Below are 54,978 nucleotides of genomic sequence, written 5' to 3' on the forward strand. Positions count from 1 at the left end.
CCGTCCGGCTCGACCCGCAGCACGTCGAAGGAGGGCGGCGCCATCGCCGCGTCAGCCTGAGTGGAGGGCGTCTGGGTTGAGGTCGCCTGGGAACCCGCTGCGGGCTGGGCCGTCTGCGGCGCTGCCGGCTTTGCGGCATCAGGCGCCTTGGCTGTCTGCTGCGGTTCTGTCACCGCGTCCTTGACGGCATTGCCTGCTGCATTGATCGCGTCGCCGATCGGCTTTGAATCCTTGTTTATCGCGGGCATCACGAAGAACACCATCAGCAGCGATGCGATAGCCAATACGATCAGAGCCAGCCAGCCGGCGCGGTTTTTCATCATCAATGCCTCTCCCGACAGCTATAGCCATCGCATATTCGGATTAACCTTTTCCTCCCGCGTTCACAAGCTTTTCACACGATAAACCCTTGCTCTTCCGGGCATTTCCCGTCAATTTTGACGACCGGGGCTCGCTTTGGCCCTCCACTTGAAATGCCTTATGGAGAAAACTGTGCCGATTCGATCCATCTGCGTTTACTGCGGTTCGCAGCCGGGACGCGATCCCGCCTATATCGAGGCCGGCCGTGCGCTCGGAAAATCCATCGCCGCCCATGGGCTTCGGCTTGTTTATGGCGGAGGCACCAAGGGTATCATGGGTGCGGTCGCGGCCGGCGTTCTGTCGAACGGCGGTCAGGTCACCGGCATCATTCCCGAATTCCTGGTCGACATGGAGGCCACGCGCCATTCGCTCGGCCAGCTCGACGAGCTGATTGTGACGGAGGACATGCATGCGCGCAAGCACAAGATGTTCGAGCGCGCTGACGCTTTCGTGACCCTGCCGGGCGGCATAGGCACGCTGGAGGAGATTGTCGAGATCATGACGTGGGCGCAGCTCGGACGGCATCAGAAACCGATGGCATTTGCCAATATCGGCGGTTTCTGGGATCCGATGCTCGACCTCATCACCCACATGCGCGAACAGGGTTTCATCCACCGCGCGCATCTGGTCCAGCCGCTTGTCATCGCCAATGTCGAGGAGATCGTTCCGGCGATCCTCGAACAGGGCGAGGACCGCCCGCCGTCCGGCGGCGAGGAGGCTGTCATTTCAAAGCTTTGAGCGCCGGTGCTTAAGCTCTAGTCGACGATGAAGAGTTTTGCACCGACCGCTGTCGAGGAGCGGTGGGGCTCGGCATCGTCAGCCACCTGGTAACTCATGCCGGGCTTCAGCACGAAGACCCGGCCGTCGGCGAGTTCGGTCGTCAGCGCGCCTTCGAGGCAGAGCAGGACATGGCCTTTGACGCACCAGTGGTCGGCGAGATAGCCTGGGGTATATTCCACCATCCGCACCCGGATCTTCCCAAAATGGCATGTCTGCCAGGTCGCGAGCCCGGTGTCGCCCTTGTGTTCGGTCTTGGGCACCGTGCTCCAGTCGGTCGTGCCGAACGGAATGTCGCTGATCTGCATTCTTATGCTCCGGAAAGGGATTATCGGCCGCGCGTCTGTTTCAGCATCGACCAGGTGTAGACGGCGAGCGCCACCCAGATCAACGCAAAGGCCCCGAGCTTCACCAGGCTGAGCGGCTCGTGGAAAGCGAAAACCGCGATCAGGAAGATCATCGTCGGCGCGATGTATTGCATGATGCCGATGGTCGAGAGTTTCAGGAGTTTTGCGCCATTGGCATAGATCATCAGCGGTGCGGCGGTGATGATTCCGGCGGCCATCAGGATGAACGTGTCCCACCCGGTCGAATTGAGGAGATGGCCCTGGCCGGTCGATTCCAGCCAGATCACATAGGGCAGACAAGGGATGCTGATCAGCAGCACTTCCAGGAAGAAACCCTGGTTTGGGCCGATCGGCAGGGTTTTCCGGAACAGCGCATAGAACCCCCAGGTGACGGTGAGCGCCAGCGAAACCCACGGCAATCCGCCCGCGTCATAGGTGAGGATCGCCACCGCGACCACCACGAGGCCGATCGCGGCAAGCTGCACCGGCGCCAGTCTTTCCTTGAGCAGGACGGCTGCGAGAAAGATGCTGAACAGCGGATTGATGAAATAACCGAGCGCCGCATCGAGCGCCCGGCCGGCGGCGACCGCCCATACATAGATGCCCCAGTTCGCCATGATGATCAGGGCGGTCAGGCATGCCATGGCAAGCATGCGCGGGTTCTGCACCGCCACCTTGAGATCGCCGGTGCGACGCAGGATGAGGAGAACGATTCCGGCAACCGGCACCGACCAGATGGCCCGGTGCGCCAGCACTTCGAGCGAAGGAATATGGGCAACAGCCTTTAGATAGAACGGCAGAAAGCCCCAAAGGAAATAGGCCGTCAGCCCGAAGGCGAAACCGCGTGGGGTATCCTCGTTCTTCGCTATTGTCGCCGGGGCGATGTCGGTGGTCATGCGGGTGTTTCCGGTATGTTTGTTCTGGTTATCCCCCGTTTAAACGAATAGGTTGAGCCGGACCAATTCATTTCATTGAAGAACCTATCGTCTGTCGCGATTCTGTCGGCTTGGCTTGCGATAGTGATCGCTTGTCAGAACGGAGGAATGGGATGGATTTCGAAAACCCGCCGTTGCACCGGCAGATCTACGCCCGCCAGATCCTGGCCAAGGCCAGCGTGAGTGCAGACGCCCGGCTCCTCGCCGCTTTCGCCAAGGTGCCGCGCGAACAATTCATCGGCCCGCCGCCCTGGGTCTATAACGACTTTCGCAATTACCGCGAACTCGCCTCGACTGATCCGTTGGTTCTCTACCAGGATCTGCTGGTCGGCCTGGACACGGCGCGCGGCGTCAACAACGGCATGCCGTCGCTGCATGCCGGGGCCCTTCACGCGCTCGGCATCCGCGACGGCGAGACCGTCGCTCATCTCGGCGCCGGGACCGGATATTACACGGCGATCATTGCCGAACTGGTGGGGCCGTCGGGCCGGGTGGTCGCCGTCGAATACGACGAGGCTCTCGCAGACAAGGCGCGCCAAAATTTGGCAGATTACAGAAATGTCGAGCTCGTCTGCGGCGACGGGACCGAATGGCCGAAGGAGGACGCGGACGTGATCTACGCCAATTTCGCGCTCGACCACCCGCCGGCCGCCTGGATCGATAATCTGGCGGTCTCGGGGCGCACGCTCTTCCCGCTCGGCTTCCCGGCAATCGACAACGGCCGGCGGAACGGCTTTACCGGCCGCGCGGGTTTCCTGATGATCGACCACCGCGCAAAAGGTTTCGGGGCCAAATTCCTGCAGCCGGTTTCCTTCGTCTGGGCCGAGGGCCAGCAACCGGTGCCGCCGGGCCGCCACCAGGGACTGGCCGAAGCCTTCCGTTCTCGCCGGGGTTATCAGGTGCGCAGCCTGCGCTGGCGGGAGCCGCCCCGGGAGGGGGAGTGGTACGGCGAGGAAGATTGGGGGCTGAGTTTCGAGGAGGTGTGAGGGCGTCAGCTCCACCAAAGTTCTTGGTCCTAGGGCGCCCGAAACGAACATCGCAATGGATTGAAAATTTCCGGTTCAGGGACTTGATCATTTTAGGTCGACTGTCCTACAAGAGGATTAGGACAATTGCCCTAATCCGTGAAGCCATCGCTTTGCACCCGGGCAACAGCAAACAGGGTTGCCACATTGAAGGGTATGGACACACGCAATCAGATCGTAGACGCCGCTGATCGCCTCTTCTACGAGCGCGGGTACGACGTAACGTCGTTTGCCGATATTGCCGAATGCGTGGGCCTGTCGCGCGGCAATTTTTACTACCACTTCAAGACGAAGGACGAAATTCTCAACGCGGTGATCGCCCTTCGTATCGCCAACACGCAGAGAATGCTGGAGGCATGGGAGGCTGAAGGCGGGACAGCTGCCGACAGAATCCGAAGCTTTATCAATATCCTCATCGTCAACCGAACGAAGATCATGGCGTATGGCTGCCCGGTCGGATCGCTCTGCAACGAACTCGCCAAGCTCGATCATGTCGCCAAAACCGACGCCGCCGCACTTTTCACCCTGTTCCGCGAGTGGCTCGCTCGCCAGTTCTGCGCTCTGGGTCGGGGAACCGATGCCGACGCGCTCTCCCTACATCTCCTGATGCGAAGCCAAGGTGTATCGACGCTCGCCACGGCGTTCCGCGACGAAACCTTCATCCGCCGCGAAGTGGATGCCATGCAGACGTGGTTGGAGGCGCATATCTCGGAGCGGCCGCTCGCTCCCCAATCCGTTTCATCACGAACCGTCTGAAGGAAAACCGGCATGTTCATCGTCACCCTGAAGTTCGCCGACAAGGCAAGGGCTCCGCAATTCATGGAAGGGCACAATGCCTGGATCAGAAAAGGCTTTGATGACGGTGTTTTTCTGCTGGTCGGCAGCCTCCAACCGAATGCAGGCGGATCCGTGTTGGTCCACAATACCACACGGGCCGACCTCGAAATGCGTGTGACGGACGATCCTTTCGTTGCCGAAGGCGTTGTCAGCGCTGACATTCAGGAAATCGTACCTGGCCGTGTCGATGACCGGCTTGCGTTCCTGAAGGCCTAGACACCAGGGGCGCCATCATCTCGGATGCGCGGCCGATTGTCTCCAACCCGAATCTCTGATCAATCAGGCGAACGGATGTCGGCGGAGGCGAAGGTCATGGCGGAGCAGGATCCCATCGAGGTTTCCGAACAGCGGATCGGACGCGCGGAGGCGCTTGGCTTTACGGCCGCCGGAGGCCCGGTGATCCTGAACGGCTGCATTCTGGAGGAAGCGGACCTGTCGGGGCTGGATCTCCAGCGCTGGGAATTCAGAAACTGCAGGATGACCACCGTCAATCTGCGGGCCGCCGACCTCGAAGGGGCAAAATTCGAGGGATGCCGGGGACCGTTCGCCAATTTTACGGGCGCCAACCTTGCGGAGGTGGAGTTCCGGAATTGCGACTTCAACAACGCCGCTTTCCTGGAAGCCAAAATGAACGACACCCGGTTCGTCGGCTGCAAGCTGACCGGCGCCAACCTGACTCGGATCGCCTCGCTCGGCCTGTCGTTCAAGGAGACCATCCTCGCCCAGGCGAGGCTTCCCGCATTGTCGTTCCGGAAGTCCCGGATCGAGCGGGTCGATTTCGGCATGGCCGATCTGTCGAAATGCGATTTTCGCGACGTCGTGTTCGACGGCTGCAGCCTGCGTGACACGGGGCTCGTCGATGCCAGGTTCGAAGGGGCCGATCTGCGCGGCGCGGACCTCGGCGGCCTGAAGCTGATCGATGCCAGGAAGTTCAGGGGAGCGACGATCTCGCGGCAGCAAGCCGGAGATATCCTGGCGGAACTGGGACTGAAGGTTCAATAGCCGGGTGCGGCATCCTCAGTCTCCGGTTCTTCCAGTCGTCTTGCAGGCGAGAAGGATTAGACGGCTACGCGCCGTGCTTCCTTGTCGGCCGACTTCCGGTCTGCGCCGTGCTTTTCGATGATCGCCTTCGCATCTTCAACCGAAATGCGATGTTTCTTGGCGAAGGGGATAGGCTGGTAAGGCTGGTCCGCGGTGTTTGCTTTTTTATCAGACATGAACGTCTCCGATCTCGATGCTCCGGCAGGATGCCGAAGCCTCTTTGGATTAATGAAACGGTGAGGGGGTTGGTTGCCAGGCGCTGCTGCGTCATTACCGCGAGCGGCTGCCTCAATGTACCGTCTATATGGTACGAAAGCCCCTGAAACACAATGGCCCGGATCGGGCCTCAGGATTCGGGGCCGCCTGCCAACTCCTGCAGGGACGGTTTTCGCGCGAAACCTTCAGTATTTCTTCTTGCGGACGATCTTGTTGCCCTTCGGCCCGCTCAGAACCGGCGTCCTGTCGCGGTTTTCCGCAAGCAGGTTGCGCCAGCGTTCCAGGCGATCGGCGGAAAGTTCGCCTTTGGCAACAGCTGCCTGCACCGCGCAGCCCGGTTCGTGGGCGTGGGTGCAATCGCGAAACCGGCAATTCGGTGCCAGATCGGTGATCTCGGCAAACAGCGTATCGATGCCGTCGGTAACGTCGCTGACATAGAGCGTCCGAATACCCGGCGTATCGATCACCCAGCCGCCACCGGCAATCGCGTGCAGCGACCGTGCCGTGGTGGTGTGACGACCCTTTGCATCACGTTCGCGAATGCTACCGGTCTTCTGCATCGTGTCGGACGCATGCCCGGCGAGCGTGTTGACCAGCGTCGACTTGCCGACGCCGGAGGAGCCCACCAGTGCCACCGTCTGCCCTACGCCGCACCAGGGCTTCAGCAAGGCAACGGCATCCGCAGTGCGCGCATTGAGGATGACCACCGGCAGGTCGCGCTGCAGCGCCCTGGCCTGCTGCTTGAACGGGCCGGCATCTTCGACCGTGTCGGCCTTGGTCAGTACGATCACCGGATCGGTCCCGGCCTGGTTGGCCATGATCAGGTAGCGTTCCAGCCGTCCGGGGTTGAAATCGGCATTGCACGAGGTGACGATGAACAGCGTATCGACATTGGCTGCGGCAAGCTGCTGGCCGTGCCCGCCTTCCGCGCGCCGTTGAAACACGGTCTTTCGGTCGAGCCGGCGCACGAGCATGCCCGTCAGCGGATCGGCAAGAACCCAGTCGCCGACCGCAAACTCCGCGGTATTGCTATTGGGCGGAAGTTCGATCTCGACCGGTCCGCTGACACCGATCGCGTCGATGCGTGCCCGATGAACAGAGGCAATGCGCCGGACCAGGAGTTCGGTCTCGTCCGGCTCGACCTGAGCCGCAAAGAAATCGGACCAGCCAAGCAGTTCAAGCGATGAGGGCGGGTTGGAGCCGGTCAAGGTTCGGTACGAAAATTCGGGGACGCCGTCATGGGCAGGCTTTCCGCAGGTTGCGATTGCGTGGTTTATGGAGAACCGCGTTGTCCACGCTCCAACAGTGTCGATAGCGGGTAACCCAATATAGCAATCATCGGACGGTGGAAATGGCGCCGCAGCGAAGAACAACCCTCGAACTCGACGGCGAAACCGTTGATCAGCTCGTCCAGCACCTCGATCGTGATTTTGTCGCCAGCGGTTTCAGCAGGCTCGAGGGCGGTAGTACCGAGGTTTACAGGATTGATCTCGTGCGAGCCGAGCACAGCTCGCTTGTCCTCAAAATCTATCCGGATGAACCCGAATGGCTGCCGAAGAAGGAGAACCTGGTGGCCGGCTGGCTGGAAGGGCTGATACCGCCTGTCCCCCGGTGGTCGAGGGTCGACGAAACACGCACCCTCCTGCCGTTGCGCTACTCCCTCCTGACGCTTTTGTCCGGCCGGTCGCTCCGCCACTGGATGGACGAACCGGATATCGCGCAGGCTTATCGGCAGATGGGAGAGCTGCTGAGGCAGGTTCACACCGTGCCGATGCCAGCCTATGGCTACATTCGCGGCGACGGGATCGATAAGCCGTGTCTGACCAATACGGACTATATGACGGCGGCGTTCGAAGACGTGTTCCGGCGTTTTCGCGATCTCGGCGGCGATGCGGAGCTCGGGCGAAACCTGCAGCACCTCGCCGAAGGCAGTTTTGATCTCCTGGCCGAAAGCGGCGGTCCCGTGCTCTGCCACGACGACTTCCATCAGGGCAATGTGCTCGCTTTGCGCGACGGTGCCGGAGATCTTCGGCTGAGCGGGCTCGTTGATTTCGGCAACGCGCGGGCAGGGGACAGGCTCTTCGATCTGGCCAAGGCCCTGTTCTGTTCCGCGCACGAGGACCCGCGCAGCCACCGGCCCATCCTTGAAGGTTACGGCCGGACCGACCATCCGGATATGGAGCGGGCGCTGTGGCTCTACACCCTTTTCCATCGCACCAGCATGTGGTGCTGGCTGACCAAACTCGGCGTCGATGCGACGGCCGAGACCGGCCCCGGCGGTCTTCTCCGGGACCTGGGCGAGATGGCCGGCCGAGGCTCTGCGGTGAGCTGAACGACGCCCGGACCAGCCGCGGCGCGGCGGAGTTCAGAGCGGCGCCTGGTAGCGCCTGTCGGGAGATGGCGAGGCGGCATTAGCCTCGCTCTCCTAACCTCACTCCGCCGCGATCTTGCCTGCCAGATGCCGGTTCTTCATCAGCTTGTAAATGACTGAATCCATCAGCGCCTGGAACGAGGCGTCGATGATGTTTTCCGAGACGCCGACCGTCCACCAGCGCACGCCGTCGCCGTCGGTGGATTCGATCAGCACCCGGGTGATCGCCTCGGTGCCGCCGTTGAGGATACGCACCTTGAAGTCCGCGAGCACCAGGTCATCGATCTCGTGCTGGTATTTGCCGAAATCCTTGCGCAGCGCCCGGTCGAGCGCGTTGACCGGGCCGTCGCCCTCGGCGACCGACATCAGCGTCTGGCCGTCGACAATGAGTTTGACCACCGCTTCGGAGACGATCTTGATGCGGCCGTGGCTGTCGAAGCGACGCTCGACCATCACCCGAAAACCTTCGACCGAGAAGAATTCCGGAATGGTGCCGAGCGTGCGGCGGGCGAGCAGTTCGAAACTCGCATCGGCACCCTCATAGGCATAACCGGTCGCCTCGCGTTCCTTGACGATCGAGATCAGTTGGTCGAGCTTCGGATCGTCCTTGCCGACCTCGATGCCGCGGCGCTTCAACGCGTTGATGAAGTTCGACTTGCCGCCCTGGTCGGAGACCATGACCTTGCGCAGGTTGCCGACGCTTTCCGGCGTCACGTGTTCGTAGGTGCGTGGATCTTTCAGCAGCGCCGAGGCATGGATGCCGGCCTTGGTGGCGAAGGCAGAAGCGCCGACATAGGGGGCCTGGTGGTTCGGTGAGCGGTTCAAGAGCTCGTCGAAGGCGTGGCTGAGGCGGGTGAGGCCGGTCAACCGCTCGGCATCGATCGCCGTCTCGAACCGTGTGGCGTAAGCGTCCTTCAGGGCAAGCGTCGCGATGATCGTCACGAGATTGGCATTGCCGCAGCGCTCGCCGATGCCGTTCAGCGTCCCCTGGATCTGCCGACAGCCCGCCTCGATCGCGGCGAGCGAATTGGCCACCGCCTGGCCGGTATCGTCATGGGCGTGGATGCCGAGCGAGGTGCCGGGAATGCCCGACGCGATCACCGCCTCGACGATGGCGCGGATTTCGCCCGGCTGGGTGCCGCCATTGGTGTCGCAGAGCACCACCCAGCGCGCACCCGCTTCATAGGCCGTCCTGGCGCAGGCAAGCGCATATTCGGCATTGGCCTTGTAGCCGTCGAAGAAATGTTCGCAATCGACCAGGGCTTCCTTGGCAGCGCCGCGGGCGGCCTCGACGCTGTCGCGGATCGCTTCGAGGTTTTCCTCGTTCGAACAGCCGAGCGCCACGCGCACATGGTAATCCCAGCTTTTGGCAACGAAACAGGTGGCGTCGCTTTTCGCCTGCAGCAGCACGGCCAGCCCCGGATCGTTCGAGGCGGAGATGCCAGCCCGCTTGGTCATGCCGAAGGCGACGAATTTCGACTTCGCCGTGCGTTTCTCCGAGAAAAAAGCGGTATCGGTCGGGTTGGCGCCGGGATAACCGCCCTCGACATAATCGAGGCCGAACTCGTCCAGCAGGTTGGAGATGGCGATCTTGTCCTCGACGGAAAAATCGACGCCGGGGGTCTGTTGCCCGTCGCGCAGCGTGGTGTCGAAGAGATAGATGCGTTCACGTGTCATGGGTGCTCCTCCTGGAGCGGTATCATTACATTGGCGGCGGCGGCACCCCCCTCTGGCCTGCCGGGCATCTCCCCCACAAGGGGGGAGATCGATGCGTGGCCACGTCCCGCCTTCCATCGACGGTCATGGGGAGGGGGAACCGGTGCGCCCATCCAATCTCCCCCCTTGAGGGGGAGATGGCCGGCAGGCCAGAGGGGGGTAGCCACGAATTCCACGGTCAAACCTTCCCCGCAAACCGGTCCGTCGCGCGGATCAGCTGGTCGGTAATGCCGGGTTCCGAGATCGCATGCCCCGCACCTTCGATGATGTGGAAATCCGCGTCCGTCCAGACTTTCGAAAGCTGCCAGGCATATTTCAGCGGGCAGGGCATGTCGTAGCGGCCGTGCACGATGACGCCCGGAATGCCCTTTAGCTTTGTCGCGTCGCGCAACAACTGCCCGTCTTCCAGCCAGCCGGCGTTCATGAAGAAGTGGTTTTCGATGCGCGAGAAGGCGAGCGCGAAATGGTCGTCGTCGTGGTCCGACGCCAGTTCGGGGTTCGGCAGAAGCGTGATGGTCGAACCTTCCCAGACGCTCCAGGCCTTGGCGCAGCGGATCTGCTCGGCCTTGTCGGTGCCGGTGAGGCGGCGGTGGTAGGCGGCCATCATCTCGTGGCGCTCGTTTTCCGGAATGGGGGCGACGAAGGCCTCCCACTTGTCCGGGAACATTTCCGATACGCCGAACTGGTAGTACCAGTCGAGTTCCGGCCTGGTCAGCGTATAGATGCCGCGCACCAGAAGTTCGGTGACCCGCTCCGAATGGGTTTCCGCATAGGCAAGCGCCAGCGTCGAACCCCAGGAACCGCCGAACACCTGCCATTTGTCGACGCCGACCATTTGGCGCAGCCGCTCGATATCGGCGACCAGATGCCAGGTGGTATTGGCGTCCAGACTTGCATGCGGCGTGGAACGACCACAGCCGCGCTGGTCGAACAGGAGCACGTCGTAGAGATCGGGGTTGAAGAGCCGCCGCTGGTTCGGATTACAGCCGCCGCCCGGGCCGCCATGCAGGAAGACGGCCGGCTTGGCGCCCGGCTTGCCGACCCGCTCCCAATAGATCACATGGCCGTCGCCGACATCCAGTTGCCCTGTCGCGTAGGGTGCGATCTCGGGATAGAGCGTGCGCAGAACTTCAGTCATAGATGCAGACCCTTTGCCGGCCAGTTTTCGGTATCGTGATCGGGATGCTGGAAGGAAATGATCTGCTCCTGCTTGACGGCGTCTTCGCCGCTGTCGCGCACCGGCTGGTCGAAGATCGTCGTCACCCACGGGATATGCGAGGCATAGTTCACTTGGATCTTCGGGGCGAGGTCGCCGCGGTCGTCGAAGGCGCCGATCGCCAGTTCCAGCCCGCCGGGGTAACGGTAGGTGAGCGGCGTGCCGCAATTCTCGCAGAAGCCGCGGTCGATATTCACCGATGACTGGAAATATTTCGGCTCGCCGCGGGTCCATTCGATGCCGTCCTTCGGCGCGGTCACCAACGGCCCGAAAAACCCGCCGAAGGCTTTCTGGCACATGCGGCAATGGCAGATCGAGGCGCGGCCGAGCTCGCCGTGGATGCGGAAGCGCACGGCGCCGCACTGGCAACCGCCTGTTCTCAAAGTTTCGGTCACTGTCTGTCCTCCTTGGGAGCGGTTTCGGGGGCAGCGGTTTCGGGCGGCCATGTTTCGGTGTCGTGATCGGGATGCTGGTAGGAGACGATGTCGTCGAGGAACGGCGCCGAGGCGACGTCGTCAATGGTATCCCGCTCGGGAAGTTCATGCAGGTGGTCGACGAAGCCGATCTTGCCTTCCACGCCGAACTGCACGACCGGAGGAAGCTGGCCCGGCTCGTCGAAACTGCCGGCGGAAATAGCGATGCCGTCGGCCGCCTCATAGGTCATCGGCGTGCCGCAGTTTTCGCAAAACCCGCGCCGCACATGGTTCGACGAGTGGAAATATTTGAGCTGGCCGCGCGTCCAGGTCAGCTCCGCCTCGCCGGCCGCCACCAGCGGGGCATAATAGGCGCCGAACGCCTTCTGGCACATGCGGCAATGGCAGATCGAGGCATCCGGCGCATCGCCCACCAGCCGGAAGCGGATCGCGCCGCACTGGCAGCCGCCGGTCCGAACGACATTGCTCATGACCTGCCCTCCGCATCCCCATTCCTGTCCGGCCAGACCTCGGTATCGTGGTCGGGGTGCTGGTTGCTGCTCGCCGAGATCGTCTCTTCTTCCTGCGGCGTCATGTCCATCTTTGCATCGTGATGCAGGCTGTCGAGGGTCCCGAACCAGGGCATCTTGTGGGCAAGATTGGTCTGCACCTCCGGCTTCACCGATTGCGGATCGTCGAGGGAACCGAGCATGATGCTAATATGATCGCTCGACCCGTCATAAAAGAGCGGCGTGCCGCATTTTTCGCAGAAGCCGCGCCGTACCGTTTCCGATGACTGGAACCAGGCCGGCTCGCCGCGTGTCAGCTTGAAATTTTCGTACATCACCCCGCCAAGCGGCATGAAATAATTGCCCGCCGCCTTCTGGCACATGCGGCAGTGGCACAGATGCGGAAACCCGAGCTCCCCTTCCGCCCGGTATCTCACAGCGCCGCACTGGCAGCCGCCGGTGTGGATCTGGGTCATTGACTGTCCTCCCCGACGATTTTCACGATATGGAGACAAACATTGTCGATGTCTTTCAGGACGTCGTCATTCCAGAAGCGCAGGACGGTCCAGCCATCCTGTTCCAGGCGCTGGGTTCGCGCTGCGTCATACCGAAGATCCTCGTCGTTGCCGTGCTGCGAGCCATCGACCTCAACGATGAGGTGGTGCGTCGGGCAGGCGAAATCCACGATGTAACCCGCAATCGGCAGTTGGCGTCGAAAGCTCAGACCCATCAGGCGGTGGGCGCGCAATTCGTTCCAGAGCTTCAGTTCGGCATCGGTCAGCGCCTTGCGCATGCGCCGGGCATTGGCGCGGCGCTGCGGCGGGATGGGGGCATGCGGCATATCATGCTCCTTATCGGCGCGGAGCGCGTGGTTACCCCCCTCTGCCCTGCCGGGCATCTCCCCCACAAGGGGGGAGATCGGAGTGTGGCGAACACACTCGCCTACATTGGATGTCGCAATCTGGGATAGGTGTTCTCGCAAGGCAAGCCGAGTTTTCAAATTCCGAAGGTTGAAAGGCTGCTGCGAGTTAGTGTGTGGGGATCTCAGGGCGTGAGCGCGGCGAAGAAGGCGATCAATGTCCGGGCAAGCGGGCGCGCCCAGCCGATCTCCCCCCTTGTGGGGGAGATGCCCGGCAGGGCAGAGGGGGGTATGCCGCGCCCGCATCGCCATCCTATTGCCTGAGCTCCAGCACCATCACACGCCTTCCGGTGCGTGACACACCGCCTCGATATTGTTGCCGTCGGGGTCAAACACGAAGGCGCCGTAATAGTTGGGGTGGTAGTGGGTGCGCAGGCCGGGCGGGCCGTTGTCACTGCCGCCGGCTGATATCGCCGCGGCATAGAAGGAGTCCACCTCGGCCCGGCTCCTGGCGGTAAACGCAACGTGCTGGGAATGGCCGGGGACTGGTTTGTCCTCGTGCAGCCAGTAGATCGGCCGCTCGCGTCCGTAGCCGCCGACCTTTACGCCGCCCGTATATTCAGCCGGAACCATGTAGAGCAGCGAGGCGCCGAGCGGCGCGAAGGCTGCATCGTAGAATGCCTTGGCCCGGTCGAAATCCGCGACCTTGATGCCCATGTGATCGATCATCGCCTTGCTCCTCGCGCGTTGTTCCAGGAGGTGAAGCTTACCGCTTCACCTCCCAGGTCGTCACCCTCTCGCCCGTTGCCGGGTCCTTGCCGTCCTTCAGCTGGATGCCCTTGTCCGACAACTCGTTGCGGATCCTGTCGGCCTCGGCGAAATTTTTCGCCTTCAGCATTTCGAGCCGCAGGGCGACCAAGGCGTCGACGGCGGATGCCAGCGCCTCGTCGACCTCGGTTTTTTCAGGCAGCACGCCAAGAAACGCGGCACTGGCGGCAAACACCGCAAGTGCGTCGGGATCGCCGTGGGCCTCCTGCGCCAACGCGTGCAGCGCCTGCACGGCCGTGACGGTGTTGAGGTCGTCGGCAAGCGCGTTCACCACGGTCTCGCAAGGGGCGGCACCGGAAACCTCCACCGCCGGCCACTTTGCCAGAAGGCGCTCGGCCTCTTCCAGCCGCTTCACCGAAAAGTCGATCGGCTCGCGGTAATGGGTCATCAGCATGGCCAGCCGCAGCACCTCGCCGGGCCATTGGCGGCCGCCGAATTTTTCGGTGTGCAGCAGGTCGTAGATGGTAATGAAATTGCCCTCGGACTTCGACATCTTGCGGCCTTCGACCTGCACGAAGCCGTTATGCATCCAGACATTCGCCATCACATCCGTGCCGTGGGCGCAGCGCGACTGGGCGATCTCGTTTTCATGGTGCGGGAAGATCAGGTCGAGCCCGCCGCCATGGATGTCGAACACCTCGCCGAGATAACGCCGGCTCATCGCCGAGCACTCGATATGCCAGCCCGGACGGCCGCGGCCCCAGGGACTTTCCCAGCCGGGTTCGTTATGGGAGGAGAGCTTCCACAGCACGAAATCGCTCGGGTTTTTCTTGTGCGCATCGACCGCGACGCGGGCGCCGGCCTGCTGTTCGTCGAGCGGGCGTTTGGAAAGCTGGCCGTAGTCGGCCATCGACTTGGTATCGAATAGCACTTCGCCTTTTTCGACATAGGCATGGCCGTTGCCGATCAGCTTCTCGATGATCTCGATCATCTCGGCAATGGTGTCGGTGGCACGCGGCTCGATGGTCGGTTCCAGATTGCCGAGCAGCGCGACGTCCTCGTGGTACTGCGTCTCGGTCTTTTCCGTGACGAGGCGGATCGCCTCGTTGAGCGGCAGGCCGGGATGGTCGCGCAGCGCCCGCGCGTTGATCTTGTCGTCGACGTCGGTGATGTTGCGGGCATAGGTGACGTGGGCCTCGCCATAGACATGGCGGAGCAGCCGGAAGAGCACGTCGAAGACGATGGCCGGTCGAGCATTGCCGATATGGGCATAGTCGTAGACCGTCGGGCCGCAGACATACATGCGTACGTTCTGGGGGTCGATCGGCGCGAACGCCGTCTTTTCACGGGTCAGCGTATTGTAGAATCTGAGCGGAATGCTCATCGAAAAATCTCCCCAACAGTCTCGCACGGCGAGCATCCGGTCGAGCGGGATGCCGAAAAGTGTACGCGGTTTTCGGACGACATCCCGCTCTCACTATCAACTAGGAGGCGGATGCTTTCGCGTTCGGGAAAACACGAAAACATCCGGCTCCGGCCGGGTCGTTTGTCTTCAAGGCTTTTCGAGAGACGAAAACGGCCGGGCCAGCGCGAACGCTAGCGGATAATGATCCCACAAATGGAAATCGCCGTTTTCATGGAAGGCGTTATGGCGCGGGCAAGCCATTTGGTCAAGTGGGCGTCGTCCGCGCCGGACGGTTGAAGCCGTCTTACGCCGTCTTGCGGCCGATGCCGTTCCGGGCGACAGTAAACAGGAAGATCAGCATTGAGATGACGGTAATGATCGAACCGATCGCGGCAAGCGCTTCGCCGCCCGTCGACACCGCCATCGCGATACCCGGCACGAGACAGAGTACGCCAAGGACTGCAAAGCCAAGATGCACCTTCGCGAGCAGGGTCTCGGCAGCCGCCGGCGTCACAGTGTAGTAGAGGCCGAAAATCGCCATCGTCGTCCAGCCGACGAGGTTCAGATGCGCATGCGCCGGCGCCATCAGATGGTCGCCTGAGATCGCCATGTGAATGCCCCAGAACATGCCGACGGTGACACAGAGCACGGCTGCGCCGAAGAAGCAGAAAGCGATGTTTCTCATCAGATTCCCCCGAAATTTAAAGTTCCTGCGCCCTATCGCAGGACCCACAGCATAACAGAAATCGGATTTTATACATGGGGGTACCGGTGAGGTCGGCCATTGATCTGCCGCAGGGATCAAAACATGTGCTTCGCACGTTGATGGGCGGAAATCGTGCCCACCGGATGGATGCCAAATGGCCAGACAGGATAAACACCGCAACATTTTCGACATCTTCTCGAGCGCCGTCGCTTCCTGGTCGGGAAAGCCCGTCACCTTCGTCGCCGCCGCCGTTCTGATCGTCGTCTGGGGCGTCACCGGACCGTTCTTTGGATTTTCGGAAACCTGGCAGCTGGTGGTCAACACCGGAACGACGATCATCACGTTCCTGATGGTCTTCGTGCTGCAAAATTCCCAGAACAGGGACGGCGAGGCGGTCCAGGCGAAGCTCGACGAACTGATCCTGTCGAGCCAGGCCGCAAACGAGTTCATCGGAATTGAAAAACTGGACGAGGAACAGCTTCGCAGGCTCAGCGAAAGTCTGCAACGCCGCGCCAAGACGCTGGATCAGGAGGCGGAGAACGTCTAGGCCAGTAGCGGCAGCGTCAGCGGCCTTTGTCGGTCGGCGGATTGCTGTTGTCGAGCAGTGCCTGGGCTATGGATTTGCGCCGTGCGTCGTCGGTCATCGCGGAACTGATCAGCCGCATCGCTTCCATGACCGCCGCCTCGCCATGCTCTCGGTGAAGGCGGGCCATCGCCGCGGCGACCAGATTGGCGGTCGCTGTCGCTTGTTCTCTCTGCTCGTCGGTCAAAGGCGAAGGCATAGGCTTTCTCGCATTACGGGAACCGTTTCAGGTGTTCCCTTGTCGACGCGGATAATCGACCACTGTCAAACGCGAATACCCCGTGACGGGTGGGTTGCCTTTATTCCGGCGCCCGGAAATCCACGAACCTGTTGTCGCGCACGACGAACAGGCGGCCGGTATCCTGAAGGTCGGGTGAGGCGAGGAAGAGGATTTTTTCGGCCACTTCCGAGGGATGCGGCAGGGTTTCCGGATCTTCGCCGGGAACGGCCTGAGCGCGCATCGCGGTGCGGGTGGCACCGGGATTGACGATGTTGACCTTGAGCGGCGTGTGGTCGGTCTCCGCAGCCCAGATGCGGGCCATGTTCTCGACCGCCGCCTTGGAGATCGAATAGGCGCCCCAGAAGGCCGGCGCCTTGGAGGCGACGCCGGACGACATGATCAGCGCGCGGCCGGCATCGGATTTGGTCAAGAGCGGCTCGACCGAGCGGATCAGCCGCCAGGTGGCGGTAACATTGGTCAGCATCACCTTTTCGAACACCTTCGCCTCGATATGGCCGAGCGGCGAGATGACGCCGAGGATGCCGGCATTGGCGACGAGAATGTCGAGCTTGCCCCAGCGCTCGAAGATCGAGGCACCGAGCTTATCGATCGCCGCCATGTCGGTAATATCGAAGGGAACGAGGGTCGCGGTGCCGCCGGCCGCCTTGATCGCATCGTCGAGATCCTCCAGGCCGCCAACGGTGCGGGCGGTGGCGATCACATGCGCGCCGGCTTTTGCCAGAGCGAGCGCCGTGAAATAGCCGATGCCCCGCGACGCGCCGGTCACCAGCGCGATCCTGCCCTTTAGGTCGATAGTCATATATGTCAGTCCCTAATGCATGACGCAGCACCAAGGCCGCCATCCGTCGTCGAATCCTTGATGGAGAAGGGCCTTTGCGCTTGTTTGAACAGGCGCGCCAACCTCCACCATCCTCATCCCTGTGCTTGTCACAGGGATCCAGTGCGCGCAAGTCCTTGCGCGCGAGAGAGATCTTTCGCAGATGTGGTGGAGCGCCGCCTTGGGCGAGCGTGGACAGGGCACCCCCCTCTGCCCTGCCGGGCATCTCCCCCACAAGGGGGGAGATCGACTCGTGGCGACGTTTCGCCCTTCTCGGTCGTTGAGGAGGAGGGAAGCCGGCGCGCCCAGCCAATCTCCCCACCTGTGGGGGAGATGTCCGGCAGGACAGAGGGGGGCGAGCTTGCTCAGTGCCGGATGTCGGCCACACAGCTCGGCCGACGGCCTCATGCCCCGTCAGCCGACGCTCACCTCACCCGTTGCTGGCCAGCACCGAAACCTTGCAGCCCATCGTCTCGCCGTCCTTGTCGAGCAGGCGGGTGGGGTAGTCGCCGGTGAAATAGTGGTCGGTGAATTGCGGGCGGGCGTTGTTGCGGTCTTCGCCGCCGACGGCGCGGTAGAGGCCGTTGATCGACAGGAATTCCAGCGAGTCCGCGCCGATATACCGGCACATGGCTTCCAGGCTGTCGTACTGGTTGGCGAGTAGCTTGTCGCGGTCCGGCGTGTCGATGCCGTAGAAGTCCGGGTAATAGATCATCGGGCTGGCGACGCGCAGATGCACTTCCTTGGCGCCGGCATCGCGGATCATCCGGACGATCTTCAGCGACGTCGTGCCGCGCACCACCGAATCGTCGACGAGCACGACGCGCTTGCCTTCGATCATCGCCCGGTTGGCGGAATGCTTGAGCTTGACGCCGAAGGCGCGGATCTGCTGGGTCGGCTCAATGAAGGTGCGGCCGACATAGTGGTTACGGATGATTCCGTATTCGAAGGGGATGCCGCTTTCCTGAGCGTAACCCAACGCAGCAGGGGTGCCGCCATCCGGCACCGGCACGACGACATCGGCCTCGACCGGCGCTTCTTTCGCGAGGTTGATGCCCATGTTCTTGCGGGCGACATAGACGCTGCGGCCGCCAACGACGGAATCGGGGCGGGCGAAATAGACGTATTCGAACAGGCAGAGCCGCTCCGGCTGGCCGTTGCCGGCCTTGCGGGCGTCGATCGAGATCGAACCGTCCGGCTGCATCTCGCAGATGATGACTTCGCCATTCTCCACGTCGCGGACGAACTTGGCGCCGATGATGTCGAGCGCGCAGGTCTCTGACGCGAAGATTGGCTTGCCGTCGAGTTCGCCCATGACCAGCGGGCGAATGCCGGTGGGGTCGCGCGCGGCGATCAGCTTGGTGCGGGTGACGGCGAGCATCGAATAGCCGCCTTCCATCTGCCGGATCGCATCAATGAACCGGTCGGCGGTCGACGAATAGCGGGAGCGGGCGATGAGATGCAGGACGACTTCGGTATCGGAGGTCGACTGACAGATGGCGCCGCCGGCGATCAATTGCCGGCGCAGCGTCAGGCCGTTGGTGAAATTGCCGTTATGAGCAACCGCGATGCCGCCGACTTCGAGTTCGGCAAACAGCGGCTGGACATTGCGCAGCGCCACCTCGCCGGTGGTCGAATAACGGTTGTGGCCGATGGCAATATTGCCGGGCAGACGGGCAAGGGTCACAGGGTCGGTATAATGGTCGCCGACGAGGCCCATGCGGCGTTCCGAATGGAAGCGCAACCCGTCGAAGGAGACGATGCCGGCTGCTTCCTGGCCACGGTGTTGCAGGGCGTGCAGCCCGAGCGCCGTCAGCGTCGCGGCCTCAGGATGGCCGAGGATGCCGAACACGCCGCATTCCTCATGCAGCGTATCGCCATCCCATTCGTTGACGCTGTCCTCGGCGAATGTCTCGGAAACCGGCTGTTTCATCTTGGCCCCTTATCCCTGTGGACAACCTGTCCCTGTCGGAAAAATGGAAAGGCCGGCCGGGGGAGAAGCTCCCCGGAAACCAGCCTGTTTTTCACTTAGATGCGAATGATACCACAAATGGTGACGTTTTGCGCTGCATCAAGCGCAAGATCACGTCAATTATTTGTCGCAGGCGCGTCATCTGCCGCCGGCTGATCCTGAGCCGGAGCGCCATCGGCAGGCGCTGCTTCCTTGCCGAGGATGCGCGCGCGAATCTGCGGCTCAATATCGGCGGGCAGTACGGCTTCGAGGCGGGCGACCAGCGTATCGAGGAATGGCTTCGATTTCGCCTGCGTCACCCAGGTTGGCTGGGCATTGGCGGCCACCAGCCAGTTCCAGAACGCGACGGCGACGACGAGCAGCAGGATGCCGCGAGCGGCGCCGAACAGGAAACCAAGCGTCCGGTCGAGCGCGCCGATGCGGCTGTCGATGATGAAATCGGCGATCCGCGTGGTGATGAACGAGATGACGATCAGCGCGATCAGGAAGATGGCACCCGCGGACGCGGCGATCGCGATGCGCTCGTCACTCAGGTGAGGTTTCACATAGGGCAGAACCAGGGGGTAGAGGTAATAGGCGGCGGCGATTGAGCCGGCCCAGCTCGCTATCGACAGCACCTCTCGCGAAAAGCCGCGAACCATGGCGAGAACGGCGGAAAACAGCGTCACAGCGATGACGATACCATCGAAAATCGTGATGGGCATATATGATCTACTCCAGACTTGCCGACTTCAAGACTTGCCGGCTTTTAGCCCGGCGCCCCGCCTTACCGCAGCCGTCATACATCAGCGGGCTTGTTAACGGAAGATCAATCATCTTCCGGCGTTTGTCTCAGCTTGGCGGCGGAACCGGCAATGCGCGATACCAGGTCCGGCAGGTCCTCGATCGTCACCCAGCGTCCGTTCGCGCCCTTCGGCACTTCGGCGGACGTGGCCGGCAGCATCGCCCCTGGAAAACCAAGTTTCTCAGCTTCCTTAAGGCGTTGCGCAGTCTGCGAAACCGGCCGCACCGCGCCCGAGAGGCTGATTTCGCCGAAATAGACGCAATCGGCCGGCAGGGCAAGGCCGGCAAGCGACGAGACCAGTGCGGAAGCGACCGCAAGATCGGCCGCCGGTTCGGTGATGCGGTAGCCGCCCGCGACGTTCAGATAGACGTCGTGCTGGCCGAGCTTGACGCCGCAATGGGCCTCCAGCACCGCGAGAATCATCGACAGGCGTGACGAATCCCAGCCGACCACGGCGCGCCTGGGCGTGCCGAGCGAGGTCGGCGCGACCAGCGCCTGCACTTCGACGAGAACCGGCCTTGTGCCTTCCATGCCGGCAAAGACGGCAGCACCTGGCGATTTCGAGTTGCGCTCGCCGAGGAAAAGTTCGGACGGGTTGGTGACCTCGCGCAGGCCCTTGTCGGACATTTCGAAGACGCCGATCTCGTCGGTCGGCCCGAATCGGTTCTTGACGGTGCGCAGAATGCGGTAGTGGTGGCCGCGGTCGCCCTCGAAATAGAGGACCGCATCGACCATGTGCTCGACGACGCGTGGGCCGGCGATCTGGCCTTCCTTGGTGACGTGGCCGACGAGGACCATGGCGGCGCCCGTCTGTTTGGCAAACCGGATCATCGCCTGGACACCGGTGCGCACCTGGGTGACTGTGCCGGGCGCCGAATCGGCGGTGTCGCTCCACAGCGTCTGGATCGAATCGATGATGACGAGGTCGGGACGCTTACCCTCGCCGATGGTGGCGAGAATATCCTCGACATTGGTTTCTGCCGCAAGCAGCACTTCGGTATCGGCGGCATCCAGGCGCTGGGCCCGAAGCCGCACCTGCGCCACCGCCTCTTCGCCCGAGACATAGATGATCCGGTGGCCGCGGCGGGAGAGGGCGGCCGCCGCCTGCATCAGAAGCGTCGATTTGCCGATGCCCGGATCTCCGCCGACCAGCACTGCCGAACCGCGCACGAAACCACCGCCGGTCGCCCGGTCGAGCTCGGAAATGCCGGTGAAGATGCGCGGCGCTTCCTCGGTCTCGCCCGACAGGGTGGTGAGCGCCACGGCGCGGCCCTTCTTCGGCACCTTGCCGGGCCCGCTACCGATGCCGCCCATCTGGTCGTCTTCGATAATGGTGTTCCACTCGCCGCAGCCGTCACACTTGCCGGCCCAGCGGTTATGCACCGTGCCGCAGTTCTGGCACACGAATTGGGTCTTGGATTTTGCCATGGGATCAGTTGCCGCCTTCGATATTCACAAAATTCCACCGTGAACAAAAGCGGAACTCATCTTGTCTAATCCGAAAATGCAGGTGATGGCAAGGAGGACGGGAGTTATTCGGCCTCGATGTACCGCCGCTCATGGCGCAGGCCGAGGCTGGTCAGCAGCTCGTAGCCGATCGTGCCGGCGGCGCGGGCGACGTCGTCAAGGGCGATGTTGGGGCCGAACAGTTCGACATAATCACCGGCAGCGATGTCTGATGCCGGGACGTCGGTGACGTCAAAGATCGTCAGGTCCATGGTGATGCGGCCGATGACCGGAACCTTGCGGCCGGCGACGAAGCCGAAGCCGCCCTGACCTATGGTCTGGCGCAGCGGCACGCCGGAACCGGAGAGCGCGCGTTTGTAGCCGTCCGCGTAACCCGCAGAGACGATCGCCAGCCGGCTGTCGCGGGAGAGCTGATAGGTGCCACCGTAGCTCACCGTCTCGCCCTTTTTGCCGTCGCGGATCTGGATGATGCGAGCTTCCGCCTTGGCGACGGGCTTCATCGGGTTCGGCACCCCGGCCACCGCCTCGCCGCCATAAAGCGCGATGCCGGGGCGGGTGAGATCGAAATGATATTCGGGGCCGAGGAAGATCCCGGCAGATGCCGAAAGGCTCGTCTCGATGCCTTCGAAAGCCTCCGCGACCTTCTGGAAGGCCGAAAGCTGTTTCTGGTTGAGCGGCGAGGAGGGGGTATCGCCGCTATGGAGATGCGAGAGTACCAGGACCGGCGAGAAGCTTGCCGGCCGCGACACGTCGTCGGCAAAGGCGATGGCGTCCTCAAGCGGCAGGCCGAGCCGGTTGAAGCCGGTGTCCACCTGCAGCGCGCAGGGGTGGTCGCCGTATTCTGCCGTCACCGACATCCAGAAGGCCAGCTGTTCCTCGGAGGCCAGAACGGGCACCAGATCGTGTTCGAAGAACATCCGCTCCTGACCGGGCCAGATGCCGGAGAGTACGTAGATCCGGGCGTCGGGCGCATAGGTGCGCAGCGTCATGCCTTCCTGCACCACCGCCACGAAGAAATCCCGGGCGCCGGCCTCGTAAAGCGTGATGCCGCAATCCTCCAGCCCGAGCCCGTAGGCATCGGCCTTGACGACGGCCGCCGTCCGCGCCGTTCCCGACCGCCGCGCCATCTCCCGCCAGTTGTCGCCAAGCGCACCCAGATCGACGGTCAGCCGGACCGGCGCGATATCGAAATCGTCGGGATAGGAAAGCTCGCTGTCGAAATCGGTCATGTCGGCTCGTAAGGCATGAGGATCGGGGGGATGAGAACGGTTGCAGCGATCCTACCGGTTTCGAAGGCAGGAAAAAGACCATGCCTGCAAAATCCTTCGCGCTGCACAATCTTTTGGGTCGTGGATGCCGCAGACCTGTCACAAGCGCTGGAATATGCTCGCCCCCCTCTGGCCGGCAGGCCAGAGGGGGGCGGGCTGGCTCAAATATTGACGATGAAAACCCCAATCCCGCTGAGACGATCCGAAACTTGCCATCGGCCGAAAAATGATATCGGCGACCGCCCTGATCAATGCTCTTCGTATTGCGTGAAGCTCGGGTCGGCCAAATCGGCGAAGCGGGTATATTCCGACTGGAAGGCGAGCTTGACGGTGCCGGTCGGTCCGTGGCGCTGCTTGGCGATGATCACGTCGGCGGTGCCCTTGACCTTGTCCATCAGCACTTCCCATTCGGGATATTTCGGGTCGGCGATGTCGCGTGGTTCCATGTTCTTGACGTAATATTCCTCGCGGAACACGAACAACACCACGTCGGCGTCCTGTTCAATCGAGCCCGATTCGCGAAGGTCGGAGAGCTGCGGGCGCTTGTCGTCGCGGCTTTCCACCTGGCGCGAGAGCTGCGACAGCGCGATGATCGGCACGTTGAGTTCCTTGCCGAGCGCTTTCAGGCCGGTGGTGATCTGGGTGATTTCCTGAACGCGGTTCTCGCCGGATTTACCCGAGCCGGTCATCAGCTGGATATAGTCGACCACCAGGCAATCGAGGCCGCGCTGGCGCTTCAGGCGGCGGGCGCGGGCGGAAAGCTGGGCGATCGAGATACCGCCGGTCTGGTCGATGAACAGCGGCACCTTCTGCATCATTTGGCTGCAGGCGACGAGCTTTTCGAAATCCGCCTCGGTGATGTCGCCGCGGCGGATCTTTGACGAGGAGACTTCCGTCTGCTCGGAGATGATACGGGTGGCGAGCTGTTCGGCCGACATTTCGAGCGAATAGAAGCCGACGACGCCGCCGTTCTTGGCCTTGTACGAACCGTCCGGCTGGACTTCCGGCTCGTAGGAGGCGGCAATGTTATAGGCGATGTTGGTGGCAAGCGAGGTCTTGCCCATGCCGGGGCGTCCCGCAAGCACGATCAAGTCGGAGCGCTGAAGCCCGCCCATCTTGCTGTCGAGAGACATGATGCCGGTCGAGACACCGGAAAGATGGCCGTCTCGCTCGAAGGCCTGGCCGGCCATGTCGATCGCAAGCGCCACCGCGTCGTTGAACGACTGGAAACCGCCGTCGTAACGGCCGTTTTCGGCGAGCTCGAACAGCCGGCGTTCGGTATCCTCGATCTGCGTCTGCGGCGGCATGTCGAGCGGCGCGTCGAAGGCGATGTTGACCATGTCCTCGCCGATGGTGATCAGCGCGCGGCGTAGCGCCAGGTCGTAGATCGCCCTTCCGTAGTCCTCCGCATTGATGATCGACACGGCTTCGGAGGCGAGGCGGGCGAGATATTGCGCCACCGTCAGGTCGCCGACCTTGTCGTCGGCGGGCAGGAAGGTCTTGATCGTCACCGGATTGGCGGTCTTGCCCATCCGGATGATGTCGCCGGCGACCTCGAAGATCTTGCGGTGCAGGGGCTCGTAAAGATGGACGGGCTTCAGGAAATCGGAAACGCGGTAATAGGCGTCGTTATTGACCAGGATCGCGCCGAGAAGCGCCTGTTCGGCCTCGATATTGTTCGGGGCTTCGCGGTAATGCGGCTCTGCCGGCTGGATGTTGGCGAGCTTGCGTACTGCGTCGTTCATGGTCTTCTGTCCGTTCTGTCCTGCTGCCAAGCCGTCGGTTCTAACGGGTTGCGAGGCGTCCTGAAATGATTCAGTTCGCTACACACAGTGATTCACAGGCCACCCATAAAATTGCGGAGGACGGCACGAATCCGGTTGACTGTGGCAATCGGCGAATCGCTGGTGTGACGCCTCATTCTACACGTTGAAAAGAGACAAAAAAACGCCCGGACCTTTCGGGCCGGGCGCTCTTTGAAATGCTTTGGAAAAGACGATTATTCGTCTTCGCCGACGCCGTCGGCTTCCGGATCGAAGAAGTCTTCCGGACGCAGCGCATCTTCGTCGACGCCGTAGATGGCGTCGGCCGAGGTGAGGCTTTCGCCCTGGGACTGGCGTTCAGCTTCTTCCGTCGAGCGGGCGACGTTCAGCTGGACCGAAACTTCGACTTCCGCATGCAGGTGCAGGGAGACCTTGTGCAGGCCGATTTCCTTGATCGGCGTGTTGAGGTCGACCTGGTTGCGGCCGATGGTGAAGCCTTCGGCAGCGAGCGCTTCGACGATGTCGCGGGCAGCAACCGAGCCGTAGAGCTGGCCGGTTTCGCCGGCGGCGCGCACGACGACGAAGGACTTGCCGTCGAGAACTTCGGCGACCTTCAGGGCTTCGCCCTTGCGCTCGAGGTTGCGGGCTTCGAGCGTGGCGCGCTCGGATTCGAAGCGCTTCTTGTTAGCTTCGTTGGAGCGGAGAGCCTTGCCGAGCGGCAGGAGGTAGTTACGGGCAAAGCCGTCGCGAACCTTGACGGTTTCGCCCATCTGGCCAAGCTTCGGTACGCGTTCAAGCAGGATGACTTGCATGATTTAGGTTTCCTTTCGATCAGTCGGTTCTTGTTTTTCAGTTCTTGTTTTCGGTGGTCTTGTTGTCGGGGCTCGCGCCGGTCTTGAGCGGAGTGAGCGCGATCGTCCGTCTCGTATCGGAAAGCCCCAGGATGAGGATCGCGATCGCCGGCAGGACGAGCATGGAAGAGAGGTAACAGAGGACGAGGACCGGGATGCGCCAGTCCTTGCCGAGGCTGCGGAAGTGCAGGGAAGCGAAACCGGCCATCAGGAAGCCGGCGCCGAACGTGCCACAGATCGTCGCGCCGATCATCGCCGGGACGCCGCCGAGGAAGGAGAGCACGATGCCGCCGAGGAAGATGAAGATCGCATGCCGGTTCATCCTGAGTGCCGACGGCATGTCCTCGCGTGGACGCAAGGCCCGGCCGGAGCGCGATACGATACGCACGGCGATGTAGAAGGCGGCAAACAGCAGCGTCACCCAAACGCCGCCCTGGACGAGCGGCAACATCAGCACCAGCAGCGACTTGGTCTGCGCCATGCCCGCCGGTTCCGGCGTAAAGGCCGGCTCCTGGGCCTTGAGGGCCGCAGTCATCGCATCGACCATCTGGTCGGTAAGTTCCGGGCCGTAGCCGATCGCGACCCCGAGCGCGATGACGGCGATCGTCACCAGGCCGCAGAGATGGAGAAGGATATCCGAGATCGGGTACCAGGCCATCAGGTTGTCCGGGCCGCCGAGTTCGGAGGCGGGACGCGCGAGATTGGCGAGATGCGAAAGCCAGCCCGCCGGGATCAGCGTGAAGACCGCCATGGCGACGGCAAACATCGGCGAGACGAGGATGGCGCCGAGGGTTCCGGCCGTCACGATGCCGATGACGGCGGCGCGATTGCCCCAGCCGAGGCCGGCGATGAAGATCGGAAGCGAGGAGGCGGCGTAAAGCAAGGACGCAAACGACAGCTGCGCATTCGCACCCAGCACGAGCAGGGTGGCGGCAATGCCGGCAAGAATGCCGGTGGGCAGCACTGTCTGTATCTTGTTCGTCACGGTCTCGCTGTCCTGCTTTTTGAAGCAGTTAGGGGATCACACCTGAATCACTGTCTCAGGTACTTCATCCCCAACATGGGATTTGGAAGGTTCCGATCCGCGCCCATCGCGGAAGGGATAGACCCGCTGACTCTTGATCAGCGGGTCTAGTATTCGTAATTACGCTACGACGTAGGGCAGCAGGCCGAGGAAGCGGGCGCGCTTGATCGCCTGGGCGAGTTCGCGCTGCTTCTTCTGGGAAACGGCAGTGATGCGCGACGGAACGATTTTGCCACGCTCGGAAATGTAGCGCTGCAGGAGGCGTACGTCCTTGTAGTCGATCTTCGGCGCATTGGCACCCGAGAACGGGCAGGTCTTGCGGCGGCGATGGAACGGACGGCGTGCCTGGGAGGAGGATGATGATACGTCAGCCATGGTCTTTTCTCCTTAGCCTCTATTACGCACGGTCTTCGCGCGGACGGCGCTCGAAGCCGCCTTCACGCGGACCACGGTCCGGACGGTCGCCGAAGCCGCCTTCGCGGCGCGGAGGACGGTCGCCGAATTCGCGGCGCGGGCCGCGGTCGTCGCCATCGCGGCGCGGACGGTCGTCACGGTCGCGCTTCTGCATCATCGCCGACGGACCTTCTTCATGCTTCTCGACGGCGATCGTCATGTAGCGAAGAACGTCTTCGTTGATGCGCATCTGGCGTTCCATCTCGTGCACGGCCGGAGCCGGTGCGTCGATGTCCATCAGGGCGTAATGAGCCTTGCGGTTCTTGTTGATGCGGTAGGTGAGGGACTTGAGGCCCCAGTTTTCAATGCGCCCGACTTTGCCGCCGTTAGCTTCGATGACGCCCTTGTACTGTTCGACGAGGGCATCAACCTGCTGAGCGGACATATCCTGCCGGGCAAGGAATACGTGTTCATAAAGAGCCATGTAAGCTTTGCCTTTTCTTGCGGTTGTCTACCCGGACCTCGGCGGCTAAGCCTCAACGACTGCTCCTGAACGGGAAAACCCCAGGCAAGAAAAGTGTTGTTATCGAGACGGTCGAGAGCGGAGACACGGGAGGCTTGGACCCTATGGTCCCTGCGGCTTGCCTTGCGGCGAACCTGCCCTCCGTTCAGCCACCAGCCAGAAGACCGGGTGTTGCGAACAGCGCGCTTATACGGATTTTTGGCGAGATGGCAAGGCCGTTCCTCGAACTTCCGCCCGTCATCCTCCTTGTACGCTTGCTGATCGATGTAGCGCCGCTCTCGCCCGGCGGCTTCGTTCGAAAATCACGCGTGCTCAGCCGGGCATGGTTGCAAGCGTCAGCACGAAGAACTCGCGGTAGCAGAAGCCGGGATCGTCAAGCAGCCTCTCGGGATTGGCGGCAACGCCCTGCCAGGTGGCGAGATCCTCGGACGGAAGCGGGTATTGCGGCGCGACCGTTGCGAAATAGGAGAGCAGGCTGCGGACATAGGCCTTGGTGTCCGCACCGCAATCGGCCCAGCGCTCCACCAGGAAACCGCGCGCGGTGATGTCCGTCAGCCCGGTTGCGCGAAGGCGCGAGGCGATGCCGGTTCCCGAGCCGGTGCCGAGTACGCCTTTGGTGGCGAAGGTCGCCAGCCGGATATTCATGAAGCGCGAAAAGGCACCGCTATCCATCGGCAGGACCTGGAGGATATGCGAGTCGAATTCCTTGATCGCCAGCAGGCCGCCGGGTTTGAGGACGCGCCGCGCTTCGGCGACGGCGGTCTCGAATTCGGCCGGCGTCAGGTATTGCGCGACATTGGCGATCCAGACGCAGTCGAACGCCGCGTCCGGAAAGGGAAGATCGAGGAGGCTGCCGACCTTGGTGACGATACCGGAGGGGAGGCGGCCTTCCCGGGCAAGCGTTTCCACCCCGGCGATGTTTTCGGGTGCCAGGTCAAGGGCGGTGATCGCCCCCTCCGTTCCGACGAACTCGGCAAGCAGCGGAAGGAAGTCGCCCCCGCCGCAGCCGGCGTCGAGCACCGACCATCCGGTTTTTATTCCGACGCTCGAGAGCGCGTGCTCGTATTCCGCCCGCGACGAACGGTAATGAAGATCGAGCCAGGAAGCGTCGCTCGCCTCGTGGCCCGTCGATGTTGTCCTGGCTCGTGACATGGCTTTGCTCCCCCCGAATGCATGCCCTATCTTACAGCGGCATCGGATATTGACGATGGACCTTGGCGATGTCCGCGAACACCTCGTCAGACAGTGTCACGTCGGCCGCCGCCATGTCATGCTTCAGCTGGGCGACGGACGTTGCGCCGACGATGATCGACGTCATGAAGGGGCGCGACAGGCAGAAGGCGAGCGCCATCTGGGCGAGGTCGAGGCCGTGTTTGGCCGCGACCTCGATATAGGCCTTCACTGCCGGCTCCTGATAGGGCGTCAGGCGGCCGCCGAGATCCTTGTTGATCGTGGCGCGCGAGCCTTCCGGCCTTGCGCCGTTCTGATACTTGCCGGTGAGGATGCCGGCGGCGAGCGGCGAATAGGCCATCAGCCCGACACCCTCGTGGTGCGCGACCTCGGCGAGGTCGAGATCGAAGTGCCGGTAGAGGAGATTGTATTCGTTCTGCAGCGAGGCGATGCGCGGCAGGGCCTTTTTCTCCGACAGCCGCAGGTACTTCATCGCGCCCCAGGCGCTTTCGTTGGAAAGGCCGACGGCACGCAGCTTGCCTTCCTTCACCAGGTCGCCGAGCGTCTCGAGAATCTCGGCGATTTCGGCCGCCGCCTTGTCGCGGTCCTGCTGCGCGACGTCGAAGGTCCAGGAGTTGCGGAAATGGAAAGTGCCGCGGTTCGGCCAGTGGATCTGGTAGAGGTCGAGATAATCGGTCCGCAGGCGGGTCAGGCTGGCGTCGACCGCCTCGCGGATGGTGGCGGATTCGATGTCGCGCCCATCGCGGATATGCGGACGGCCGCTGCCGGCGATCTTCGTGGCGAGGACGAGGTCCTTGCGCTTGCCGCTCTTTTTCAGCCAGGTGCCGATATATTCCTCGGTGCGGCCATAGGTGGCGGCGCTGACCGGCGTGGTCGGATAGAGTTCGGCAGTATCGAAGAAGTTGACGCCGTTCTCGAAAGCGTGGTCCATCTGCTCATGGGCTTCGGCTTCCGAATTCTGGGTGCCCCAGGTCATGGTGCCAAGGCAGATTTCCGACACGGACAAGTCCGTGCGGCCGAGTTTTTTATACTTCATGGAAATGAGATCCCGTTCTCAAAAAGTCGGCGGCACTCTAAGCCGGATTTGATGAAGCGCAAGGGGACAACAGGTTGTAAAAGGGCTCGAAAACCGCGCTGCCCTTGACTCTCCGGGCCGGAATGTGAATGGAGAGGCAAAACATAAGGGAAGGAAATCATCCCCATGAGCACGATCGCATTCACGTTCCCCGGCCAGGGCAGCCAGGCCGTCGGCATGGGCAAGGATCTGGCGGAGGCTTTTCCCGAAGCCCGCGCCGTCTTCGATGAAGTCGACGAGGCGCTCGGCCAGAAGCTTTCCGACATCATGTGGAACGGTCCGGAAGAAACGTTGACGCTGACCGCCAATGCGCAGCCGGCGCTGATGGCGGTCTCTGTCGCAGCGATCCGGGTGATGGAAGCGCGCGGCCTGAAGCTCGCCGACAAGGTTGCCTTCGTTGCCGGCCATTCGCTAGGAGAATACTCGGCGCTGTGCGCTGCCGGCACCTTCTCGCTAGCTGATACGGCGCGGTTGCTCCGCATTCGCGGCGACGCCATGCAGTCGGCGGTTCCCGTCGGGCAGGGCGCCATGGCGGCGATCATCGGCCTTGAACACGGCGACGTCGACGCGATCTGCGCTGCGGCCCGCGATGCCGGCGTCTGCCAGATTGCCAACGACAATGGTGGCGGCCAGCTCGTCATCTCCGGCTCCAAGGCGGCCGTCGAGAAAGCGGCCGGGCTTGCGACCGAAAAGGGCGCCAAGCGCGCCATCATGCTGCCCGTCTCCGCACCCTTCCACAGCGACCTGATGGCGCCGGCCGCCGACGCCATGCGTCACGCGCTCGACAAGGTGGAGAAGCATAATCCGGTCGTGCCGGTAATCGCCAACGTGCGCGCCGTGCCGGTCTACGATGCCGATGAGGTCGCTACGCTACTGGTCACCCAGGTGACGGGCCAGGTGCGCTGGCGCGAGACGGTGGAATGGTTCGGCGCCAACGGCGTGACCACTCTTTATGAGATCGGCTCGGGAAAAGTGCTGACCGGCCTTGCCCGCCGCATCGACAAGAATATCTCCGGCATTGCCGTCAACACGCCGGCCGATATCGAAGCCGCGCTCACAGCCATCATGGGCTGAAACCAGAGACACGCGAAGGAACACGATCATGTTTGATTTGACCGGCCGCAAGGCATTGGTGACGGGCGCAACCGGCGGGCTCGGCGAGGAGATCGCCCGGATGCTGCATAGCCGAGGCGCCACCGTCGGCCTGCATGGCACGCGCGTTGAAAAGCTCGAAGCTCTGGCCTCCGAACTCGGCGAGCGCGTCAAGATCTTCCCGGCAAATCTCTCCGACCGCGCCGAAGTGAAGGCGCTCGGTGAGAAGGCCGAGGCCGAACTCGAAGGCGTCGACATCCTCGTCAACAATGCCGGCATCACCAAGGACGGCCTGTTCGTGCGCATGAGCGACGACGACTGGGATAGGGTCCTGGAAGTCAACCTGACGGCAGTCTTCCGCCTGACCCGCGAACTCACCCATCCGATGATGCGCCGCCGTTATGGCCGCATCATCAACATCACCTCCGTGGTCGGCGTCACCGGCAATCCGGGCCAGACCAACTACTGCGCCTCCAAGGCTGGCATGATCGGCTTCTCAAAGTCGCTCGCCCAGGAAATCGCCACCCGCAACGTCACGGTCAACTGCGTGGCGCCGGGCTTCATCGACAGCGCGATGACCGGAAAGCTCAACGACAAGCAGAAAGAGGCGATCCTCGGCGCCATTCCGATGAAGCGCATGGGCGCCGGTTCGGACATCGCGTCTGCGGTTCTTTATCTCGCCTCCAGCGAGGCGGGTTACGTCACCGGCCAGACCCTGCATGTCAACGGCGGCATGGCGATGATCTGATAGAGTGCCGCCTTCAAGAAAACACGTTGCAAACGGTTGTTGGCGGCTGTGCAATGGAACAAATTCTGGCTTTGCTGAACACGGAAACCATGTTAAGCGGGCCATGACTGTGAATGGTCACCCTGATATGCAGGCCGTCATATTGCGTGAGCGCGATAGGATTGGAACCTGAAAAGGGGAGAACGGGTTTGCCCGCATCGGCGCTGAACAAGCGGCGGTCGCAGGTTTTTAACAGGGTGCGGATGCCAATCGGGCATTCGATAAAGACAAAGGTCGAGGAAACCGACATGAGCGATATCGCAGAACGCGTGAAGAAAATTGTTATTGACCACCTCGGCGTCGACGCCGACAAAGTCGTCGAAGGCGCAAGCTTCATCGACGATCTTGGTGCGGACTCGCTCGACACCGTCGAACTGGTCATGGCTTTCGAGGAAGAATTCGGCGTTGAAATCCCCGACGATGCCGCCGATTCCATCCTGACCGTCGGCGACGCTGTGAAGTTCATCGAGAAGGCTCAGGCCTGATCGACCCGACATAGAGGGGATGGCGCCGCAAGGCAGATCCCGCAAACGGCCCGCTTGTTCGGGCCGTTTCAGCAATTGGGGCTTAGGCCCTGAAAAATCGAGAAAAATTATAGGGTAGGGCACTGGCGATGAGACGGGTCGTTATCACCGGTACCGGCATGGTATCTCCTCTCGGATGCGGAACGGAAGTCAGCTGGTCGCGGCTGCTTGCCGGCGGCAATGCCGCCCGCGTCGTCACTGAATTCGAGGTCGAAGACCTTCCCGCAAAAATCGCCTGCCGCATTCCTGTCGGCGACGGCTCCGATGGCACGTTCAACGTCGACCAGTGGATGGAGCCGAAGGAACAGCGCAAGGTCGATCCCTTCATCATCTATGGCGTGGCCGCCGCCGAAATGGCGCTTGAAGATGCCGGCTGGCATCCGAAGACCGACGAGGACCAGATCGCCACCGGCGTGCTGATCGGCTCGGGTATCGGCGGCCTCGAAGGCATTGTCGAGGCAGGCTATACGTTGCGCGACAAAGGTCCGCGCCGCATCTCGCCCTTCTTCATTCCCGGCCGGCTGATCAATCTCGTCTCCGGCCAGGTGTCGATCCGCCACAAGCTGCGCGGTCCGAACCACGCCGTCGTCACTGCCTGTTCCACCGGCGCGCACGCCATCGGCGATGCGGCCCGGATGATCGCCTTCGGCGATGCCGAGGTGATGGTCGCCGGCGGTGCGGAATCGCCTATCTGCCGCATTTCGCTGGCCGGTTTTGCCGCCTGCAAGGCGCTTTCGACCCAACACAACGACGATCCGCAGAAGGCTTCGCGCCCCTATGACCGCGACCGCGATGGTTTCGTCATGGGCGAGGGTGCCGGCATCGTGGTTCTGGAAGAGCTGGAACATGCCAAGGCCCGCGGCGCCAAGATCTACGCGGAAGTGGTCGGCTACGGCATGTCCGGGGACGCCTTCCACATCACCGCGCCTTCGGAAGACGGCGACGGCGCGTTTCGCTGCATGACTGCGGCGCTGAAGCGTGCGGGTATTTCGGCGTCGGACGTTGACTACATCAACGCCCATGGCACCTCGACCATGGCCGACACGATCGAGCTTGGCGCGGTCGAGCGTCTGGTCGGCAATGCGGCCTCGAAGATCTCGATGTCGTCGACCAAGTCGGCGATCGGCCATCTTCTCGGTGCTGCCGGTGCGGTCGAGGCGATCTTCTCGGCGCTCGCCATCCGCGACAATATCGCGCCGCCGACGCTCAACCTCGACAATCCCGATGTCGAGACGGCGATCGACCTAGTGCCGCACAAGGCGCGCAAGCGCGAGATCAATGTGGCGCTGTCGAACTCCTTCGGTTTCGGCGGCACCAACGCATCTCTCGTGCTGCGCCGCTACGAGGCCTGATCTTTCGGGCCTGATCTCTGGCGCCTCGATCTTTGGGCCGAACTTTTCGGGCATGGATCGTTTCGGCCCCTGAAACATATGCCGGCTGGACTCGCGAGCCGGCTCGTATCATCTTCTGGACCTGTTTTTCGCCGCATTGGTTGGCCAAACAGCGGGTTGCAAGTCTTTGAGTCTGTAGGGGGCGTTAACCCCGGGGGGCGCGGTTGAACGATACGAATCATGTCAGTGAACTGCCGCCCGGCAATGGCAGGGGGCCGATTATTCCGAAATCGCCGAACGAGGCCCTGAAGCCCGAACGTGTTCCGGAACCGCCCCGCCGTTCCAAGAAGGCGCGCAGCCAGGTCGTCATCTTCCTGAATTTCGTGATGACCATGGTCGTCGTTCTCTGCGTGATCGGGATTGCCGGCTTCTACTACATGATCTCGGCGTTCCAGCAGCCGGGCCCGCTCGAAGCCAACACCCATTTCATGGTCCGCCCCGGCAACAGCAACTCTGAAATTGCCAGCAATCTGGAGCGCAACGGCATCATTTCCGATGCGCGCATCTTCCGCTACATGACTGCCACCTATCTCCGCAACGGCGAGACGCTGAAGGCCGGCGAATACGAGATCAAGGCACGCGCCTCCATGAAGGACGTCATGGGCGTGCTGGAAGGTGGCAAGTCGATCCTCTATTCCGTTGTTTTTCCTGAAGGCCTGACCGTCAGGCAGATGATGCTGCGGCTTGCCGAGGACCCGGCTCTCGAAGGCGACCTGCCGGCCGAACTGCCGCAGGAAGGCAGCCTGCGCCCCGACACGTACAAGTTCACGCGCGGCAATAAGCGGGCCGACATCATCCAGCAGATGCGCGTCGCACAGCAGAAGCTGGTCGATCAGATCTGGGAGCGCCGCGATCCCGGCCTGCCGATCAAGACCAAGGAAGAATTCGTCGTGCTCGCTTCGATCGTCGAGAAGGAGACCGGCAAGGAAGACGAGCGCGCCCATGTGGCCTCCGTCTTCATCAACCGGCTGCAGCGCGGCATGCGCCTGCAATCGGACCCCACGATCGTCTACGGCATCTTCGGCGGCGAGGGAAAACCTTCCGACCGGCCGATCTTCAAATCGGACCTCGCCAAGCAGACGCCCTACAACACCTACCAGATCAAGGGCCTGCCGCCGACGCCGATCTCCAATCCCGGCCGCGCGGCGCTGCAGGCCGTGGCCAATCCCTGGCGGACCAAGGACCTCTATTTCGTGGCCGACGGCACCGGCGGTCATGTGTTCGCTGCGACGCTCGAGGAACACAATGCCAACGTCCGCCGTTGGCGTAGAATGGAATCCGAGCGCGCCGCCAACCCGGAAGTGGTGGACGGCCAGCCGGATGGCGACGAAGCGGAAAAGCCACCGAAGAGCAACTGACCGCTTCCTTTAAAGCATGATCTGGAGACACCGATGACATTGCAGTCCATGACCGGTTTTGCCCGCAGCGAAGGCACGAGCGGGCGCAACCGTTACGCATGGGAACTGCGCTCGGTGAACGGCAAGGGCCTCGATATAAGGCTGCGTCTGCCGCCCGGCCTCGAACGCCTGGAGCCGGACGTCCGCCGGCTGATCACGGAGAAATTTTCGCGCGGCAATCTGCAGGCGACCCTCACCCTCACCGTTGCCGAAACCAAGGTGGAGGCGGTGCTGAACCGCGATGCGCTGGCTGCCGTGCTGGCGCTGCGTGCCGAACTCGGAGATCTCGTCGATCCGTCGCCGCTCAGGCTCGACACGCTGATGGGCATTCGCGGCCTGGTCGACATCCGCGAGGCGGAAGAGGACGAGGAGACGGTCGCAGCCCGCGACGCTGCGATCCTCACGAGCCTCGATGAGGCGATCGGCCATCTGCAGCGGATGCGCGAAGGCGAGGGCACGGCGCTTGCGGCTGTGCTGAAGAGCCAGGTCGCCCGCATCGCCGAGCTCGCCCAAGTCGTCGAAACCGATCCTTCCCGCACGCCGGAAGAGATCGCCCGCAAGCTCTCCTTCCAGCTCGCAGCGCTTCTCCAGGAGGCGCCGACGCTCGACCGCGACCGGCTGCATGCGGAGGCGGCGCTGCTTGCTACCAAGGCCGATCTGCGCGAAGAGATCGACCGGCTGAAGGCCCATGTGGTGGCTGCCAACGAGCTTATAGACAAGGGCGGCCCGGTCGGCCGGCGGCTTGATTTCCTTGCACAGGAATTTAACCGGGAATCGAATACTATCTGTTCGAAGTCCAATTCGGCCGCGGTCACCTCCGCCGGCATAGAGTTGAAAGTCGTCATCGACCAGTTCCGCGAACAGGTCCAGAATCTGGAGTAAGACATGAGCCCGGCCCCATCGTCCCAGGGCAAGCCGTCCTCGCCCGTGAAGATCGCCCGACGCGGGCTGATGCTGGTTCTTTCCTCGCCATCGGGCGCCGGCAAGTCGACGATCGCCCGCAATCTCCTGGATGCGGATCGCAGCCTCGAAATCTCGATCAGCGTCACAACGCGGGCCAAGCGGCCGAGCGAGATCGCCGACAAGCACTATCATTTCATCACCGTGCAGCAATTCGAGAAGATGCGCGACGCCGGGGACCTGCTCGAATGGGCCGAGGTGCATGGCAATTTCTACGGCACCCCGCGCGAGCCGGTGGAATTGGCGATGAGCGAGGGCCGCGACATGCTGTTCGACATCGACTGGCAGGGCGCCCGCCAGCTGCAGGAAAAGATGGCGGCCGACGTCGTCTCCATCTTCGTGCTGCCGCCGACCATGACCGAACTGCAGTCGCGCCTGCACCGCCGCGCCGAGGACTCCGAAGAGGTGATCCGCACGCGGCTCCTGAATTCCCGCGCCGAGATCGAGCATTGGCGGGAATACGACTACGTCATCGTCAACGACGATCTCGACGAGGCTTTCGGGCATGTCAGTTGCATCGTCAACGCCGAACGCATCCGCCGCGACCGCCGCCATGGCCTGTTCGATTTCGTCAGCGAACTGCTGACGGAAGAGCCGAAGCTTTAAGCTATTCGAAGGTCACGTTGCGGAGGAGCTCTTAGTAGGACGGCTTCCAGCAAAGCGTGGACAATGTAACAAAGCAGACGGCCAGGAAGGCGATCACCGTGTTCGCCGCATGGGAGTATTCCCATTGCTGTCTCAGCGCTTGCCAATTTGCAGGAGCAACGGTCCAATTCTGTGTCGCCTGATTGGCCGGAAACGTCCAATGATAAAAGATGATGATCATCGCGGAAAAACAAGCGACGGCGGCCACGGAAAATCCGAGGGACCGCGCCTGCGAGCGGACAAGAAATGCGAGCGCGATGTTCAGGATCAACGCAAGTGCCCATAACGCCCCGAGAGCGGCCCACCCTCGGTAGATCCCCTGCACGGTGAAATACTCGGCCTGCGGCAAGTCAATCTTGTTGGGCAGAGCGGCAAGATGCGCTCCCGCCGGAATCAGCGTAAGCGCAGAGACGATGATTGTCAGAAACTGAACAGTTCTAATCACCATGCCAGGCGTCCTCAGCTCTTAAATTCGAACGAGACGGAACACCAAAGGTTCCCGGCAGGCTGAAACGCGGCTGCCCATTCTAGATCCAAAGCGGAGAAAGATGCGGCGGTGGCCAGCCCGGGGACTTCAAAGATGGCCGTTGATGGAAGTGGTGGCAAAAAAGAGCCTTGTCGAATTTAGTCGTCGGGTGTAACTGGCAAATATCGCGAAAAGCGACTGCTTCCCTTGATCCGCTCAGTGGCGGAGTAAACAGGTGGACGAATTGTCGTCCAGGTGGTCAAGCACACGCCATCCATGCCCTTTCGAGCGTGGATCGGCCAGCGTTCCCCAGAAAAGAACGCCTGACGTCCGTCAGGCCTAATCGCGAGCGATGGCGCCTGGCGGCGCTTGTATGCTCGCGTCCACCGGAGCGTGCCATGAACAGATCCCTCATCGTTATTTTCACTGCCATCGTCCTTGATGCCGTTGGCATTGGCCTCATCTTTCCGATCCTGCCCTCGCTGCTGCAGGACGTCACCCACACCGAAAACGTGGCTCCCTATATCGGCATCATGACTGCCCTCTACGCGGTGATGCAGTTCATCTTCGCACCGGTGCTCGATTCGCTGAGCGACCGGCTCGGGCGACGCCCGGTGCTTCTGATCTCGCTTGCCGGCGCGGCCATCAATTACCTGTTCCTCGCCTTTGCGCCCAGCCTCTGGATGTTGCTGCTCGGTCGCGCCATTGCCGGGTTGACCAGTGCCAACACCTCGGTGGCGGCCGCTTACATCACCGACATTTCTCCCGAGGATAAGCGCGCCCGCCGCTTTGGCCTGTTCAACGCCATGTTCGGCATCGGTTTCATCGTCGGCCCCATTCTTGGCGGCGCCCTTGGTGATTATTGGCTGCGGCTGCCCTTCATGGCGGCGGCCATGCTCAATGCCTGCAATCTTCTGCTGGCGTTCTTCATCCTGCCGGAGTCGCGCACACCCAAACGGGAGAAAATCGACCTCGGAGCACTCAACCCGCTGTCGCCGCTGCGCTGGGTGTTCTCGGTGAAGAGCCTGCTGCCGCTCATCTTCATCTTTTTCGTCTTCAGCGCCACCGGCGAGGCCTATGGCACCTCCTGGGCCCTCTGGGGGAGCGACGCTTTCCGGTGGAACGGGCTTTGGATCGGTCTTTCGCTCGGCACATTCGGTGTCTGCCAGACGCTCGCCCAGGCGTTCCTTCCGGGACCGGCGGTGAAGCTGCTCGGCGAGCGAACTGCCATTCTGACGGGTGTTGCCAGCGCCTGCATTGCATTGACCGTCATGGCCTTTGCGACCGAGAGCTGGATGATCTTCGCGATCATGCCGGTTTTCGCCCTCGGCGGCATCGGCGTTCCAGCACTGCAGTCTCTGGCGACCCGGCAGGTCGACGAGAGCCAGCAGGGCCAGTTCCAGGGCGTGCTGGCCTCGGCCGTGAGCCTGGCCTCGATCGTGGGACCGTTGGCTTTTTCCAGCTTCTATTTCGTCGTGCGGGAGCAATGGCCAGGTGCGATCTGGCTATCGGTGGTCGCTGTCTACGCCACCAGCGTCCCGCTGGTTCTCGGTTTACGTCTCAAGAAACCGGCAACGGCCCTGGTGGCGTAGAGGACTGCTCAAAGACAGTTCGCCAGCCTAGCGAATTCTTCGACCCCGCTCGCATCAGGGCCATTCGCCGATTTCTTGGCTAGCTGACTGATGGGTTTGCCGGTCAGGCGGCACGCTCTAGTGCAGCCCGGATCTGGGCTTCGGTGGAGGCGATCGCAGCCTTGGCAGCGTCCGGGCTGACGAGTGTCCCTTCCACGCGGACCACTTCGATATCCGTCAGTCCTATAAAACCGAGAAGATGCACGAGATAGGTGGTCTGGAAGTCCAACGGGGCGTTCCTGCCTTCCGAAAAGACGCCGCCAGTTGCGGTCACGAGATAGACTTTCTTGGCGGGCAACAATCCCATCACACCGGTTGCGTCGTAGCGAAAGGTGACGCCAGGCCAAGTGATATAGTCAAACCAAGCCTTGAGCTGCGTCGGCGGGCCGAAGTTGATCATGCCCGAGCCAACGACAATTACGTCGGCAGCCTGGACCTCATCAACGAGGGTTTGAGCGAGATCGACGGCTTCGGTCTGTTCGGGTGTACGTGTCTCGGGCGGCGCAACGCGGCCGTCGATATAGGCGGCTGTGATATGCGGCAGAGGGGCCGCCCCAAGATCACGTTCGACAATTGTGCCGGCAGAACGGGCGCTGAGGCTTTCAGCGATGTCACGAGAAAATCGGGTGGAAAGGCTTTGAGGACCGCGTGGGCTGGAGGTGACGAGGAGGATGTTGGTCATTGGTGGCTCCTGGGAGAATAGAGTAGTATCAAATTGTGACCAACCCTATTAAGATAACTATTTGACCGCCCGCAAGAAGGCACATTCATGACACTCGGTGACATAGAGTTTCCTACCCCAAGCGAAGACGCTGACTGCCGTCCCGTTCGGGAAATCCTCGATCGCATCGCCGATAAATGGAGTCTTTACATCTTCGTGGCCCTGAAGGATGGGCCGGTCCGCTTCAATGCATTGCGACGGCAGATCGACGGGATCTCGCAGCGGATGCTCACGATTACGCTTCGGCAATTGGAACGCGACGGTTTGATCAGTCGCACCCACTTTCCGACGATCCCACCGCGCGTGGATTACGAACTGACTGCGGTCGGCAGGTCGCTTCTCGCCCCAGTCATGGCCTTGATGACCTGGGCAGATTCAAACCGGGATGTGATCGAGCAGGCGCGCTGGCAATATGACCAAACTAGATGAACCTGAGCGGAGCTGGCGCTTGTCGCTCATCTGTCGCTAAAAGACTGCGAATCCGCCGCAATGCTGAAGGGCAAAGCCGCTCGTCTACGCCAAGATCGCCAACTGCAGATTCGGGCCGAAAGCGGTCTTGGCCGGAGCTCAGAGACAGTTCGCCAACCGAACGAACTCTTCGACCGACAGCGTTTCCGCCCGCCTCGCCGGATCGATCCCGGCTTTGACAAGCAAGGCCTCGCCACCGAGTGACTTGACGCTCTGGCGCAGCATCTTCCGGCGCTGGCCGAAGGCGGCGTGGGTGACGCGCTCCAGCTTGGCGACGTCGCAGGGCAGGGGATTTTGGCGCGGCGTCAGGTGGACGACCGTGGAGGTGACCTTCGGCGGCGGCGTGAAGGCCTGCGGCGGCACGTCGAAAACCATGTGCGCATCGGTGCGCCAGCCGGCGAGCACGCCGAGGCGGCCGTAATGATCGTCCTCCTCGTCGGCGACGATCCGTTGGCCGACTTCCTTCTGGAACATCAGCGTCAGGCTTTCCCAGAAGGGCGGCCATCGGTCGGGCGAAGGCAGCAGCCAGTTGATGAGAAGCTGGGTGCCGACATTGTAGGGCAGGTTGGCGATGATCTTTACCGGGCCTTCAGGCGCGAGTGCCGCGAAGTCGGTCTTCAGCGCGTCGCCTTCGATCACCTCCAGCCGGCCGGGGTAATGCTCGCCGATTTCGGCGAGTGCCGGCAAGCAGCGGCTGTCCCGTTCGACCGCGATCACCTTCTTGGCGCCGAGCGACAGGATGGCTCGGGTCAGGCCGCCGGGTCCGGGGCCGACCTCGAAGACGGTCGCATCGCCGAGCGGTCCGGCGCTGCGGGCGATCTTCTGGGTGAGATTGAGGTCGAGAAGGAAATTCTGGCCGAGCGCCTTCCTGGCGTCGAGCCCGTGACGCTGGATCACGTCCCGCAGCGGCGGCAAGCCGTCCAGAGTGGCCATCAGGCGGCTTTCGAAGTGAGAGCGAGATTGCCGGCCAGCTTGATCGCCTCGACGAGGCTGGTTTCGCGGGCCACACCCTGGCCTGCGATACCGAATGCCGTGCCATGGTCCGGCGAGGTGCGGATGAACGGCAGGCCGAGCGTGACGTTGACGGAGGTGTCGAAGCCGAGCGCCTTGGCGGGGATCAGCGCCTGGTCGTGATACATGCAGATCGCCACGTCGTAGCGAGCGCGCGCCTCGTCGTGGAACATCGTATCGGCCGGCAGTGGCCCGAAGACGTGCAGGCCCTCGGCCCGCAGCTTGAAGATCGCCGGATGGATAATGTCCTGGTCCTCGCGGCCGATCGCGCCATCCTCACCCGCATGCGGGTTGAGGCCGGCAACCGCAAGCCGCGGCTTGTCGATGCCGAAACGGGTCTTGAGATCGTGATGGGCGATACGGCAGGTCTCGGCGATCAGGTCCGCATTGAGGGCCGCCGGGACTTGGCTGATCGGGATATGGATGGTGACGGGGATCGCCCTAAGCTTCGGCCCCGCCAGCATCATCACCGGCAGGATCTTCTTGCCCGTGGCGCGCTCGGCAAGGTCGGCGAGAAATTCCGTGTGGCCGGGGAAACCGAAGCCGGCCTGGTAGAGAATGGATTTGGCGATCGGATTGGTGACCGTGCCGGCGGCCTTGCCTTCGAGCGAGAGCGAAACGGCGGTCTGGATTGCCTGGATCGTCCCCTTGGCGGTTGCCACATGCGGTTCGCCGGCGGCGATTTCTGCGCCGGCGGCAATTGGCAGCACGGGCAGGGCATCCTGAAAGATCGACATCGCGCTGTCGCTATCCGCCTCCCGAATCGGCACGTCGAGGCCGAGCAGCACGGCGCGGGCCCTGAGCACGGCCGGATCGCCGAGGAAGAGGAAAGGCGGCAGGTCGTATTTCTGACGCGAGGCCCAGGCGACAAGCGTGATATCGGGGCCGATGCCGGCAGGATCGCCCTGGGTCAACGCAAGCGGACGGTCGAGAGGCATTACGGCTCCGGGAATGACTTAAGTGTCGAGGTCAGCGATATTCTTAGCGATACTCGATCTGTGCCTTGCTGCGCAGGTCATCGAGATATTTCTTGTCGTTGGGGTCGGGAGCGCCCTTCTTCTCCTTGCCGAGGTCCTCGGCGCGGAACACGACTTCCGCCGCAAGATCGTCCGATACCTGGCGCTGCTTGCAGATGGCCAGAAACTCGACACCACGTTCGGTGACGCGGGTGCCAGTCGTGCCGCCATCGGCTGTCTTCTCGATCAGCGGTTTCCAGTCGGCCGGCAGTTCGGGGGCGAGAACGCGGCCGAGGTCGCGGATCGACACGTCCAGCATGGTCGCGGCGAAATCCTTCGACTGCTCGCAGCCCGGGAATTTGGAGCGTGCGGCGTTCGCTTCCTTCTGGCGTTTGGCGAGAATGGCATTGCGCTTGGCCGGGGGCACGACGAAGATTACCTGTTGCAGGAAATATTCGGTGGTGACCGGCTTTTCCTTGTTCTCCATCATGCGCTTGACGAGTTCCTGGCTCGACATGCGGCCGCGCGAGCCGCCGTAACGGGCGTTGACCAGCCGCGGCCAGCTCATCTGCACGGCGATGTAACTCTTGAAATGCTCGACGCCGACGCCGGCTTTCTCGAGGATCTGGCTCATCTGCGCCACGCTCAGCTTGTTGCCGGCGGCAAACCGCTCGAAGGCCTTGTCGACGTCCTCGGTGCTGACCGACATTTTCACGCGGGAGATTTCCTGGCGCTTCAGCGCCTCATCCACCAGTACCTCGCGCGCCGTCTTGGCATCGGCCTTCTGACGCTGAAGGCGCAGGAAGGCGACGCGCTTGGCGACATCGCTGCTGGTGATCGCCGTCCTGTTGACGACGGCTGAGACTTCGCTTGCGGCCTGCGCCTGCTGGACGCCGGGCTGGATGACGACCGAGGCGGCCAAAGCGGCCGCGGCCAGCATCAGCTTGCGCGTTGCGGTCATTGCGAACATGATACCAATCCCTTTTCCCGCCCCGGTGGGTACTTGAACCCGCCCAGCCTCGCCTTTCATACTCTATCCGCGACCGCTTGCACAATTCTTGCGGCGAAACGATGACGCTTCACCGAGCGGACGAACCGCCACATCAGTTGCGGTAGTCCTGGTCGAATCCTGTGGTAGAGCCGACGCTGATATCGCCAAGTGTGCGGAAACTCAAGCGTGCGCTGACGGTCCAGTCGTTGGCAGCCGTGTCCGACGGCTTGTCCGTGTAGGCGAGCGTAAAGATCGTGCACTCGTCCGCATAGCTGATGCCAATGCCGCGCCGGATCAATTGCTTGTCCACAAGGTCCCAGGTCGCGGTGCCGGCAAGCGCCCAGTTTTCGTTGATCCGGAAGCTCATCGAGTGCTTCAGCACGTCCCTCGCGTCGTCCGAACCGTATTCCGGCTGAGCATCGACCTGCGTGTAGACCAGGGTGCCGCTTACCCGCGGCGTCGTATAGCCGAGCGAGGCGTCGGTGCGCTTGATCGCAAATGTCTTTTCGTCGAAGCGGGCGTTTGCCCCGATCGTAAAGCCCCGTGGCAGATCGATGGCTGCCATCGCGACATAATCGGACCGCCGCGTTTCGAGACCAGAATCGGCACCCGCCTGAACCAGGTCCTCGGTGGCGAACGAGTTCTGGCCGGCAATCTGATAGGATTGGCCGACAACGCTGCGCACGCCGATGCCGTTCGCGAACGTACCTGTATAACGAAGGCCGACATTGGCGCGTGTGCCGCCTTCGACACGGTCGAAGCCCGAAAACTTGTCACGCTCGAAAAGGCTGGTGGCGTCGAAGACGAAGCTCTGCGCATCCTCGTTCGGCAGCCCGCCTGCCATCTGCTCGTCGGGACGCGCGAAGATCTGCGCAATCGGCTCGAGGATATGGCTGCTGTTTTCGGTGGTCAGCAGGATCGGATAACGCGCCTCGAGACCGGCCGTGAGCATGTAGCGGCCGTTGGCGCCTTCAGACTCCATATCGCCGAAATAGGCACCCGGAGTGCCGGAACCGGTATGGCGGATGCCGTCGCCGCGGGCTGCGAGGATCGGCGTCAGCAGCAGGCCGTCGAGCGTATTGAAGGTGCGCTTCCATTCGGCTTCCACGGTCAAGCGGCTGTAGCTGCCTTCAAGGCCGGGGAAACGGCTGGTCGTGCCGTCCGTATACCAGTCGTCTTCGCGACGGGACAGATTGGTGATGTTGGAGGTGACCGAAAGCTCGCCGCCGAAGATCGGTTCCGGTGCGTAGTAGGTGTAGTCGAGCGAGGGGTAAGCGATCGCCTGCTTCTGTTCGGCCGTATTGCTATAGGTGTCGTCCTGAATGTTGAAATAGTAGCCACGCAGGTCGAAGTAGTTTCGCTTCCCCAGCCCGGTCAGGTGGACATCGTTGGTGAATGTGCCGCTACTGACACCAGTCAGTTTGTAGGTCCGCGAGAAGTTGTTGTCGCTCTGGGTCATGACATTCCAGCCGAATGTCCACCGCGGATTGATCCTGAACTCACCCTTGGAGGCGGCCATGAAGCGGTTGTCCGCGGCACTGTCGCTGGTATTCGGATCGAAGGCTTTCGGATCGTTCTGGTGGATGCCGGCGAAGCGGAACGTGTGCTCACCTGTCTCGAACTTGTTGCGGATCTCGCCCTGGAGCAGCAGCCCCTGATTGGAATAATAAGTTGGGCTGAGCGTCGCATCCATGCTCGGCGAGAACACGTGATAGTAGGGCACGGTCACGCCGAAGCCGAGATTGTCGCTCGCGCTGTACTGCGGGAAGAGAAGGCCCGATTTGCGCTCGACCGTTTCGTCCGGCACCTCGATAGCAAACGGCAGACGACCGATCGGCAGGCCGAACAGTTCGAATTGGGCGTTTTCCAGGCGAATCGTATGGATCTGGCCATTGCGGACGACACGCTGCGCCTTGACCTGCCAGAGCGGAGCTTTGCCGGGCGTCTGGCTGCAGGGAAGGCAGGCGGTGTAGACGGTGTTGTTGAGCACCATCAGGTCGCCCGGCTGGCGCTCGGCGCTCTCGGCGGCAAGGCGGGTATTGTCGGTGGTTTCGACGCGAAGCGCGTTGATAAAACCTTCGCCGAAGCTGTCGGTGACGTCCATCTGCTCGGCGTAGACACGGCTGCCGCCCGGCTCGATCAGTTCGATATTGCCGGTCGCCATGACGCGGCCGCTCTTCTGATCGTACTGAACGCGCTGCGCCACCATCTTGTAGCGATTGTAATAGATCTGCACGCCACCGGTTGCGGTGACCAGCTTGGCATCCTGATTATAAACGAGTTCATTGGCGCGCAGCAGCATCTTGGCGCCGTCCGCTGCCTGAGGCACCAGACCTTGCGCCTGCACAGCCGTTGCGGATACGCCGAATACGCATACAGACACACCTGTCAGCAGGGCGGCGGCGAGCCGTCTTATATGTTTGCGGTCACTTACCGCCACTAGCCATCCTCCTGATGAAGCAGAATTGTTGTCCCCAGCGCCGTCGCAACGATCACTGGAATCCAGACCGCCACGAAGGGAGGAATTGCCCCACTGCTCCCGAATGCCTTCACAAGCACTGTGACGACATAAAGCACGAAGCCAGAAACTATTCCACCCAGAATCACGGAGCGGGACTGGGCGAACCGGCTGAATTTTAATGAAACTGTTGCGGCAATGAGAGTCATTGCCACAAGCAGGATCGGTAGGGAGAGCAGCGAATGGTACTGCGTCTCCAGCGCCTTTGTGGGAATGCCGAACGATTTGCTGACCTCAATTTTTCTGGAAAGATCAAAAAACGCAACAGTATCAGGCTGCGCCAGGCTCTCTTGAATGTATTCCTGCTTCAAGTTGGTGCGAACCTGTGCTGTCTCGCGACGCACCGGAATTTCTCCCGGCCGGTTTTCCAGAACCTCTTTAAGCAGCCAGTAACCATTTTCCAATTTTGCGGTCTTGGCGTCCTGCCGCAGGGCTACGCGGCCCTCCTTGTCGAACTGGAAAACCACCACGTCGACGAGCAGTGTTCCCTTTTCCTGATAGCTCTTGGCGCCGATGATCGTATCGTCGTCGCCGCTGATCTGGCGGATCCAGGGGATGAAGGCGGATGCTCGGGACCGGTTGCTCGCCTCGCGCCAGCTTGCCTCCATGGAGGCTGATTCGCGCTGGCCCCACGCGGCGAGCGGATTGACTACCAGCAAGGTGGCCAGCCCGATCAGAAACGCTCCGATGACGAAGGGCGAGACGAACTGCCAGATCGAAATGCCGGCGGCACGCGTTACCACCAGTTCGTAGCGGCGATTCAGCGCGATCAGCACAGTCATGCCGATGAAGAGGCTCAGCGTCGGGATGATCTGCTGCAGGATGAGCGGCACGCGCATGGCGGTCATCAGCAGCCCGGCCGAAACCGTATAACCGGTAAAGCCCGACATGCGGCGGCTGGTTTCGCTGAAGTCGGCAAGGAAGATGATGGCGCCGGCGCCCAGCAGGAACCACAGCGCAGTGATAATATAGCGGCGGAAGAAATACCGCCCGAGCGTAGTGAAGATCATGCCGCACCTCCACCCGAAGTCCGCGAGGCGGGTATTCGGCGCTGCAGGCTGCTGGCCAGGCGCGACATGAAGCGCGGCGCCGAGAACTGCCGGTTGGTGGCAAGCATGAAGATCGAGATCAGCGAGAAGACGATCGGCACCGCATAGGGAAGCGGGGTATAGAGCGGATGACGTTCGACCATATTGGTGGCCGAGAAACCGAGCCAGCGCACGCAGAAGGCAAGAAACAGCGCAAATACCATCGGATGGACCCGGGTCTGCCGGTGCGATCGGGTGCTACCGGCGATGACCAGCGAGATCAGCGCGAAACAGATCGGAAAGAGCCAGTCGGACAAGCGCCTGTGCAGTTCCGACCGATAGGCATTGGGCGACTTCTGATAGAGCGGATCGTTCGGATCCGGTTTCAGGAGAAAGGAGAGGTTGCGGTCGGACGAATATTGCGGCAGGCCGCCTTCTGCCTTCGCCATCGCTGACAGATCGAAGGCGTAGGAGACGAACTTGACGATCGAGATGCGACCGTCGGCGGCTTTGCGATGGACCTCGCCGTCGCGCATGGTAAGCGACGTGCCGCTTTCGTCGATCGATCCCTCACGGGCATAATAGATGAGGTCGAAATTCGGGTCGCGATAATCGACGACGAACAGGCCCTTGAGCACGCGACCGGAATGGCGCTCCGAAATCTGCACGTAGAGGCCGGGCTCGATGCTGCGGAAGGTCTTCTCCTCGATGACCGAGGAGAGCAGGTCCGCATAGGCGGCTGCGACCATCTGGCGAGCTGCGACGCGCGAAGGCGGCTCGACGAAATTCGTCACCAGGAAGGAGAACATGCTGAGCGCGATCCCGAGCATCAGCACCGGCCGGTAGATGATGTTGCGCGATGCTCCGGCCGCGTCGATGACCGGCAACTCCGAATCGTTGTTCATCGCCGTCAGCGTCTGGGTGATGCCGATGACGAGCGCGAAAGGCAGCACGACGGGGATGATGGTGGGCAGGATGAAGGTAGCAAGAGTCGCGAACGAGCTCATCGACTGGCCGGTATCGGTGACCAGGTTGATGCGTCCCAGCACCTGGATGGTCCAGATGATGGTGAGCACCGGCAGGAGCGTCACCAGGAACATCTGAAAAATCCGGCGCAATATGTAGACTTCGAGAAGCTTCATTCCAGCCTGGATACCCTGCACAACGTCACCCGGGGAATGGTGACAGCTTGTTGCCCCGAGATGACGGTCGCGCCTATCTAAGCGATTGATATCAGCATTGCGACAGGGGTCGCGTCACAAATTTGTTTGCGAATTCCGTTTTCTTGCTCGCTGTGACATTTCGAAACACGCGGCCACCCCTGCATAGACCACCAGCGACGACAGCCAGCCGAGCGTCACGTCGGAAAAGTAGTGGCCCCCGAAGGAAGTCCTCAGCGCCGGCGAGATCAGCGAGATGGCGATCAGCGGCGGGCCGAGCACCGGACGCAGCGGTTTAGGCAGCAAAACGATGAGGCAGGCCAGCCACCCGGCGCCGGCCGCCTCGCCGGAAATGAAGGAACAGTTGCCGACGCAGGCGCCGCCGAAATCGCCGGCCGGCGTGAACACGTCCCTGCCGCCGAAAAAGTCGGTCTCGTAGGGGCGGGGACGGTTGGAGACCTGCTTCAGGATCAGGTTGACCAGCACGTAAGGGCCGATCAGGAAGGAAATCAGGGCAATTGAATAATTCCGCGTCTTGCGCGGGCTGTAGGTCGTGCCATGGTGCTGCAGGTTGGCGATCAGCCGGTAGATGATCCAGATCGCGACCAGCGCCGGCAGGTAGAAGAGAATGCGCCGGATCAGTATGAAGAGCGTTTCGGCGCCATAGGGGAAACTGCCGCAGACGCGGCCACGTTCGATAGCCTCGCCGCAGGCGGCTTGTTCGAAGAAGGCGCGCGCCACCGCAAGATCGATCTGCGGCACCAGATAGAAGGCCGCCAGCAGCACCCACCAGAGCGCCATCAGCACGATGAACAATCCCCTCGGCGTGGCAAGGAATCGCCGCATGGCGGCCGGCCATTCGGGGACGGTTTGGGAGGGCGAGGTCATGCGAACTTATCCATTGGTCGTCGGGCGGCGCGACCCTAGAGCAAGACGCGCCGGATTTGAACAGGGCCGGCGACCGATAGAAGGGCAGCGGACCGATAGAAGGGAATGCCCGCTCCCGAAATCGGGCTTTTTGACGCGTCGGAGAGCGAACCGGCCTGCGGGCTGAGACGGTAGCGACATCTCGCCCTTGCGCTCGCGGCCGAAACGGCGATGATCGCCGCTTTCTTTCGAAAGCCTCCTGGAGTCGCAATGTCCGTGAAATTCGATATCTCCTTCGCCAAGTCCGCCAAGATCGACGGCGGCCTTGCCATCCAGCTCAAGCTTGCCGGCGAAGGGCCAGCGGCGGGTGCCGCCGATGCCGATCCTGCCGGCATCGTGACCCGGGCGGCCGAGATCGCGAAGTTTTCCGGCAAGCCGATGTCGACGCTGGACCTCATTGCGCCGCAGGGGTCGCCGGCTGATCGGCTGGTCGTATTGGGTCTCGGCAAGGCCGAGACGCTGACCGCCTACGACTGGCTGAAGGCGGGCGGCGTCGCGGCTTCGACGGTCAAGTCGATGACCAAGGTTGCAATCTTCGCCGACGCGCCGGGCATTGCCGTCGGTGCTGCCGAACTGGCCGGGTTCGCGCTCGGCATGCTGCTGCGCGCCTACAGCTTCGACACCTACAAGACCAAGAAGGGAGAAGACGACGACAAGGCGCCGAAGACCGTCAAGGTGACGATCGTCACCGCCGCGCATGCCGCCGCCAAGAAGGCCTTTGCCGAATCCGAAGCGATTGCCGGCGGCGTGCTTCTTGCCCGCGAGCTGGTCAACCTGCCGCCGAACGTGCTCGGGCCGGTCGAATTTGCCGACAGGACGAAGGAGCTCGAAAAGCTCGGAGTCGAGGTGGAAATCCTCACCGAAAAGGAAATGAAGAAACTCGGCATGGGCGCGCTTCTCGGGGTGGCGCAGGGGTCGGTGCGGCCGCCTCGGCTCGCCGTCATGCAATGGAAGGGCGGCAAGCCGAAGGATGCGCCGGTCGCCTTCATCGGCAAGGGCGTCGTTTTCGATACCGGCGGCATTTCCATCAAGCCGGGTGCCGGCATGGAAGACATGAAGGGCGACATGGGCGGCGCCGCAGCGGTGATCGGCCTCATGCATACGCTTGGCGCCCGCAAGGCCAAGGTCAACGCGATCGGCATTCTTGGCCTCGTCGAAAACATGCCTGACGGCAACGCCCAGCGGCCGGGCGATATCGTCACCACCATGTCGGGCCAGACGATCGAGATCATCAATACCGATGCGGAAGGCCGGCTGGTGCTTGCCGATGCGCTTCACTATTGCAACGACCGTTTTAAACCGAGGTTCATGATCAATCTCGCCACCCTCACCGGCGCAATCCTGGTGGCACTTGGAAACCTGCAGGCGGGCCTCTTCTCCAACGACGACACGCTGGCCAGCCAGTTGACCGGTGTCGGCGATGTGACCGGGGAGCGCCTGTGGCGCATGCCGCTCGGCAAGGAATACGACAAACTCATCGATTCGAAATTCGCAGACATGAAGAATACCGGCGGGCGCAACGCAGGGTCGATTACCGCGGCGCAACTCTTGAAGCGCTTCGTCGGCGAAACGCCCTGGGCACATCTCGACATCGCCGGCACCGCGATGAATTCACCGTCGAGCGAGATCAACCAGTCCTGGGGATCCGGCTACGGCGTGCGGCTGCTGGACGAACTCGTGCGGGCGCATTACGAGGTGGGTTGAGAACCCATATTTGTCGGTTCAACGAAAATTTGGGTTCTCGACCGTAATGACTGAAGTCCTGTTCTATCATCTGACCGAATCGAAGCTCGAGGATGCGCTGCCGGCGCTTCTCGAAAAGAGCGTCGAGCGCGGCTGGAAGGTGGCGGTGCAGACGAGCGGCGATGTGCGGCGGGATTTTCTCGACGCGCATCTCTGGACATTTCGCGAGGACAGTTTTCTGCCGCATGGCACCGACGCCTCGCCGATGGCCGAGGCGCAGCCGGTGCTTCTGACATCCGCTGCCGAAAACGGCAATGGCGCGACGGTTCGCTTTCTGGTGGATGGTGCCGAGCCGCCGCCGATCGCAGACTACGACCGTATCGTCTTCATGTTCGACGGCTATGATGCCGTCCAGCTCGACAATGCCCGCGCCCAGTGGAAAAAGTTGAAGGGCGAGGGGCATGCGCTGACCTATTGGCAGCAATCGGAAGAGGGGCGCTGGGTCAAGAAGGCCTGACCCGAGGTCCTCGGGCGGATGCCTCTCAGTCGAAGAGCGAAGCCAGCATCATCGATGAGTTGCTGTGGCGCAGCCTGACCACTTTGTAGCCTTCCGCCTGCAACTGCGTCAGCAGCGCCGGCAGCATGGCGGCGGTGCGGGCATGGATGTCGTGCAGCAGGATGATGCCCTTGCCGTTTGCCCTCAGCGAATTCATCGTCCGGGTCGCGACGGCGGCGGGAGAGACGCCGAAATAATCCTTGGAGTCGATCTGCACGTCCAGCACGACCATGCCGTTCGAGGCCACCCATTGGCGCAGGCGCCTGGTATCTGCAAGGTAGGGGAAGCGGAAGAAGCCGGCATCCTCGTGGGTGACGCTGATCACCGCATCGCGCCCCTTTTCGATCTCGGCAATGGCCGCATCGAAGGAAAGGTGCTGCAGATCGGCATGGCGATAGGTATGGCTGCCAATCGCGTGCCCGGCATCGACGACCTTGCGGGCGATTTCCGGATGGGCCTTGGCCATCTGCCCGACCATCAGGAAAGTCGCCTTGACGTTGTATTCGTCGAGGATGGAGAGGATCTTCTCCGTCTTCTTCGGCATCGGACCATCGTCGAAAGTCAGAATGACCTCCTTGTTGGCGAGCTTGATGTCGGAAAGCGACGAGACGGTGAGGGTGCGGCCGGAAAGGCTGCCCGGATTGTTGAAACGCCCCCAGGCGACCGGCGTCAGCGCCACCGGCGAATCCGCTTCGGCCTTCCTGACCGGGCTGGTCGAGGAAATCGCCTTGGCGGGCGCAAACGAGGTGGCAAGCGAGCCGCTCTCGGTTTGGTTGCGACCAGCGCAGGAAGAAAGAAGGCACGCGGCGGCAGCGGCGACGCAAAGGACGCGGACAAACATGGGAGCGACTCGGCTAAAAAGTGACTAAGGAGTTGAAGTGAAGTCACATTCGCCGATTATGGTTAACGACTGGTTAGCTGTCTACGAACGCAGATCCCGAAAGCCGATCGTCTTCATGACCAGCCGATGTTGTTTGCAGAGCAGGGTGAAGGCGGGTGCTCAATACGACCACGGCTTCATAGATAACGCCGGGCCTAATTACCGCTGCGATGCAGCGTCGATCTGCCGAAGGAGATCGTCGCCAATTCCGCGTCGAGAATGATCTTAGCGACAGCCAAGCTCTCGGTGAACATCATTCTCTCCCCGCTTGTCGTCCAGGAGGTCTTTTCGTTCAAGGGAGGAAGGGACAAAGTCACCCCGCCATCGCCTCTTCGTATTCCGACGACAGCATCAGCCATTCCTCTTCGGCGGCCGAGAGTTTGGCGGCGGCTTCGCCGCGTTCCTTTGCCTTCTGGGCCGCCTTGGCGGGAGCTTTTTCGTAGAGCGCGGGATCCGCAAGCTCTTTATCAAGAACCTTGATCAGTTTCTCGAGCTTGGCTGTCACGGCCTCGATTTCGTTGATCTTTTTCTTGAGCGGCGCGAGCGAGGCGCGTTTTTCAGCATTCGCCTTGCGCTGGTCCGCCTTCGAGGACAGATCTTCGGTCAGTTCAATTTTTTCTTCTTTTTTTTTACCGGAGCTGACGATCAGGTTGCGGTATTCCTCCATGTCGCCTTCGAAATTCGACACGGTGCCGTTGTTGACCAGCCACAGGCGGTCGACGGTGGCCTCGATCAGGTGGCGGTCGTGGCTGATCAGGATGACGGCGCCTTCGTAGTCGTTGAGCGCCTCGATCAGCGCGCGGCGGCTGTCGATGTCGAGATGGTTGGTCGGTTCGTCGAGGATCAGCAGGTTCGGCGCATGGAAGGCGGCAAGGCCCATCAGCAGGCGCGCCTTTTCGCCGCCGGACAGGTCTTTGGCGGCCGTTGCCATCTTTTCCGTCGCAAGCCCCATCTGCGCCACGCGGGCACGAACCTTGGCCTCGGGCGCATCAGGCATCAGCCGGCGCACATGGGCAACCGGCGAATCCGCCGGCACGAGGTCGTCGAGTTGGTGCTGGGCGAAGAAGCCGATCTTCAGGTTCGGCGCGAGCCGAATATCGCCACTTTCCGCCTTGAGGCGGCTGGCGATGAATTTGGCGAAGGTCGACTTGCCGTTGCCGTTCGAGCCGAGCAGGGCAATGCGGTCGTCATTGTCGATGCGCAGCGTGATGTTCTTGAGGATCGGCTTGCCCGGTTCATAGCCAACGGCGCCGTTCTGGATCGCAACGATCGGCGAGGCGGGCTGTTTTTCCGGCTCGGGAAAGGTGATCGGCTGCACGTGGTCCTCGATCACCGCGGCGACCGTACCCATGCGCTCCAGCGCCTTGACGCGGCTCTGTGCCTGCCGGGCCTTGGTTGCTTTCGCCTTGAAGCGATCGATGAAGCTCTGCAGGTGCTTGCGGGCGGCCTCGTTCTTGGCCTTCGCCTTGGTCTGCAATTCGTCGGCCTCGGCCTTCTGCCGCTCGAACTGGTCGTAGCCGCCGCGGTAGAAGGTCAGTTTCTTCTGGTCGAGATGCACAATGGCGTTGACCGCGTTGTTGAGGAGGTCGCGGTCATGGCTGATGATGATGACCGTGTGCGGATAACGCCGGATATAGTCCTCCAGCCATAACGTGCCCTCGAGATCGAGATAGTTGGTCGGTTCGTCGAGCAGCAGCAGGTCGGGCTCCGCAAACAGGACTGAGGCGAGTGCCACGCGCATACGCCAGCCGCCGGAAAACGACGAGGCGGGACGCGACTGGGCTTCCTGGGAGAAACCGAGACCGGCGAGAATGCTGGCGGCGCGCGCCTCTGCCGAATGCGCGTCGATGTCGACGAGCCGCATCTGGATGTCGGCGATGCGATGCGGATCGGTGGCGGTTTCCGCTTCAGCCAGAAGTGCGGCGCGCTCCTTGTCGGCGGAAAGCACGATTTCGATCAGCGAATCCTCCGTGCCCGGCGCTTCCTGCGCCACCTGGCCAAGCCGGGCGCTCTTCGGATAGGAGACCGAACCGGTTTCCGAGCCCAGCTCACCGGTGATGACCTTGAACAGCGTGGATTTGCCGGCGCCGTTGCGGCCGACGAGCCCGGCCTTGGTGCCCGCCGGAAGCGTCACGCTGGCATTGTCGAGAAGAAGACGTCCGGCAATGCGGGCGGAAAGTTCGGTAATCGTGATCATGGCGGCGGTTTTGGCCGAAACCCTGTTTGTTGGCAAGGGCGCCGATGGACCGGTATTTCGCTGTGCCGAGGGAAACAGAAGAGAATTGCACGCTCTGGTAGATCGTTGAGGCGGCGCCGCCGCCGGTCGCGATGATGCGACCGAACTTCGATCGGGAGAGCGAATGTCATGAGAGTAACGAGATTGACTTGGTCGATGCTGCTGTCGGCATCCGCGCTGATGATGCCACTCAGCGCCGGGGCGGTGGAGTTTACCTGCTGGGACCCCGGCGGGGTGGCGTCGACAAACGCTGCCGCGGATTATTGGACCGCGGAAAGAATTGCCGCGGCAATCCCTGACGGCGAGACGATCCGGACGCTGCCCACAGACGGGTTTTCAAGGGGCCGCGAAGATATCCTTCCATCCGATGCAGAGCGGGCGCCGATCGGTGAGGCGCCCTACAAGTTCGGGGGCCAGCTGCTCTACACACGGGGCGGGAATGATTATACCGCTAGTGCCCAATTTGTCGCGGACGCGAATATCGTCGTCGGCGCCGCCCACAGTCTGTGGAAGGGCGGCATGGCGGCGAGCAACATCCGCTTCTATCAGGGATATTCCAACGGCGGCGGGACGCTCTATCGCATCGACAAGGCGGCGGTGCTGTTGCGCTGGACCGAGGTCGCGGACAATAATCCGAGCCTCGCGCGATCACAGTTCGATTATTCGGTGATGCGCACCACCGTGGCATCCGCAGTCGGTAAATATGAACTCGGCATCGATGGAGCTCATGTCGATGATAATGTGACGATCACCGGTTACCCGGCAAGATTGGACGGCGGCGAGTATATGTATCGGGAAACGGCCCGCATCACCGTGCAGGCCGGCACCGCCTATGACGCGCGCCCGCACCCCATGTATGGCGGCGGTGCAAGCGGCGGAGCGTGGTTCGTGACCGCCGACAACCTCCACAAGGCTGTCAGCGTTGTCTCCAGCGGGGCGCCCGACGGCGTCTACGGGCCGAGTTTCACCCAGGACACCGCTGATCTGATTGCGATCGTCAAGAACGGTTGCCCATGAATAGCAGCATACGGGCGCCGGCATCGCGCATCGCCGCATCGGCCTGGCGCTCGCCGGCATCCGCGTCGTTCAGGCCGCCGGGTCTGAATGACGCGAGATGATCTGCAGCGATCTCTTGTTGAAAATGACGATGCGGTGCTGCCGCACGCCGATCAGCCGCTCGCTCTTCCAGGCCTGGAGCTGCGCATTGATGCGTGGCCGGCTGGCATTGATGAGCTGGCCCATGCGGCTCTGGGAGATCGATTTTTCGATGAGGATGCCGTCGCTGGTCGACCGTCCGTGCGAGGCGCCGAGATTGAGCAGGAGACGCGCAAGGCGAGTCTCCAGCGGGTAAAGCGCCATCCCTTCCGCGAACATAATGGTGCGGTGGAGCTTCCGGGCGATCGTCCGCATCAGATACGAAGACACCTGCGGGATCGCCGAGAGTTCGTTGAAGGTTTTTCGGTCGATTTCGAGCAGCCGCGTCGTTCCGCAGATCGC

The 54,978-nt window shown here is 62.1% G+C and carries 58 protein-coding genes and 2 pseudogenes (1 of these 60 only partly in view); 20 read left to right on the forward strand and 40 right to left on the reverse strand.

All coding sequences use genetic code 11. The annotated features are described in order from the left end of the window. Positions 1 to 323 (reverse strand): annotated as a pseudogene (locus MOV63_RS04360) (hypothetical protein); the annotation flags it as partial. A gap of 157 nt (positions 324 to 480) precedes the next feature. On the opposite strand from MOV63_RS04360, the gene MOV63_RS04365 reads away from it, so the two are divergent. Then, positions 481 to 1,098 carry a TIGR00730 family Rossman fold protein gene (locus MOV63_RS04365; RefSeq protein ID WP_247031946.1) on the forward strand — a complete coding sequence of 206 codons (618 nt, stop codon included), beginning with the start codon at positions 481 to 483 and terminating at the stop codon, positions 1,096 to 1,098. 17 nt (positions 1,099 to 1,115) lie between these two features. On the opposite strand, the gene MOV63_RS04370 is transcribed toward MOV63_RS04365, so the two are convergent. Together MOV63_RS04370 and rarD are read right to left on the reverse strand one after the other, a co-directional pair. After that, entirely contained in the window at positions 1,116 to 1,445 is a 330-nt protein-coding gene (locus tag MOV63_RS04370; protein WP_038541588.1) for a DHCW motif cupin fold protein, read from the reverse strand. A gap of 20 nt (positions 1,446 to 1,465) precedes the next feature. Then, on the reverse strand, positions 1,466 to 2,380 hold the full coding sequence (gene rarD / locus MOV63_RS04375) for an EamA family transporter RarD (protein WP_038541591.1): 915 nt from the start codon (positions 2,378 to 2,380) through the stop codon (positions 1,466 to 1,468). 152 nt (positions 2,381 to 2,532) lie between these two features. Here rarD and MOV63_RS04380 point away from each other — a divergent pair, with 152 nt between their 5' ends. From MOV63_RS04380 to MOV63_RS04395, 4 genes are all read left to right on the forward strand, one after another. Next, positions 2,533 to 3,405 (forward strand): protein-L-isoaspartate O-methyltransferase, encoded by an 873-nt coding sequence (locus MOV63_RS04380; protein ID WP_247031947.1) that lies wholly within the window; start codon positions 2,533 to 2,535, stop codon positions 3,403 to 3,405. A 195-nt stretch (positions 3,406 to 3,600) separates the two neighbouring features. Next, positions 3,601 to 4,200 carry a TetR/AcrR family transcriptional regulator gene (locus tag MOV63_RS04385; protein WP_247032139.1) on the forward strand — a complete coding sequence of 200 codons (600 nt, stop codon included), beginning with the start codon at positions 3,601 to 3,603 and terminating at the stop codon, positions 4,198 to 4,200. A 12-nt stretch (positions 4,201 to 4,212) separates the two neighbouring features. Continuing rightward, the gene (locus MOV63_RS04390; protein WP_038541598.1) at positions 4,213 to 4,497 is read left to right on the forward strand and encodes a YciI family protein; all 285 of its coding nucleotides are present in this window, start codon (positions 4,213 to 4,215) and stop codon (positions 4,495 to 4,497) included. 96 nt (positions 4,498 to 4,593) lie between these two features. Next, positions 4,594 to 5,283 (forward strand): pentapeptide repeat-containing protein, encoded by a 690-nt coding sequence (locus tag MOV63_RS04395; protein ID WP_247031948.1) that lies wholly within the window; start codon positions 4,594 to 4,596, stop codon positions 5,281 to 5,283. Between the two features lie 56 nt (positions 5,284 to 5,339). Here MOV63_RS04395 and MOV63_RS04400 read toward each other — a convergent pair whose 3' ends face one another. Both MOV63_RS04400 and rsgA read right to left on the reverse strand, forming a co-directional pair. After that, complete coding sequence (locus tag MOV63_RS04400; protein WP_172729950.1) at positions 5,340 to 5,498, reverse strand: hypothetical protein; 159 nt, start codon at positions 5,496 to 5,498, stop codon at positions 5,340 to 5,342. A 225-nt stretch (positions 5,499 to 5,723) separates the two neighbouring features. After that, entirely contained in the window at positions 5,724 to 6,746 is a 1,023-nt protein-coding gene (gene rsgA, locus MOV63_RS04405) for a ribosome small subunit-dependent GTPase A (protein ID WP_247031949.1), read from the reverse strand. Positions 6,747 to 6,889: 143 nt separating this feature from the next. On the opposite strand from rsgA, the gene MOV63_RS04410 reads away from it, so the two are divergent. Beyond that, positions 6,890 to 7,870, forward strand: a complete 981-nt coding sequence (locus tag MOV63_RS04410; RefSeq protein WP_247031950.1) for a phosphotransferase family protein — start codon at positions 6,890 to 6,892, stop codon at positions 7,868 to 7,870. Positions 7,871 to 7,969: 99 nt separating this feature from the next. Here MOV63_RS04410 and cimA read toward each other — a convergent pair whose 3' ends face one another. The 6 genes from cimA to MOV63_RS04440 form a co-directional block, all read right to left on the reverse strand. After that, positions 7,970 to 9,586 (reverse strand): citramalate synthase, encoded by a 1,617-nt coding sequence (gene cimA, locus MOV63_RS04415; RefSeq protein WP_247031952.1) that lies wholly within the window; start codon positions 9,584 to 9,586, stop codon positions 7,970 to 7,972. Between the two features lie 217 nt (positions 9,587 to 9,803). Next, the gene (gene pip, locus MOV63_RS04420; RefSeq protein WP_247031954.1) at positions 9,804 to 10,763 is read right to left on the reverse strand and encodes a prolyl aminopeptidase; all 960 of its coding nucleotides are present in this window, start codon (positions 10,761 to 10,763) and stop codon (positions 9,804 to 9,806) included. After that, entirely contained in the window at positions 10,760 to 11,236 is a 477-nt protein-coding gene (locus MOV63_RS04425; protein WP_038541609.1) for a GFA family protein, read from the reverse strand. The genes pip and MOV63_RS04425 overlap by 4 nt, the downstream gene beginning before the upstream one ends. After that, positions 11,233 to 11,745 carry a GFA family protein gene (locus tag MOV63_RS04430; protein ID WP_247031956.1) on the reverse strand — a complete coding sequence of 171 codons (513 nt, stop codon included), beginning with the start codon at positions 11,743 to 11,745 and terminating at the stop codon, positions 11,233 to 11,235. Before MOV63_RS04430 ends, MOV63_RS04425 begins: the two co-directional genes overlap by 4 nt. After that, entirely contained in the window at positions 11,742 to 12,239 is a 498-nt protein-coding gene (locus MOV63_RS04435; protein ID WP_247031958.1) for a GFA family protein, read from the reverse strand. The genes MOV63_RS04430 and MOV63_RS04435 overlap by 4 nt, the downstream gene beginning before the upstream one ends. Beyond that, on the reverse strand, positions 12,236 to 12,604 hold the full coding sequence (locus MOV63_RS04440) for an endonuclease domain-containing protein (protein ID WP_247031960.1): 369 nt from the start codon (positions 12,602 to 12,604) through the stop codon (positions 12,236 to 12,238). The genes MOV63_RS04435 and MOV63_RS04440 overlap by 4 nt, the downstream gene beginning before the upstream one ends. A gap of 25 nt (positions 12,605 to 12,629) precedes the next feature. On the opposite strand from MOV63_RS04440, the pseudogene MOV63_RS32915 reads away from it, so the two are divergent. Then, a pseudogene (locus MOV63_RS32915) lies at positions 12,630 to 12,913 on the forward strand (hypothetical protein); the annotation flags it as partial. Between the two features lie 45 nt (positions 12,914 to 12,958). Here MOV63_RS32915 and MOV63_RS04445 read toward each other — a convergent pair. The 3 genes from MOV63_RS04445 to MOV63_RS04455 all read right to left on the reverse strand — a co-directional run bounded on the left by MOV63_RS04445 (position 12,959) and on the right by MOV63_RS04455 (position 15,480). Further along, positions 12,959 to 13,351 (reverse strand): VOC family protein, encoded by a 393-nt coding sequence (locus MOV63_RS04445; protein WP_247031962.1) that lies wholly within the window; start codon positions 13,349 to 13,351, stop codon positions 12,959 to 12,961. Positions 13,352 to 13,388: 37 nt separating this feature from the next. After that, complete coding sequence (gene cysS, locus MOV63_RS04450) at positions 13,389 to 14,774, reverse strand: cysteine--tRNA ligase (RefSeq protein ID WP_247031964.1); 1,386 nt, start codon at positions 14,772 to 14,774, stop codon at positions 13,389 to 13,391. Positions 14,775 to 15,099: 325 nt separating this feature from the next. Then, positions 15,100 to 15,480 carry a hypothetical protein gene (locus MOV63_RS04455; RefSeq protein ID WP_038541626.1) on the reverse strand — a complete coding sequence of 127 codons (381 nt, stop codon included), beginning with the start codon at positions 15,478 to 15,480 and terminating at the stop codon, positions 15,100 to 15,102. Positions 15,481 to 15,655: 175 nt separating this feature from the next. Here MOV63_RS04455 and MOV63_RS04460 point away from each other — a divergent pair, with 175 nt between their 5' ends. Next, a complete protein-coding gene (locus MOV63_RS04460) occupies positions 15,656 to 16,048 on the forward strand; it encodes a low affinity iron permease family protein (RefSeq protein WP_247031966.1) in 393 nt (130 codons plus the stop codon). Positions 16,049 to 16,064: 16 nt separating this feature from the next. Here the strand turns inward: MOV63_RS04460 and MOV63_RS04465 are convergent, their stop codons facing one another. The 13 genes from MOV63_RS04465 to MOV63_RS04525 form a co-directional block, all read right to left on the reverse strand. Further along, the gene (locus tag MOV63_RS04465) at positions 16,065 to 16,283 is read right to left on the reverse strand and encodes a hypothetical protein (protein WP_151041542.1); all 219 of its coding nucleotides are present in this window, start codon (positions 16,281 to 16,283) and stop codon (positions 16,065 to 16,067) included. A 100-nt stretch (positions 16,284 to 16,383) separates the two neighbouring features. Next, positions 16,384 to 17,124 carry an SDR family NAD(P)-dependent oxidoreductase gene (locus MOV63_RS04470; protein ID WP_247031968.1) on the reverse strand — a complete coding sequence of 247 codons (741 nt, stop codon included), beginning with the start codon at positions 17,122 to 17,124 and terminating at the stop codon, positions 16,384 to 16,386. A gap of 448 nt (positions 17,125 to 17,572) precedes the next feature. Further along, positions 17,573 to 19,075 (reverse strand): amidophosphoribosyltransferase, encoded by a 1,503-nt coding sequence (purF, locus tag MOV63_RS04475; RefSeq protein ID WP_247031970.1) that lies wholly within the window; start codon positions 19,073 to 19,075, stop codon positions 17,573 to 17,575. 155 nt (positions 19,076 to 19,230) lie between these two features. Continuing rightward, positions 19,231 to 19,818, reverse strand: coding sequence for a CvpA family protein (locus MOV63_RS04480; protein ID WP_038541640.1), 588 nt, complete (start codon positions 19,816 to 19,818; stop codon positions 19,231 to 19,233). A gap of 104 nt (positions 19,819 to 19,922) precedes the next feature. Then, a complete protein-coding gene (gene radA, locus MOV63_RS04485; RefSeq protein WP_247031972.1) occupies positions 19,923 to 21,326 on the reverse strand; it encodes a DNA repair protein RadA in 1,404 nt (467 codons plus the stop codon). Between the two features lie 104 nt (positions 21,327 to 21,430). Continuing rightward, positions 21,431 to 22,594 carry an alanine racemase gene (alr, locus tag MOV63_RS04490; RefSeq protein WP_247031974.1) on the reverse strand — a complete coding sequence of 388 codons (1,164 nt, stop codon included), beginning with the start codon at positions 22,592 to 22,594 and terminating at the stop codon, positions 21,431 to 21,433. Positions 22,595 to 22,881: 287 nt separating this feature from the next. Continuing rightward, positions 22,882 to 24,378 (reverse strand): replicative DNA helicase, encoded by a 1,497-nt coding sequence (locus MOV63_RS04495; RefSeq protein ID WP_038541647.1) that lies wholly within the window; start codon positions 24,376 to 24,378, stop codon positions 22,882 to 22,884. Positions 24,379 to 24,632: 254 nt separating this feature from the next. Next, entirely contained in the window at positions 24,633 to 25,208 is a 576-nt protein-coding gene (rplI, locus tag MOV63_RS04500; RefSeq protein ID WP_247031976.1) for a 50S ribosomal protein L9, read from the reverse strand. Between the two features lie 37 nt (positions 25,209 to 25,245). Then, positions 25,246 to 26,232, reverse strand: a complete 987-nt coding sequence (locus MOV63_RS04505; RefSeq protein ID WP_247031978.1) for a DUF2232 domain-containing protein — start codon at positions 26,230 to 26,232, stop codon at positions 25,246 to 25,248. A gap of 159 nt (positions 26,233 to 26,391) precedes the next feature. Beyond that, the gene (rpsR, locus tag MOV63_RS04510) at positions 26,392 to 26,646 is read right to left on the reverse strand and encodes a 30S ribosomal protein S18 (RefSeq protein WP_007771634.1); all 255 of its coding nucleotides are present in this window, start codon (positions 26,644 to 26,646) and stop codon (positions 26,392 to 26,394) included. Positions 26,647 to 26,668: 22 nt separating this feature from the next. Then, entirely contained in the window at positions 26,669 to 27,148 is a 480-nt protein-coding gene (gene rpsF, locus MOV63_RS04515; protein WP_038541657.1) for a 30S ribosomal protein S6, read from the reverse strand. 351 nt (positions 27,149 to 27,499) lie between these two features. Next, positions 27,500 to 28,339, reverse strand: coding sequence for a class I SAM-dependent methyltransferase (locus MOV63_RS04520; RefSeq protein WP_247031980.1), 840 nt, complete (start codon positions 28,337 to 28,339; stop codon positions 27,500 to 27,502). A 31-nt stretch (positions 28,340 to 28,370) separates the two neighbouring features. Then, on the reverse strand, positions 28,371 to 29,414 hold the full coding sequence (locus MOV63_RS04525; protein ID WP_247031982.1) for an aldo/keto reductase: 1,044 nt from the start codon (positions 29,412 to 29,414) through the stop codon (positions 28,371 to 28,373). 165 nt (positions 29,415 to 29,579) lie between these two features. Here MOV63_RS04525 and fabD point away from each other — a divergent pair, with 165 nt between their 5' ends. Together fabD and fabG are read left to right on the forward strand one after the other, a co-directional pair. After that, on the forward strand, positions 29,580 to 30,527 hold the full coding sequence (gene fabD, locus MOV63_RS04530) for an ACP S-malonyltransferase (protein ID WP_038541666.1): 948 nt from the start codon (positions 29,580 to 29,582) through the stop codon (positions 30,525 to 30,527). A gap of 28 nt (positions 30,528 to 30,555) precedes the next feature. After that, positions 30,556 to 31,293: a 3-oxoacyl-[acyl-carrier-protein] reductase gene (gene fabG, locus MOV63_RS04535; protein WP_247031984.1), complete on the forward strand. Its 738-nt coding sequence runs from the start codon at positions 30,556 to 30,558 to the stop codon at positions 31,291 to 31,293. Between the two features lie 13 nt (positions 31,294 to 31,306). On the opposite strand, the gene MOV63_RS04540 is transcribed toward fabG, so the two are convergent. Further along, positions 31,307 to 31,582 (reverse strand): hypothetical protein, encoded by a 276-nt coding sequence (locus tag MOV63_RS04540; protein ID WP_157885096.1) that lies wholly within the window; start codon positions 31,580 to 31,582, stop codon positions 31,307 to 31,309. Between MOV63_RS04540 and MOV63_RS04545 the strand changes: the two genes are divergently transcribed. From MOV63_RS04545 to gmk, 5 genes are all read left to right on the forward strand, one after another. After that, entirely contained in the window at positions 31,581 to 31,817 is a 237-nt protein-coding gene (locus tag MOV63_RS04545; protein WP_003502080.1) for an acyl carrier protein, read from the forward strand. The genes MOV63_RS04540 and MOV63_RS04545 overlap by 2 nt on opposite strands. 128 nt (positions 31,818 to 31,945) lie before the next feature. Beyond that, on the forward strand, positions 31,946 to 33,208 hold the full coding sequence (fabF, locus tag MOV63_RS04550; protein WP_038541672.1) for a beta-ketoacyl-ACP synthase II: 1,263 nt from the start codon (positions 31,946 to 31,948) through the stop codon (positions 33,206 to 33,208). Between the two features lie 203 nt (positions 33,209 to 33,411). Continuing rightward, on the forward strand, positions 33,412 to 34,605 hold the full coding sequence (mltG, locus tag MOV63_RS04555; RefSeq protein WP_247031986.1) for an endolytic transglycosylase MltG: 1,194 nt from the start codon (positions 33,412 to 33,414) through the stop codon (positions 34,603 to 34,605). Positions 34,606 to 34,638: 33 nt separating this feature from the next. Beyond that, the gene (locus tag MOV63_RS04560) at positions 34,639 to 35,526 is read left to right on the forward strand and encodes a YicC/YloC family endoribonuclease (protein WP_247031988.1); all 888 of its coding nucleotides are present in this window, start codon (positions 34,639 to 34,641) and stop codon (positions 35,524 to 35,526) included. A gap of 3 nt (positions 35,527 to 35,529) precedes the next feature. Next, positions 35,530 to 36,210, forward strand: a complete 681-nt coding sequence (gene gmk / locus MOV63_RS04565) for a guanylate kinase (protein WP_038541680.1) — start codon at positions 35,530 to 35,532, stop codon at positions 36,208 to 36,210. A gap of 31 nt (positions 36,211 to 36,241) precedes the next feature. On the opposite strand, the gene MOV63_RS04570 is transcribed toward gmk, so the two are convergent. After that, the gene (locus MOV63_RS04570; protein WP_247031990.1) at positions 36,242 to 36,697 is read right to left on the reverse strand and encodes a DUF1772 domain-containing protein; all 456 of its coding nucleotides are present in this window, start codon (positions 36,695 to 36,697) and stop codon (positions 36,242 to 36,244) included. Positions 36,698 to 37,113: 416 nt separating this feature from the next. Here MOV63_RS04570 and MOV63_RS04575 point away from each other — a divergent pair, with 416 nt between their 5' ends. After that, positions 37,114 to 38,307 (forward strand): TCR/Tet family MFS transporter, encoded by a 1,194-nt coding sequence (locus tag MOV63_RS04575; protein ID WP_247031992.1) that lies wholly within the window; start codon positions 37,114 to 37,116, stop codon positions 38,305 to 38,307. A gap of 103 nt (positions 38,308 to 38,410) precedes the next feature. Here MOV63_RS04575 and MOV63_RS04580 read toward each other — a convergent pair whose 3' ends face one another. Then, positions 38,411 to 39,028, reverse strand: a complete 618-nt coding sequence (locus tag MOV63_RS04580; RefSeq protein WP_247031994.1) for an FMN-dependent NADH-azoreductase — start codon at positions 39,026 to 39,028, stop codon at positions 38,411 to 38,413. An 87-nt stretch (positions 39,029 to 39,115) separates the two neighbouring features. On the opposite strand from MOV63_RS04580, the gene MOV63_RS04585 reads away from it, so the two are divergent. Beyond that, a complete protein-coding gene (locus MOV63_RS04585; RefSeq protein WP_038541693.1) occupies positions 39,116 to 39,496 on the forward strand; it encodes a helix-turn-helix domain-containing protein in 381 nt (126 codons plus the stop codon). A 138-nt stretch (positions 39,497 to 39,634) separates the two neighbouring features. Here MOV63_RS04585 and rsmA read toward each other — a convergent pair whose 3' ends face one another. From rsmA to MOV63_RS04620, 7 genes are all read right to left on the reverse strand, one after another. After that, on the reverse strand, positions 39,635 to 40,468 hold the full coding sequence (gene rsmA / locus MOV63_RS04590; protein WP_247031996.1) for a 16S rRNA (adenine(1518)-N(6)/adenine(1519)-N(6))-dimethyltransferase RsmA: 834 nt from the start codon (positions 40,466 to 40,468) through the stop codon (positions 39,635 to 39,637). Beyond that, positions 40,468 to 41,484: a 4-hydroxythreonine-4-phosphate dehydrogenase PdxA gene (gene pdxA / locus MOV63_RS04595; RefSeq protein WP_247031998.1), complete on the reverse strand. Its 1,017-nt coding sequence runs from the start codon at positions 41,482 to 41,484 to the stop codon at positions 40,468 to 40,470. Before pdxA ends, rsmA begins: the two co-directional genes overlap by 1 nt. A 43-nt stretch (positions 41,485 to 41,527) precedes the next feature. After that, positions 41,528 to 42,442, reverse strand: a complete 915-nt coding sequence (locus MOV63_RS04600; RefSeq protein ID WP_244447512.1) for a peptidylprolyl isomerase — start codon at positions 42,440 to 42,442, stop codon at positions 41,528 to 41,530. 163 nt (positions 42,443 to 42,605) lie between these two features. Further along, positions 42,606 to 44,933 (reverse strand): LPS-assembly protein LptD, encoded by a 2,328-nt coding sequence (locus MOV63_RS04605; protein ID WP_247032000.1) that lies wholly within the window; start codon positions 44,931 to 44,933, stop codon positions 42,606 to 42,608. Then, positions 44,933 to 46,021, reverse strand: a complete 1,089-nt coding sequence (lptG, locus tag MOV63_RS04610; protein ID WP_247032002.1) for an LPS export ABC transporter permease LptG — start codon at positions 46,019 to 46,021, stop codon at positions 44,933 to 44,935. The genes MOV63_RS04605 and lptG overlap by 1 nt, the downstream gene beginning before the upstream one ends. Beyond that, positions 46,018 to 47,181 carry an LPS export ABC transporter permease LptF gene (lptF, locus tag MOV63_RS04615; RefSeq protein ID WP_247032004.1) on the reverse strand — a complete coding sequence of 388 codons (1,164 nt, stop codon included), beginning with the start codon at positions 47,179 to 47,181 and terminating at the stop codon, positions 46,018 to 46,020. The genes lptG and lptF overlap by 4 nt, the downstream gene beginning before the upstream one ends. A 114-nt stretch (positions 47,182 to 47,295) precedes the next feature. After that, a complete protein-coding gene (locus tag MOV63_RS04620; RefSeq protein WP_247032006.1) occupies positions 47,296 to 48,087 on the reverse strand; it encodes a phosphatase PAP2 family protein in 792 nt (263 codons plus the stop codon). A gap of 249 nt (positions 48,088 to 48,336) precedes the next feature. On the opposite strand from MOV63_RS04620, the gene MOV63_RS04625 reads away from it, so the two are divergent. Together MOV63_RS04625 and MOV63_RS04630 are read left to right on the forward strand one after the other, a co-directional pair. After that, positions 48,337 to 49,830 carry a leucyl aminopeptidase gene (locus MOV63_RS04625; protein ID WP_247032008.1) on the forward strand — a complete coding sequence of 498 codons (1,494 nt, stop codon included), beginning with the start codon at positions 48,337 to 48,339 and terminating at the stop codon, positions 49,828 to 49,830. Positions 49,831 to 49,876: 46 nt separating this feature from the next. Then, the gene (locus tag MOV63_RS04630) at positions 49,877 to 50,326 is read left to right on the forward strand and encodes a DNA polymerase III subunit chi (protein ID WP_038541713.1); all 450 of its coding nucleotides are present in this window, start codon (positions 49,877 to 49,879) and stop codon (positions 50,324 to 50,326) included. A gap of 25 nt (positions 50,327 to 50,351) precedes the next feature. Here MOV63_RS04630 and MOV63_RS04635 read toward each other — a convergent pair whose 3' ends face one another. Continuing rightward, on the reverse strand, positions 50,352 to 51,206 hold the full coding sequence (locus MOV63_RS04635) for a polysaccharide deacetylase family protein (protein WP_247032010.1): 855 nt from the start codon (positions 51,204 to 51,206) through the stop codon (positions 50,352 to 50,354). Positions 51,207 to 51,558: 352 nt separating this feature from the next. Beyond that, entirely contained in the window at positions 51,559 to 53,442 is a 1,884-nt protein-coding gene (locus MOV63_RS04640; RefSeq protein WP_247032012.1) for an ATP-binding cassette domain-containing protein, read from the reverse strand. Positions 53,443 to 53,610: 168 nt separating this feature from the next. On the opposite strand from MOV63_RS04640, the gene MOV63_RS04645 reads away from it, so the two are divergent. Beyond that, positions 53,611 to 54,498 (forward strand): hypothetical protein, encoded by an 888-nt coding sequence (locus MOV63_RS04645; protein WP_247032014.1) that lies wholly within the window; start codon positions 53,611 to 53,613, stop codon positions 54,496 to 54,498. Between the two features lie 69 nt (positions 54,499 to 54,567). On the opposite strand, the gene MOV63_RS04650 is transcribed toward MOV63_RS04645, so the two are convergent. Next, on the reverse strand, positions 54,568 to 54,978 hold the 3' portion of the coding sequence (locus MOV63_RS04650; protein WP_247032016.1) for a Crp/Fnr family transcriptional regulator. The gene runs 303 nt beyond the window's last position; only the last 411 of its 714 coding nucleotides appear in the window; its start codon lies off the right edge, out of view — the gene reads right to left on this strand; the stop codon is at positions 54,568 to 54,570.

Source organism: Neorhizobium sp. SHOUNA12A, assembly GCF_023006505.1.
Taxonomy (GTDB): domain Bacteria; phylum Pseudomonadota; class Alphaproteobacteria; order Rhizobiales; family Rhizobiaceae; genus Neorhizobium.

Coding starts and splice junctions, on each gene's coding strand:
- MOV63_RS04625 (WP_247032008.1), top strand. CDS start 48,337: ATGTCCGTGAAATTCGATATCTCCTTCGCCAAGTCCGCCAAGATCGAC.
- gmk (WP_038541680.1), top strand. CDS start 35,530: ATGAGCCCGGCCCCATCGTCCCAGGGCAAGCCGTCCTCGCCCGTGAAG.
- fabD (WP_038541666.1), top strand. CDS start 29,580: ATGAGCACGATCGCATTCACGTTCCCCGGCCAGGGCAGCCAGGCCGTC.
- MOV63_RS04580 (WP_247031994.1), bottom strand. CDS start 39,028: ATGACCAACATCCTCCTCGTCACCTCCAGCCCACGCGGTCCTCAAAGC.
- rplI (WP_247031976.1), bottom strand. CDS start 25,208: ATGCAAGTCATCCTGCTTGAACGCGTACCGAAGCTTGGCCAGATGGGC.
- MOV63_RS04380 (WP_247031947.1), top strand. CDS start 2,533: ATGGATTTCGAAAACCCGCCGTTGCACCGGCAGATCTACGCCCGCCAG.
- rpsF (WP_038541657.1), bottom strand. CDS start 27,148: ATGGCTCTTTATGAACACGTATTCCTTGCCCGGCAGGATATGTCCGCT.
- MOV63_RS04540 (WP_157885096.1), bottom strand. CDS start 31,582: ATGTCGGTTTCCTCGACCTTTGTCTTTATCGAATGCCCGATTGGCATC.
- MOV63_RS04620 (WP_247032006.1), bottom strand. CDS start 48,087: ATGACCTCGCCCTCCCAAACCGTCCCCGAATGGCCGGCCGCCATGCGG.
- cimA (WP_247031952.1), bottom strand. CDS start 9,586: ATGACACGTGAACGCATCTATCTCTTCGACACCACGCTGCGCGACGGG.
- radA (WP_247031972.1), bottom strand. CDS start 21,326: ATGGCAAAATCCAAGACCCAATTCGTGTGCCAGAACTGCGGCACGGTG.
- purF (WP_247031970.1), bottom strand. CDS start 19,075: ATGAAACAGCCGGTTTCCGAGACATTCGCCGAGGACAGCGTCAACGAA.
- MOV63_RS04635 (WP_247032010.1), bottom strand. CDS start 51,206: ATGTTTGTCCGCGTCCTTTGCGTCGCCGCTGCCGCCGCGTGCCTTCTT.
- MOV63_RS04370 (WP_038541588.1), bottom strand. CDS start 1,445: ATGCAGATCAGCGACATTCCGTTCGGCACGACCGACTGGAGCACGGTG.
- MOV63_RS04575 (WP_247031992.1), top strand. CDS start 37,114: ATGAACAGATCCCTCATCGTTATTTTCACTGCCATCGTCCTTGATGCC.
- rpsR (WP_007771634.1), bottom strand. CDS start 26,646: ATGGCTGACGTATCATCATCCTCCTCCCAGGCACGCCGTCCGTTCCAT.
- MOV63_RS04495 (WP_038541647.1), bottom strand. CDS start 24,378: ATGAACGACGCAGTACGCAAGCTCGCCAACATCCAGCCGGCAGAGCCG.
- MOV63_RS04640 (WP_247032012.1), bottom strand. CDS start 53,442: ATGATCACGATTACCGAACTTTCCGCCCGCATTGCCGGACGTCTTCTT.
- MOV63_RS04410 (WP_247031950.1), top strand. CDS start 6,890: ATGGCGCCGCAGCGAAGAACAACCCTCGAACTCGACGGCGAAACCGTT.
- MOV63_RS04520 (WP_247031980.1), bottom strand. CDS start 28,339: ATGTCACGAGCCAGGACAACATCGACGGGCCACGAGGCGAGCGACGCT.
- MOV63_RS04445 (WP_247031962.1), bottom strand. CDS start 13,351: ATGATCGATCACATGGGCATCAAGGTCGCGGATTTCGACCGGGCCAAG.
- alr (WP_247031974.1), bottom strand. CDS start 22,594: ATGACCGATTTCGACAGCGAGCTTTCCTATCCCGACGATTTCGATATC.
- MOV63_RS04400 (WP_172729950.1), bottom strand. CDS start 5,498: ATGTCTGATAAAAAAGCAAACACCGCGGACCAGCCTTACCAGCCTATC.
- MOV63_RS04470 (WP_247031968.1), bottom strand. CDS start 17,124: ATGACTATCGACCTAAAGGGCAGGATCGCGCTGGTGACCGGCGCGTCG.
- MOV63_RS04545 (WP_003502080.1), top strand. CDS start 31,581: ATGAGCGATATCGCAGAACGCGTGAAGAAAATTGTTATTGACCACCTC.
- MOV63_RS04465 (WP_151041542.1), bottom strand. CDS start 16,283: ATGCCTTCGCCTTTGACCGACGAGCAGAGAGAACAAGCGACAGCGACC.
- lptG (WP_247032002.1), bottom strand. CDS start 46,021: ATGATCTTCACTACGCTCGGGCGGTATTTCTTCCGCCGCTATATTATC.
- MOV63_RS04390 (WP_038541598.1), top strand. CDS start 4,213: ATGTTCATCGTCACCCTGAAGTTCGCCGACAAGGCAAGGGCTCCGCAA.
- MOV63_RS04630 (WP_038541713.1), top strand. CDS start 49,877: ATGACTGAAGTCCTGTTCTATCATCTGACCGAATCGAAGCTCGAGGAT.
- pdxA (WP_247031998.1), bottom strand. CDS start 41,484: ATGCCTCTCGACCGTCCGCTTGCGTTGACCCAGGGCGATCCTGCCGGC.
- MOV63_RS04585 (WP_038541693.1), top strand. CDS start 39,116: ATGACACTCGGTGACATAGAGTTTCCTACCCCAAGCGAAGACGCTGAC.
- rsmA (WP_247031996.1), bottom strand. CDS start 40,468: ATGGCCACTCTGGACGGCTTGCCGCCGCTGCGGGACGTGATCCAGCGT.
- MOV63_RS04600 (WP_244447512.1), bottom strand. CDS start 42,442: ATGCTGGCCGCGGCCGCTTTGGCCGCCTCGGTCGTCATCCAGCCCGGC.
- MOV63_RS04480 (WP_038541640.1), bottom strand. CDS start 19,818: ATGCCCATCACGATTTTCGATGGTATCGTCATCGCTGTGACGCTGTTT.
- rarD (WP_038541591.1), bottom strand. CDS start 2,380: ATGACCACCGACATCGCCCCGGCGACAATAGCGAAGAACGAGGATACC.
- MOV63_RS04430 (WP_247031956.1), bottom strand. CDS start 11,745: ATGAGCAATGTCGTTCGGACCGGCGGCTGCCAGTGCGGCGCGATCCGC.
- MOV63_RS04570 (WP_247031990.1), bottom strand. CDS start 36,697: ATGGTGATTAGAACTGTTCAGTTTCTGACAATCATCGTCTCTGCGCTT.
- fabG (WP_247031984.1), top strand. CDS start 30,556: ATGTTTGATTTGACCGGCCGCAAGGCATTGGTGACGGGCGCAACCGGC.
- lptF (WP_247032004.1), bottom strand. CDS start 47,181: ATGAAGCTTCTCGAAGTCTACATATTGCGCCGGATTTTTCAGATGTTC.
- MOV63_RS04435 (WP_247031958.1), bottom strand. CDS start 12,239: ATGACCCAGATCCACACCGGCGGCTGCCAGTGCGGCGCTGTGAGATAC.
- MOV63_RS04560 (WP_247031988.1), top strand. CDS start 34,639: ATGACATTGCAGTCCATGACCGGTTTTGCCCGCAGCGAAGGCACGAGC.
- MOV63_RS04395 (WP_247031948.1), top strand. CDS start 4,594: ATGGCGGAGCAGGATCCCATCGAGGTTTCCGAACAGCGGATCGGACGC.
- fabF (WP_038541672.1), top strand. CDS start 31,946: ATGAGACGGGTCGTTATCACCGGTACCGGCATGGTATCTCCTCTCGGA.
- pip (WP_247031954.1), bottom strand. CDS start 10,763: ATGACTGAAGTTCTGCGCACGCTCTATCCCGAGATCGCACCCTACGCG.
- MOV63_RS04525 (WP_247031982.1), bottom strand. CDS start 29,414: ATGAAGTATAAAAAACTCGGCCGCACGGACTTGTCCGTGTCGGAAATC.
- MOV63_RS04440 (WP_247031960.1), bottom strand. CDS start 12,604: ATGCCGCATGCCCCCATCCCGCCGCAGCGCCGCGCCAATGCCCGGCGC.
- cysS (WP_247031964.1), bottom strand. CDS start 14,774: ATGAGCATTCCGCTCAGATTCTACAATACGCTGACCCGTGAAAAGACG.
- MOV63_RS04645 (WP_247032014.1), top strand. CDS start 53,611: ATGAGAGTAACGAGATTGACTTGGTCGATGCTGCTGTCGGCATCCGCG.
- MOV63_RS04460 (WP_247031966.1), top strand. CDS start 15,656: ATGGCCAGACAGGATAAACACCGCAACATTTTCGACATCTTCTCGAGC.
- MOV63_RS04455 (WP_038541626.1), bottom strand. CDS start 15,480: ATGAGAAACATCGCTTTCTGCTTCTTCGGCGCAGCCGTGCTCTGTGTC.
- MOV63_RS04365 (WP_247031946.1), top strand. CDS start 481: ATGGAGAAAACTGTGCCGATTCGATCCATCTGCGTTTACTGCGGTTCG.
- MOV63_RS04385 (WP_247032139.1), top strand. CDS start 3,601: ATGGACACACGCAATCAGATCGTAGACGCCGCTGATCGCCTCTTCTAC.